The following is a 41,612-nucleotide window of genomic DNA, read 5'->3' as shown; positions in this document are numbered from 1 at the left end:
GTTTAAAACTTTTGAGCTATTGTTTGGATTCTTGAAAAAAATTTCAAGTTTATCCGGGATCCCCGAAAAGTATTCCGCGATCACTTCCGTGATTCACTTCACTTTTTGGGGTATATTATTTGTTCACTCGTTATTCAGTTTTCAAGGTGCAAATACTATAAATATCTTTCATCACATATACCGTCCGTTTCAACGGCAACTTAATCAATATAACATAAACTCTATATAAAATGCAACATCTTTTTTATGTTATTTCTTAGCGACAAGGATAAATATAACAAACTTCATATAATATATCAACTGTATAAAATTAAATTGTATAAAAATATCAAAAGCAGCTCTTCAAATTAGCATTTTTTTCTCTATCATTTTGCTATAATAGTAGAATAAAAAAACAACATAGATAAAGGAGAGAGAATACATGACTACAAAATCCCCCATTTTTTTGAAACCTCTATTTAAAGAGAGGATCTGGGGTGGGACCTCATTAAAAAGGTTCAACTATGAGTTGAACTCAGATAATATAGGAGAGTGTTGGGCGATTTCTGCACATCCAAATGGTACTAATAAAGTAAAATCAGGATTATATAAAGGATTGTCCTTGAGCAACCTATGGGATAAACATCAAGAATTATTTGGTTTTTACCCTTCTGATAAATTTCCATTGTTAACGAAAATTTTAGATGCAAGTCAAGATTTATCTGTTCAAGTACATCCAGATGATCAATATGCCCAGCAAAACGAGAATGGTGAACTAGGGAAAACTGAATGTTGGTATATTATTGATTGTAAAAAAGATGCGGAGATGATTTTAGGACACTATGCAAGTTCTAAAAAACAACTTTTACAGTGGGTAGAACAAGGTTTGTGGTCGGATTTATTGAGAAAAGTAAAAATTAAACCAGGTGACTTTTTTTATGTGCCAAGTGGTACTATCCATGCTTTGTGTGAAGGAACATTAGTATTGGAAACACAGCAAAATTCTGATACAACCTATCGAGTATATGATTATGATAGAGTAGATCAGAATGGTCAAGTTCGGGATTTACATTTAGATAAAGCAATCGAAGTTACAACAATCCCGCATCAAGACGAGTCCATTGATCCAGTGATTTCAAAACAAAAAGATGCAACTATAACGAAATTTGTTGAAGAAAAATACTTTTCGGCATTTAAATGGCAGATCAACGGAGAATCGCAGTTTAATCAGGATAAAAAGTTTCAATTAGTCAGTGTAATAGAAGGTGAAGGAATACTTGAAACACTTGACGGAGAGTTTACCTTTCAAAAAGGAGATCATTTTATATTGCCATACCAAATGAGTGATTTTACGATCCGTGGAAATACAGAAATGATCATATCGTTCCCTAATTAAATCAACACCCATCAAACTTGAATTGATGGGTGTTGTTTTTACTTTAAAGTAATCCTTTGATCATTCTGGGCTTCAACATCATATTCATCAAAGGATGCGGCATGTAACTCATTCGTATTTTCCAATGTGATTTTACACTTTTGCTATTAAATCGTCATCAATATTCTATCCAAATATGAATTTTATCTCTATAGTTATTAAACTATTTTCATATTATGCTAACCAGATAAAGTATACAATGAAAACTACAAACATGAGATACATAATCCAATGCACTTTTCTAGCTTGTCCATTAAAAATTTTAGTTAGAGGATATAATATAAACCCTAGTGCAATTCCCGTTGCGATACTAAAGGTTAAAGGCATTGTAACTGCAGTTAAAAAGGCAGGTACAGCTTCTTCAATTTTGTTCCATTCAATTTTCCCTAGGCTTGCAGCCATCAAAACCCCAACCATGATTAAAGCAGGAGCTGTTACTTCTTGAGTAATGACAGACAATAATGGGAAAAAGAATAAAGATAAAGCAAACATACCTGCAGTTACAACTGAGGCAAATCCAGTACGACCACCTGCTGCTACACCTGAAGATGATTCAATATAAGAAGTTGTTGTTGAAGTACCCATAACTGCACCTGTAATGGTAGCTACAGAATCAGCTGTCAATGCTCTTCCAGCTCTTGGTAGCTTGCCATTTTTCATAAGATTCGCCTGTGTAGCTACTCCAACTAACGTACCTGCAGTATCAAAGAAATCTACAAATAAAAAAGTGAAAATAACGATCCACATACTTGCAGAAAACATAACAGATAAATCAAATTCACCATTGATATATAATGGATCAAATAAAGCACCAAATGCAGATGCGCTTGGAGGTGTTGCTACTGGAGAACCTGTTGGAGGCTCAATAATACCAAATAGTATACCTACAATGGTTGTTATAACAATTCCATAAAAAATGGCTCCTTTTAACTTACGCGTCATAAAAATAGCTGTGATCACAATACCAAATATCGCTAATAAGGTAGTGTTTGCAGATAAATCACCTAATGATACAAAAGTATCTTCATTTGCAACAATAATTCCCGCGTTTTTTAATCCTATAAATGCAATGAATAATCCAATACCGGCTGCTGCTGCATGTTTCAGTCCAGAAGGTATCGCATTTATGATAGCCTCTCTCACACCTGTTAGTGCTAAAATTAAAAAAATAATCCCAGAAACTAATACACCCAGAAGTGCTTGTTCCCAAGGAATTCCCATACCAATTACTACTGAGAAAGTAAAAAATGCATTTAGACCCATTCCAGGTGCTAAAGCAATTGGATACTTAGCAAAAAGACCCATAACTAGTGTACCAATGATTGCGGCAACTGCTGTAGCCGTAAATACAGATCCGAAATCCATACCTGCAGCACTTAACATATCTGGATTCACAAACAAAATATAAGCCATAGCCAAAAATGTAGTAATACCTGCTACTGTTTCACGTCTGTAACTGGTACCATGTTTACTGAATTCAAAATATTTCGCAAAACCCTTTTCATTGTTCATTCCCATTAAAATTTGCTCCTCCACAAAAAATTTAATTTTAAAACAAAAAAACCTTGGTATGATCTTCTCTACCAAAGGTTCAAAAAAATGTGCGTATCAACAATTTCCACTATAGTTCTATGAAATAGACCATTATATTTTATGGAATTTGAATAATATAATCGTTTAATTTCATAGGTGGATTGTTAATACAAGAAATTTTCGAAGTAAGATCATTTACGGTGACCTTGTAGAGACTCCAGGGCCAATTCCCAGGATTATACGAAATATGAAGACTAAATCAGCCGTTTAAAATTACATTTTAATTTTATGTCCACCACCACATTTTGTCAACAAAAAATCCGAACATATCTCCATTCAATGAAATCAATGTTCGGATTTAGATGATAATTATATGATATAAATGAAAGTATATTTAGACATTAGTTTTATTCCCACTCAATCGTAGCAGGCGGTTTAGAAGTGATGTCTAATACAATACGATTGACATGATCCACTTCATTTACTATACGTGTAGAGATTTTTTCTAAAACATCGTAAGGAATTCGTGCCCAATCCGCAGTCATACCATCAATGGAAGTCACAGCTCGAATACCTACCGTATAGGAATAAGTGCGTGCATCTCCCATCACCCCAACACTTTTCATGTTAGGAAGTGCAGTAAAGTACTGCCAAATTTCACGATCCAAACCTGCTTTTTTAATTTCATCACGTAAAATAGCGTCTGATTCACGTACGATTGTCAACTTTTCCTCAGTAACTTCACCAAGCACTCGTATCGCTAAGCCCGGTCCAGGGAAAGGCTGACGCCAAACAATTTCTTGTGGCAAACCGCACTCTTCTCCCACTTTACGTACTTCATCTTTAAATAAAGTACTTAGAGGTTCAATTAATTCAAATTTCATATCTTCTGGCAAACCACCAACATTATGATGAGACTTAATGGTTTGAGCTGTATCTGTACCACTTTCTACAATATCCGTATATAAAGTCCCTTGGGCTAGAAAGTCAAATTCACCAAGTTTTTTTGATTCATCATCAAAAACATAAATAAACTCATTTCCAATAATTTTACGTTTTTGCTCAGGATCAGATATCCCTTGTAATTTACCTAAGAAACGATCCTTTGCATCAATTTTGACCACATTCATATCAAATTTACCACTAAAGGTTTCCATTACACTTTCCGCTTCACCTTTACGCAGTAATCCATGATCAATAAACATACAGGTCAACTGATCTCCAATTGCTTTATGTATAAGTACAGCAACAACTGAGGAATCCACACCCCCGCTAAGTGCACATAAAACCTTACGATTGCCTACTTTATTTCGAATATCTTGAATTGTATCTTCAACAAATGATTCCATCGTCCAATCACCTGTACAACCACAAACATCAAACAAGAAATTTTTGATCATATCATTCCCATAAATAGAATGGCGTACTTCAGGATGAAATTGTACTGCAAATACTTTCTTATCTGGATGACTCATTGCTGCAACTGGAGCATGCTCTGTACTAGCATCAACTACAAAACCTGTAGGCGGTTCAATAACCAAATCACTATGACTCATCCAAACTTGCTGATTTTTGTCCAAACCTTTTGTTAAAATACTATGCTCTCCAAAATCAACCATCGCTTTACCGTACTCTCTACGTTCTGCTCTTTCTACTTTTCCTTTTAACTGATGGGAAATAAGCTGCATTCCGTAGCAAATTCCTAAAATTGGAATATTTATGTCATAGATTGCTTCATCTACTAAGGGAGAATTTTCTTCATATACACTGGATGGACCACCTGAAAATACGATTCCTTTTGGATTAAGCGCTAAAATTTTATCCACAGGTGTATTAAAAGGTAATAACTCACTGTAAACTCCTAAATCACGAATTCTACGGGCAATTAATTGATTATATTGACCCCCAAAATCTAATACTACGATCATTTCATGTGGTTTGCTCATGTTATCCTCCTAAAATTTGTTTCTATACGTTTTTGTACTCAATGAATACACAATAACAACAATTATATGTAACGTCAATGACCCACTGCTTAAGCAGTGGGCTCCTCTAACTAAAAGTTATATCATTCATTGTTATTAATCACTTATTTATCAATTTGTTCCACAGTTCATTTAATTTTTTCTTAGATATCCATTCGTTTGGATTTTCACTATACCGGAGAACCTCGTATTTTAAAGCAAATTCTTTTAGTGCTAAGTTCTGTTCTTGATTAGGTAGTTTTAATGCTGATACATACTCTCTAAGTGATTGTCCTTGAGGAATTTCACCAAAATATTGAAAAACCTTCATCCAATACCGTTCATACCTTTTTATAAGCATGTCCTTTTTATTTTCAGAAGAAAAATTAAGTTTTCTTAATTTATGCCATAAAGCTAATTCCCTTCGCCAACTTAAATAAGCAACAAGCACAAATCCAATGAATGAAATCAAGATTACGATGATCCATAACGAAGATTTATTAGAAAATTTATGATTAGATTCTTGATTGACTAAAGATTGAGAATCCTGAATTGATTGTTCAACAATAGATTGATTTAATGCTGTCACCACCTGTTCATCGACATGACTTGTAAAGTCAGGTGTTGGTTCAAATGGAATCCAACCAATTCCCTCAATAAAAACCTCTGGCCATGAATGTGCATCTGAGTTGCGAACAAGATACTCCTTTAATCCTCCGTTTAATTGTACATTTGCATTTTGTAATTCTCCAGGGGCAAAACCTTTTACCCATCTTGCAGGAACTCCAATGGAACGAAGCATGACCACCATAGAAGTTGAAAAGTGATCACAGTATCCTAGTTTTTGCTCAAATAAAAAATGATCTACAAAATCTTCATTTTCTTCTGGAATGGCCACATCTTTTAGATTATATTCATAATTTTCTTTTAAATATTTCTCTATTGCAATGGTTTTAGTATAGGGATCAGCATACTCACTTGTAATATTCTCGGTGAGATTTTTCACTCGAGAGGGTAATGTTTTAGGGAGTTGTAAATACTTCATACGTTCAGCTGGGTTAAGTTGAATTTTTTCAACATTAGAGCTTTCATCTAATTGTGCTTGAAAGTCTGGAATTTCTACTTTCATTTGATAATACAGAACTTCATCATTTAAGTTCTCTATGTTGTATTTTTGTGTAGAAGAATTGAATTTCAAAGAGTCTTCAGAATAAAAAGTACCGTCACTTGTTACTAAACCATAAAATTGATGTATGATTCCACCACTAAACACAATATTTCCAATGTCTTGATTTTGAATTAACACGTTTTGATGTATGATTTCCCTTGGTAAAATAGTTTCTATATAAACTTCATTCGTCTTTTGAGAGATATTTATAGGTTGATTCCAACCCTTTCCGTTATAAGTGCTTTTTGTCTCTCCTCGCCAATATGTTTCTTTCTCAGTTTTCCCTACAAAAACGGGATCATGGTTTAGTTGAACTTGCCCGCCTAATGTTGTGTCATCAAATCCATAACCACTTAAGAAGGAAAAGTTTCCATTCAAACGATAGTCACCATTTACTCTTGCATATGAGATCATCTCTTTAAAATAGTCTTGAAAAATAGACAAGTTTAAGACTTCAATTTCCTTGGATTTATCCTTTGATAAAATCATTCCTGCTGAAATAATGATACAAATGATAATAACCACAGAAATAGTCCATATCATTGAATTTTTACTTTTCTGAATCAATGAGTTTTTAGTAGGGTATTGTTTCATCTTTACATAATTCAATAATGCCATAGACATAAGCCCTATCGTTAAACTTCGAATAATGGCCAGCGATGTATCCATTCCTAATACAAGTTGTAAAAAGAAAAGGTACATGATGGTTATCGTTACAAACCATCCACTAATAAGATGACGAACCATTAATGTTTGAATAATGGAAATAATGATTGACCATCCAAACATAAACATAAAAATCTTATTTTCTCTACTCCATAAATAAAATTTTCCATCCAACAAGTTGGTTATATCGGAAAGAGTGACTTGGAAGTACTGTATAGATGCTTGTATATTAAATATATCTTTGGAATAAAACCCGTATATGATTAAAAACCAACAAATACATATTTTTAAAACCCAATTGATGACAAAAGGAATATATAAATAGTCAATAAGTATAAACAAGCCTATAGCGATAGCAAATGGGTATATTCCAAACAAATCTTTAAAATAAGATAAGTTAAGCAAAGGATGAACCCATTCCCAACACAACATAAAAACGAATACACAGATGATTCCACTTAACACCCAATTTTTAGTATGATTTAGAGGTTTCACATTAGGCTCCATGTTTCAATCCTCCTTGCTTTTGAGTGTGATGATGTGACTTCACAAGTTCAATATGACATCCCATCTCTTCCAATGATTTTATATATTTCCTATGCTTAATATTTAATACTTTAGACTCATAAATGAACACAATGTTTATTTTTCTCATCTGTTTTCGTAAAAATAAACAAGTATTAATAAACTCATCATTTAAGTCTGTTGTGATACACATATTCATCATATCCTTGTTAATCTTCTTCATCTGCTGACTCATGGTTTCATATAATGGCATTTCCCCATCAGGAATGACAGTTGCTAAAAATTCATAGGCTTGTTGTATTTTAAATGACGAAGTTAAAGAATCATTATATTGTTCTAAATTATTACTAACTATACCCATAACAAATCTTTGGTTTTTTCCATATCTTATTAGGCTTGCTGCGATTTGAACTGCTGTTTCAAAAGATGATGTATTAAAATTTTCTCCTTTTTGATTCGCATCTAAAAAAATCATCATTTTATGATCAACGGAGATTTCACTTTCTTTAGTTTTTAATTTATTTGATTTGGCTGACATCTTCCAGTGAATTCGATTCATTGGGTCACCATAGTTATAGTCTCGAATGCCACTAAATTGAGTTGATTCATAATTTCTTAGCGATGATGTGTGATCGCTATCTTCCCAATTGCTCTGTATATTTTTCCACTCCGTTATCGGTATTGGTTCAGGATAAACTATGAATTGCAGCTTGGATTTCACCTTTACTTTTTTACGAATGAAACCAAACAAATCTTTGATCACAATTTGAAGCCCTTCGGAGTCATATTTCCCTCTTTGACTATTTTTAATAAGATACTCGTACTGAAAAGTAGTTTGAAATCGTGGGAAATAAGTTTGTCTATGCCATCCATCCTTTACAATAATCCATACAAACGGTACCCAAGAGTGAAACTGAATGTTCACTTTTACCGAAATATGATCACCTGAGATCCATTTCTCACTTGCGATTTTTCTATGAGCTTTTAACTTGGGATTCGTCAATTTCACAATGATGAAATAAAACAATAATAAACTGAGACTGTAGGTCATAAACCACGCAGAATAACCGCCTTTTAGCAAGCTGTAGCTAAGTGAACTTGCCCATATAAGTAAAATAAATATCATTTTCAAATTCATCATGGATTCAACCTTCTAACCTAATGAGACATATTTTAATGTTGGTATTGGAAGCTCGTCTCTTAATTTGATCAAAATTGAAGTAGAACTCACATCTGTCATATCTAAGTTTTGCTTTAACATCACACGATGAGCAAATAAAGGTATAATCAGCTCTTTGATATCATCAGGAATAACATAATTCCTACCTCTAATTAAAGCTATAGCTTGAGAAGCTTTCATTAAATCTATTGAGGCACGAGGGCTCACACCTAACAATAAATGAGGATGTCTACGGGTAGCTTCAGATATTTGCACAATATATTCTCTTAACGCACCATCCACGTGAATCAACTTTGCTTGTTTTTGTAATTCTACTATTTCTTCTTTGAATAACACTGTTTTTAATGTTTCAATGGGATGATCTTTTTGTACTCTTTCTAACATGCTTACTTCCTGCTCTTTTCTAGGATATCCAAGGTGAATTTTCATTAAAAATCGATCCATCTGTGCCTCTGGCAAAACGTATGTCCCTTCATATTCATAAGGATTTTGTGTTGCTAGAATTAGAAATGGAGCTGGTAGTTTGTACGTTGTTCTATCTACGGTTAAGCTTTTTTCTGCCATAGCTTCAAGCAGAGCAGATTGAGTTTTTGCCGATGCACGATTAATTTCATCAGCTAGTACAATGTTGGACATTAAAGGTCCAGGTCTAAATTCAAAGTCTCTAGTTTTTTGATTGTACATGGAAATTCCCGTAATATCAGTTGGCAATAAATCTGGAGTAAACTGGATGCGATTGAAAGAACAATCAATTGATTTTGCCAATGCTCGGACAAGCATTGTTTTCCCTACACCAGGAATATCTTCAATTAAGACATGCCCTTGACTGATAAATGCAATTAATACCTTTTCTATCGAATCTCTCTTCCCTATGATAACTTTCTCTATGTTTTGAATGACTCTTTCTATCATTTCTTGTGGTTGTTCAAATAGAAATGAAGAAGTATCTCTTGTATCCAAAGCTATAGACCTCCTCTATTACAATTACATACACTTCTTTTTTCTATCATTTCCACTTTTCTAGTATTTTATAACGTAAGAAAAAAGGAGACCAACCACAGAAGCTTTTAATTAAAAAAAAAGGATAGAGAAAACAGAAACTCTGCTTCATCTATCCTTTTCTTTTCCATGTTATTTTCAAATTTATAATGTATTTCTATAATTCTCTTACAGCTTCTAACACTTTCTGAACATGCTCTTTTACCTTAACTTTACGCCACTCTTTTATTAATATTCCATCTGCATTAATTAAGAAAGTAGAACGTTCAACACCCATGTATTCTCTGCCGTACATCTTTTTAAGAACCCAAACCCCGAACAATTCACACACCTTTTTGTCTACATCAGACAACAATAGAAATGGAAGATCATGTTTTGCAATAAACTTGTCATGTGATTTTAGATCATCGGGGCTGATACCGATCACTTCTGTATTCAACTTTTCATAATCCCCATGATAGTCTCTGAAATCACATGATTCAGTCGTACATCCAGGTGTCATATCTTTTGGATAAAAATAAATGACTACGTTTTTACCTCGAAAATCACTTAATGATACTTCTTTGCCATTAGATGCAGGCAGTGTAAAATTTGGAACTTCTTGTCCAACTTTTACTTGTGACATTGACTTCACTCCCTTTTATTGTAATTGAAAAGAACTAATTTCAATTCATATATGCTAATACCGTAACTTTAATCCTATTATACCGTTTTTATCCATCCAAATCCAAATGACGTTTTGCATTAATTTATATTATTGCCTTATAGGTAATATCACAGTGAATGAAGTTCCCTTTTCAAATTCACTATCCACCTTAATTTGACCTTGATGGATGGACACAATTTTATGTGCAATAGAAAGACCTAATCCATTTCCACCAAATGACCTAGTTCTTGCTTTATCCGCTTTATAAAAACGTTCAAAAATATGTTGTAAATCTTCACTTTTAATCCCAATACCCGTATCTTTAAAAGTAACTTTAATAATGGATTCGCTCTTGTATAAAGATATATATATATGATTGTTATTAGGTGTATATCTAATACTGTTTGTGAACAGATTTATCCATACCTGTTCCAATTGGGACTCATCTGCATGAATTGTAACTTTAGGTAAATTCAAATCAATTTTTAACTGTTTTTCCGACCATAATGGTTCACTTTTAACTACAACTTTTCTAATTTGCTCATCTAAATGATAAGTTTTAGGGTTAAAAGGATGATGTTCAGAATCTAATGAAGCCAGCTTTAATAAATCCTCACTCAATTTTGAAAGTCTTTTACTCTCATCCTCAATGATTTGTAAATACTTATGTCGATCCTCTTCTTTAACTAAGTTATCCTTTATTGCTTTTGTAAAACCTCGAATAGAAGTTAAAGGAGATTGGATTTCATGAGATACATTTCCAACAAATTCTTGTCTCATGGTTTCAAGTTTTTGTAATTGTTGTGTCATATGATTAAAGCTATCCATCAAATCACCAATTTCATCCTTTCTACGATGTTTTATCTGCACATCATAGTTTCCTTTGGCTAATTCCTTTGTTGCTTTTGTTAATCTACGTATTGGGATTACAAGATAAGTAGCTGAAATGCTAAATAAAATACTACCTATAATCAAAATCGTAAATAAAATAATTTGAAATAAATATTTAATTTGATTCCATTCCTCTGGGAAATCAGGTGAAATAAATAGTGCGTACCTTTTATTATCAATTTCAAATGGCAAACCAATAATACGTTCTGCTGGATCATCTGACCAAGTCACCGTATCTGCACTAAATATTTCTCCATTTAACACGTGTTCAACATCTTCGTTTAGAATGGTATAATTATCAAAATTAGATCCATATGAAACAATCTCATTATGTTCTTCGTAAAGATTTATACGATAAGTAAACAAAGTGGAGTTATTAAAAAACGATTCCATGTCCTCTTTTGGTGTGGATTGATACATCTCCCTAAACTCTTCCCCAACTTCAATTAAACGCTGATCTAAATTTTGTTTGAAATGGCTGAAAAAAGTATAATAGGCTGCTAATATACCTATCATCAAACTAATTAATACTGCAGCAATAAACAAATAAGCATATCTAATATAAATAGATTTTCTCATGAAATAACCTCTAAGCGATATCCCAAACCTCTAATCGTAGAAATTTGTATCATATCCGTTTTTTCTTTAATTCTTTGCCTTAAACGTTTGATGTGTACATCTACAGTTCTGTCATCTCCTTCATAATCCAAACCCCATATTTGCTCGATCAGTTGATCTCGTGTGAATATTTGATTAGGGTAATTGGCTAACTGAAACAATACCTCAAACTCCTTTAATGGCAGTGTTAAACCATCCCCATTAATTGATACTTTTTTCGTTTTTGCATCCATTTCTATATCACCGATTTTAATAATTTGTGAGTGCATCACTTTATATCTTCTAAGCAAAGCTTTCACTCGCACAATTAACTCCATAGGATCAAAAGGTTTCACTAAATAATCGTCAGTTCCTAATTCGAATCCTTTTACTTTATCTTCTGTAGTACCTTTAGCTGTTACCATTAATACAGGAATTTCGTATAACTCACGAATCTCTTTACATAATACCCATCCGTTTATATGAGGCATCATAATATCGATAATCGCAAGATTAATCTTTTCTTTTCCTAAAATATTTAAGGCTTCCCTACCGTCACTGGCTTCAAGTATCATATAGCCTTCATTACTTAGATAAAGTGAAATAAGATGACGAATGCTTTCATCATCGTCTGCAACCAAAACTTTAACCATGATGGAATCTCCTTTCACTCTTCTTAATTAACATATCTATGGATAACTTGTTTTATTTTAACAGTGTAATATGAACTAAATATGAACAACTTATGTGTTGTTTAAGGATTTCAGTATAAGATTATACTAATCTTTCAAATATAATTTCATGTTTAGTTGGTTTACCATGACCATTGTAACTTATAGGTAACACTTGAACAAACTTCCATCCTTTTTTAGCATGTTCATTAATTATTTCTTGATATGTTGAATCAGAAAGCCATCCACCAAGGTTAGCTTCAACAAATTTGTATTCGTACATTTTTAACCTTCCTTACTTTAATCGATCTAAGACTTCTGTATCCTCACTGTAATGAACTTAGTGAATTACTCTTTTGCGTTTTGTGCAAGTGGAAGGAATAAGAGTAATCACTAGTTTATCTGCCCACAACTCAGAAGTCTCTAAGACCCCGCTCCCTTATACCTATTTACACCTATATTCCAAACTATTATTCCAATGCTAAAAAATACAATTCCTACTACTGGTGTCAACAAGGCAAAACCTTGAGAAATATCTTTATCTAAGAAAAAAGAAGCTGGATATACACCTACAAATGCAAAAGGCAGCAACCATGTTAACGTAAATTTAATTACTTTATTATAAATATCAACTGGGTATCTTCCATAGTTTTGTATGTTCCAAATCATGGGTGTGATTCCTGTTGGTGAATCGGAAAAAAAAGATAACGATGTGATTAGTATGTAAACTCCACCATAAATCAGCACTGAGCCCATTACCATTAATTGGAGCACAAATGGATCATACCAAGCAAAAGAAACATCAAGATGAAACCATGCATATCCCATAATAATGAACCCTGTGAGAGAACCAAATAAAGAAGCTGGATCCATGTTTTCTAAAACTAGCTGGACTAAGTTATGTGCTGGTCTCGTTAAGATCCGATCCATTTCTCCTTTTACAATATACCGTTCATTAAAGCTCCATAGGTTTAAGAAACAAGTAAATACACCATAGGGGATCATAAAGTACCCGTATATAAACAACATTTCATAAATGGACCAACCACCCAAAGAATTTGTATGTAAAAAAACCACTAATATAAAAAATAAATTGGTTAGCTGAAATAATAAATCCGTTACTACTTCAATCAAAAAATCAGCTCGATAGGTCATACGTGTTTTCAAATAGGTTTTAAAATAATCTGTAAAAATTGAGGTATAATACATTCTTCTCACCCCCCCTGCACAACGAGTCGCCGTCTCGCCATTTTCCAAATGACATAAATGGGAATACTCAAAAATAAAAACCAGATTACCTGAACTATAAATGCATTATAAATCGCATCACCTACGACTCTCCTTGTAAAAACTGAAGCAGGTAAATAGGTAATCGCTTGAAATGGAAGCCATTCTAAAACCCCTTTAGCCCAACCTGGGAAGAAGGAAATCGGAATAATTAACCCTGAAAAAAGATCCACAGCTATTCGTTTAAAACGCATTAAACCTTCATTATTTTCCACAAAAAAAGCAAACATACCTGTTAATAAATTAATTTGAGAGTTAATTAAAAAGCTAAAAAAAATCATCACCATAAAGATCAACCAGACGTCAAATTGAGTAGGCAGCTCTATTTGAAATATAAGGGTTACGATGACCATTCCAGGTACTGAAAACAACAATAAACGAAATAATCCTTCCCCCAGACCCTGCATCATTTTAAAAATCAAATAAGGATAAGGTTTTGTTAATTGGACTGCAACACTTCCATCTTTGATCTCATTCGCAATTTCTCGATCCAAATTGTTAAAATAAAATGCTCTTGCCATCCAGGACACTGCAACATATGTCGTCATTTGTAACACTGTAAATTCACCTAACGTTTCATTTGCCCCGTAAATGGCTTTCCATAAAAAATAATACGCACCAATATTAATCGCGTAAATGATAATACCGCTGTAATAGTTCACTCGGTAAGCTAACATCATTAAAAAACGAATTCGAATCATATCTATGTAAGCACTAAACATTGGAAGCAACCACTTCCTTTGCTTTTTCTGCAGAACCTGATTTGTAAATCTCTCTCACGATCTCATCTGTATTTGTTTCAAAAATTTTAATATCACTAATATCGGTAAACCCTACGATTCTACTTAACACATCAGATACATTTACCTCATTTTGTGGAATCCACACTTTTGCCGCCAACTCATTTTCTTTAAACCACTTCACATTTAATCCCTTCGTTAAATCATGCAGGGTAGATAATGGATAAGTTTTTTGAAATTGAAAATGAACTTCCTTCCCCTTACCCCATTTATCCTTTAAATTTTGTAGACCTCCGTCATAAATAATATGGCCTTGATCGAGCATAATCACACGTGAACATAACGCTTCAATATCTTGTAAATCATGTGTCGTTAATAAAATTGTTGTTTCATATTTTTGATTCATCTCTTTTAGAAATTCTCTAATCTCTGTTTTTACTACAATATCTAATCCAATTGTAGGTTCGTCTAAAAATAAAATAGACGGATTATGTAATAAAGATGCCGCTAATTCACACCTCATACGCTGACCAAGGCTTAATTTTCTTACTGGTCGATTTAATATCTCAGATAATTGTAATCGTTCCACAATTTCATCTAAACGCATTTTAAAGTCATTTTCAGGTACACGATACACTTTTTTCAACAACTGGAAGGATTCAATTACACCAATATCCCACCATAATTGACTTCTTTGTCCAAATACAACGCCTATACCACGAACAAATTTCTCTCTATCTTTATATGGAATCATACCATTTACTTCAATTTGTCCAGAACTTGGAACTAAAATACCTGTTAACATTTTTATCGTAGTTGATTTCCCAGCACCATTTTCCCCAATGTATCCACAAATTTCTCCTCTTGGAATTTGAAAACTTATGTCGTCTACAGCAGCGACTTGATTGTATTGTCTTTTGAATAGATCTTGGAATGCTCCTTTTAGACCCTCTCTATTTTTCTGAACTTTAAATACTTTTCTAAGATGATTCACATGAATTGCTGACATAATTACTCTCCTATTTCTGGTATTTCTAGTGCACGCCTTGAAATGTTGAGCATTTTCCATCATAATTTTAGATAAGACTATCTTGTCTTACATCCCAGTACTTAGACATAAAAACTAAAGATAAATAGGATGTCAGTACAGGATTACTTTATATCATACATGAAGCATAATAAAAAGAATAGTTCAACATGAAAGGACAAATTAATCACATGGTTACTAAAAAACCAAAGACAAAAAACAAAAAGCTTCTATGGACATCTATCATTATATTCATTCCACTTGTCATTTTTTTAACTTATTACATTAGTTCTATTGTTAGTACCGCAAATAATCTGCAGGCAGGTGAAGATTCACCATTTAGTAAGTTCCAAGAAGGCGATGCATTTTATGAACCACCTGAATGGGAAGGAAACGAACGAGTTAATATTTTATTATTAGGTGGGGACACTAGAGGTCTTAGTGAAAATGAAGTCCCTCGTTCAGATACGATGATGGTACTCTCTCTTGATCCTGAATCAAAACAAGCCTTTTTATTTTCAATTTTACGTGATACATACGTAGATATTCCTGACCATTGGGGAACTAAAATTAATGCTGCTTTAGTTTTCGGTGGACCAAATCTAGCGATGGAAACCGTAAGCAATTTTACAGGTTTACCTATTCAATATTATGTATATGTAGATTTTGAAGGATTTACTGAACTAGTTGATGCAATTGGCGGGGTAGAATTTTATGTAGAAAAAGATATGTATTACACAAGTAGAGCTGATGGACCAGAGTTTGATATCAACCTCAAAGAAGGTTTACAACATTTAGACGGAAAGAAAGCATTGCAATATGTAAGATTTCGTTATGATGCACAAGGAGATTTTTCCAGAACAGAAAGACAAAGAAACTTATTAAAAGCAGTTTCGGATGAAATGTTAACTTTCACCAATTTGATAAATTTACCTAAAACATTAGAAGAAGTAGAGCCCTATATTGAAACAAACTTAACATTTTCTGAAATGGTAAAGTTAGGATCATTAGTCTACCAACACAAAGACAACGGATTTCAAACGGAGCAATTACCTCCTTCAAACAATGTAAGAGACGAGAGAATTGATGGAATATGGTACCTTGATACGGATGAGACTGAAATGCAACAATATATTCAAGACTTATTTGAGCAGGCTGCTTTAGAAGATGTTCCACAAGAAAATGAAGATACAAATTTAGAATCAGATGAAGCAGAAGCAGGAAGTGAAGGATCATGAACCGAGAACGTTCTGAACAACATTATATAGAAGCATTAGAACACATTGTTGGAGGGGTTAATAGCCCCTCCCGTTCTTTTAAAGCTGTAGGAGGTGGTGCTCCTGTATTTATGGAAAAAGCGGAAGGTGCTTATTTCTGGGATGTAGACGGAAATAAATACATAGATTATTTAGCTGCTTATGGACCAATTATTTTAGGGCATGCACACCCTCATGTAACAAAAGCGATTACGAAAGCTGCACAAAATGGAACCCTATATGGTACTCCTACACAATTAGAAAATAAATTTTCAAAAATGCTTAAACAAGCGATCCCTTCCATGGATAAGGTTCGTTTTGTAAATTCAGGCACTGAAGCCGTTATGACTACAATTCGTGTAGCTAGAGCTTTTACTGGTAGAAGAAAAATGATTAAATTTGCAGGGTGTTATCATGGACATTCAGATTTAGTGCTTGTTGCAGCAGGTTCTGGCCCTTCTACACTTGGTATTCCAGATAGTGCTGGAATTACGACAAACATTGCAAGTGAAGTCATCACAGTCCCTTTTAATGATATAGAAGCATTGAAACAAGCTTTAGATCAATGGGGAGATGACGTAGCAGCTGTCATGATTGAACCGATTGTTGGGAACTTTGGTATGGTAGAACCTGAATCAGGATATTTAGAGAAACTTTGTTTATATGCAAGACAAGCCGGTGCTCTCGTTATTTACGATGAAGTCATAAGTGCCTTTCGTTTTCATTATGGAGCTGCACAGAATTATCATCTATTTCCAAATAAAAAAGCAATCGAACCTGACTTAACTGCTCTGGGTAAAATAATTGGCGGAGGATTACCGATTGGGGCTTATGGTGGAAAAAAAGAAATTATGGACCAAGTTGCTCCTTTAGGGCCAGCCTATCAAGCAGGAACGATGGCTGGAAACCCCGCTTCCATTTCAGCAGGGATAGCTTGTTTAGAAGTGCTAGCTCAACAAGGAACCTATCCACATTTATATGATCTGGCAGATACATTAACCAGTGGGGTACAAGAAGCAGCGGAGCATTACAATATAGAGTTGACCATCAATAAAATTGGCGGTGCATTTTCAATTCATTTTTGCAATCATAAAATAAAAAACTATGAAGATGCGCAAAATACAGATAGTGAATTATTCTCTAAGTTTTTCAATTTTATGTTAAATGAAGGCATTCATTTAGCTCCTTCAAAATATGAAGCTTGGTTCATCACAATGGCTCATACTTTAGAAGATATTCATCAAACAATACATGCTGTACAACACACCTTTAACAAGATGAAGCGATAAAACATTTTTATGCAGACAATAAATTAATCCTCTCTTAACAATTTCATTATATAATTATAAAAAACGAATTATTGTAGTAATACCGCTTATAATAGTTCGTTTTTTAGGTTGGTGCAATTTGAAATACATACGATATGAGACTCCAATAAACACACGGGTTCACATTTAATACACACTCTTTCCAATAGTATCTATTGTATCATTTTAAAATTCGTGATATTCTATATAATAATTTTGTATCTAAGAAGATATCGGGTTTGTTTTTAAAGTACCTCATTTCCCATCTATTGCAGACAAACTTACATCATGTCACGAAACCTGTAAAAGCGCAGTCTGCATCAAAACGTCCTGTTTTGATCATTGATGAATCAGAACGTCCTGTTCTGAAATAACAGCCATATCCTTATGGTTTAGCAAATTACTACCATATCCATTTGGGCAGATGAACATCATATCTTGTCTTTTAGGTTGCCAATAAAGAAAGCAATTGACTTCATAAAAAGAGAATTACTAGATTCACTCTTTATGGAAGCTACCCTATATTGAATATTTATAATTCAATTTGCATTTATAATACCTATATCCTTCAGTAAAATGCCTGTTTTTTACTCGTTACAAAACCTAAAACATATATCATTGTCTTTATCTTTATTTATTTTTTAAGGAGGTGAAGGTCAGTTTATCGAATCACTGACCAATCTATATGAAAGAACTCATGATGAATGAGGGAAAGTTTCAAAACCTATTACAATCAGAACATGATAGCTGTGGAATCATCTGTATTATTGAAAAGGATGGGAAACCTTCTCGTGATAATATAAAGAAAACAATTGATGCCTTGGTCATGATGGAACATCGTTCTGGCTTTATAGAAGGTGAAGGGGATGGATGTGGTATTCTCACAGATATTCCGAGAGCACTATGGGAGAAACGATTAACAGAAAATAATTTAGATGGAAAACTAGCTTATGATCATCGTTTTATGATCGCTCATATTTTCCTTCCTAGAAAGTTAGATATTACTGTTGTAGAAATGCAAGCACAAATCCGTGAAATGTTCAAAGATTCAGAAGTAAAAATAGTTTTAGAGCAAGAAAACGAAGTAAACAATCATGTATTAGGTAAATATGCTCTTAATGATGAGCCAACTTTCTGGCAAGTAGCCGGTATTTGTGAAAAACAAGAAGTGAATATCAATGATCATTTATTTGAGCTTCATATTGATATTGAACATAAGTTTAACGTTCATGTTGCTTCACTAAGCTCAACTACAGCTGCTTATAAAGTGATGGGAGCTGCGAGCATTTTACCAAAATATTTCAACGATACTGAAGATGAATTATTTGCTGCCCAGGTAACTATTGGACATAATCGTTACTCTACAAATACATTGCCTAACTTTTTCCGTGTTCAACCTTCAAGCATTTTAGGGCATAACGGTGAAATCAATACAGTAAAAAAGATGAGACATGAAGCAGAAATGGTCAATGTCCCTTTACTTGATGGTGGTAGTGATTCACAAGATATGAATCGTACAATTGAAACTTTCATTCATCGTTTTGGATTAAGCTTATTTGAAGCGATGGAGCTTGTTTTCCCTCCGATTATTAATGAAATGAAACAGTTCAGAACAGAGCTGCAAGATTTATATGTATACTATCGACAAATTTGGGGGCACTTTGCGCAAGGTCCAGCTGGTATTGTATCCCGTTATGAAAACGAATGTGTATTCAGCGTTGATGCTTTAGGGCTTCGTCCATTATGGATGGTAGAAAGTGAAACTTCTTTATACTTCTCTTCAGAGCAAGGAATCATTACTGTTGGTGAAATGGTGAATGAACCAAAACCAATTTCTCCAGGTGAAAAAATAGGTGTCAAACTAACAGAAAATGCGCCTGTAGAAGTCGTTCCTTATAGTGAAATTCAAAACATTGTATTAGAGCGTGCAAAATCACGCGTTGATTTTTCCGGATTGAATAAACATCTTGCATTTGCTTCAAGTGATCTAGATATGACATTAAATGAAGATGTAGAAGCTACAGGAAACTTATATAGTGCATTTGGTTGGGACCGTGAAGGTATTCAGATGATTGAATCCATGTCTAAAACAGGTGCAGAGCCAATTCGTTCATTAGGTCATGATGGTCCTTTAGCTGCAATACACTGGGAAAGACAAAATATCCCTGACTTTATTAAAGAAAGTGTTGCAGTTGTAACAAATCCGGCGATTGATCGTGATCGTGAAACCGAGCACTTTTCCACACGTGTTGTCATAGGACCTCGCCCTTCAATATACGATGAAATCGATGCACGTTTACGTATTGAACTACCTTCACCCATGGTATTGGAAGGATCTCTTGGTTCAGACAGCATAAAAGAATTAAATCAGTTATCATTAGAACAAATCCTTGCGAAATTCCAACAACAAGGAGAAAATAATGTAGCAGTTATTTCTCTTACTTATAATCGTGGTACTAAATTAAAGGATGCTTTAGAAAAGTTAGCTGAGGATGCAAAAAATGCGGTTCGAAACGGAGCTACTATTTTATTATTGGATGATGCTAAAGCACATCAAAATGATCAACTATGGTTAGATCCTCATTTATCTGTATCCAAAATTGATCTAGCTCTAAAATCAAATATATTAGATACTGGAGAAAATCTTCGTCGTCAAACTAGCATCATATTACGCTCAGGAGCAGTAAGAAGTTTACATGACATCGTGGTTGCTGTTGGACTCGGTGCTGACCTTATTTCACCTTATATGATTTTCGCTACTGCTGCTGATAAAGAAGATGCTCCTGCTGCTCAAAAAGTATATCTTGCACTTAAAAAAGGACTAGAAAAGGTTATTTCTACCATTGGTACACATGAATTACGTGGATATACCCGTTTCTTCTCATCCATTGGATTACATCCAGAAGTTGCAGAAGTTTTAGATATTGTCAATTACTTAGGTGGAGAAAATGCTGGTAAAAGTTTTGCTGACCTTGAAAAAGAAGCTGAGGAACGTTATGAATCTTATCATCAGGAAAAAGCAAAACCAGCACGTAACTTCCACTTCTTCCAACGTATGTGGAAATCTTTAAACGAAGCTGCTGATGGTTCTGCTCCATATGAAGATTATGTAGAAAAACTTCGTGAACAAGAAAAGAAAAACCCTATATCCATTCGACATTTAGCTGATTTTGATTATGAAAAAGCAAATGAGACACATCAACCATTAGATCTATCTGAAGTGAATATCGGAATCGGAGACCATGATTACCCAATGTTAATCTCCTCGATGTCTTTTGGATCACAAAATGAAACAGCATTTCGTGCTTATGCTGAAGCTGGTAACCTCCTAAACATGATTACAATGAACGGAGAAGGCGGAGAAATTAAAGATATGTTAGGTAAATACAAAAAAACGCGTGGTGCGCAAATCGCATCTGGCCGCTTTGGTGTCAATGTTGAACTTGTGAATGGCGTTGCTGTTTTAGAAATCAAAATTGGTCAAGGTGCAAAACCTGGAGAAGGTGGACATTTACCAGGACAAAAGGTTAACGACAAAATAGCAGAAGCACGTAATGCTACATTTGGTTCAGATTTAATTTCACCATCTAACAATCACGATATTTATTCAATTGAGGATTTAGCACAAATTATATCTGAGTTAAAAGAAGCTAGTGGGCGTAAATGTAAAGTTAGTGTTAAAGTACCTGTTGTTCCTAACATTGGTACAATTGCAGTTGGGATTGCTAAAGCAGGCGCTAATATTATTACTTTATCTGGTTTTGACGGTGGTACTGGAGCTGCACGTGTACACTCCTTACAAAACGTTGGTTTACCTACGGAAATCGGTACAAAATTAGCTCATAATGCTTTGATTGAAGCAGGGCTAAGAGATAAAGTAGAAATATGGTCTGACGGTGGGATGAAATCAGGTGCTGATGTTGTAAAAATGATCATGCTTGGTGCAAATCGCTGTGGTTTTGGTAGTATTGCAATGCAATCTATCGGATGTACAACATGTCGAGGCTGTCATTTAGATACTTGTCATGTCGGAATCTCAACACAAATCGATTCAATCGAAGAAGCTGAGGAAAGAGGATTGCGTAGGTTCGTACCTCGTGTGTATGATACAGCGGTTGATTCACTTGTTAGATTATTTGGTGGTATAGGTGAAGAAATACGTGACATTGTGGCTAAGCTTGGATTTAAAAATGCGCAAGATTTAGTTGGACGCTCTGATTTATTAAAACAAATCAATTATGAAGATAAAATGGATTTAACTGATTTATTACGACCTGCACCAATCCAATTTGTAGTGCCTTCAATGGAAGCAAATATTTCTACTTCTGATATCATAGGTGTTGCTGCTGGGGCTGAGGGTCAGGAATACTTCCCAGATGTTGTATCCTTTGATAACACAGTTGAAAAAACGTGGTCTGGATTAGTAGCAGATGCAAGAATTTTGGGAACTCGTTATTCTAGTCATCGTGTAAGAGATCGATATAACGGAAGTTACAATGACTTGCCAAAAGTAAACTTGAATATAACTGATGGTTCTGTACCAGGTATTGGATTAGGAGCCTTTAATGCTAAGGGTGTGGATATTACAGTCCATGGTGGATCAGAAGATGGTGTAGGAAAAATGGCTTACGGTGGAAAAGTAGCGATATTAAAATCCACAGGTAAACATGGAGAATTCATCAACGGTTCTGTGGGTAAATCATTCTGTTACGGTGCACAAGGTGGATTGTTCATTGTTCAAGGAGACGCTGACTCTCGTGCATGCATTCGATTATCTGGTGCAGATGTTATATTTGGAGGAGAAATTAAACAACCTCTTCAAGATCATTTAGGTGCAATATCTACAAGAGCTAATTTAAAAGGTTTTGCTTTTGAATATATGACAAACGGTCGTGCAGTTGTATTAGGTGATCCAGGAGCTTGGATTTGTGCAGGCATGACTGGCGGTGTAATTTACCAGCGTTTAAATCCAGAAATGGGCTTAGATAAAGAGGCTATCCAAAGACGCATCGCAATGGGTGCAAAAGTATTTATTAATCCTCTTACAGATAAAAGCCACAATGATCTAAATGAACTATTAAACATATATCGTGAAGAATTAAATAACTCAGGACAATTAGAAGCTGCTGAAAAAATTAGTAATATATTAGAAAACCTTGATGACAACTTTGTTATGATCTCATCAGAAAACTTGCAAGAAATACAGGGCATTGTAACGGAATAAGTTTGAGTTACTGAAAAGAGACGATCCATTATTTGATCGTCTCTTTTCATACTATATATAAAGTTAAAATATAAAAACACCAAGATGACTAATACCATAGTTAAACAGTACTTAGTTTTTCAATCGCTTGTTTCTCATTAGACAAGAAAAATAAATCTTTCCCATTGTTACTCTCATTTATAAAATCTTTCAAACTATGACTTGTATATACTGAAAAGTCACCCACAATTGCCATTTTCATTCGATAATTAATAAACTTTTGAAATATTTCCCCTGCAAGTTGTGTTCTTAAATTAAAAAAATCCTCACATAATGCTGATTTACTCAAAATTACACGATTACAGCCCGTTTCATAGTTTATAGTTGCCATAAAATCCAATGCCGACTGAACATCCGTTATCAGTATTTCATTGCTACTTATAATGGCAATGTCTACATCATTCTCTTTTATTGTAGTTATGTTCATAGTTTACCTCCGACAAAATAATAATCTCTCTTTGATTATAAAAGAATTAGCTCATAATTCCTTTGTCATATATACACTGTTTGGATCCTCAATGTAATCTGCAAACGGCTTACAACGTTTAAACCCAAATTTTTCATATAACTTCAGAGCCGCTCCAAAAGTATCCATTGGACCCGTTTCTAAACTTATTCGTGAATAACCGCGTCGCTTGGCTTCCTCAATTAAGTATTCAAGAAGTCGTTTTGCAACACCTTTTCTTAAATGTAAGGATGAGGTTCTCATTGATTTTATCTCTCCATGTCGTCCATCAAGTTCTTTAAGTGCCCCGCAGCCAACTAATTCATCTTGTTCCCATACACTCCAGAATGTAATTTCTGGTTGTTTTAATTCCTCAAGATTTAGAGCATGATTACTTTCTGGTGGGGAACTTAGTGCCATACTATAAAGGTGCTCCCCTACTAATTCAATCACTTCAGATCTAGTTAAATCATCTAATTTAATATCCAAAAAAATCACTCCTTAGTCTGTTATAATGTTCTATTGAAATCATAATTTAATAAGACTTCGCAAGTCGAAACCCAAGGTCGTCTATGCAAAAAGACGGATGGCTGCGTCGACGACACGAAGCTCCACAACCCCTAGCCGGATCATACCAACCTCCACCCCGAAAAACTCGGTAAGAACCATATACTTTCTCATCATATAAATCCCAACACCACTCCCAAACATTCCCTAACATATCATACAGACCCCATGCATTCGCTTCCTTTTTCCCTACTTCATGGGTTTTGCCTCCTGAATTTTCATAATACCAAGCTATATTATCAATCTCTCCGTATCTATATTGAGTAGACCCTGCTCTACATGCATACTCCCACTCTGCTTCTGTAGGGAGACGGTAACCTTCTGATTCCCAATCACAAATGATATTTTCACCCTCATTACTTGTAGAATAACACTCTCTCAATCCAGCTTTCTGAGAAAGTAGATTACAAAAAGAAATTGCATTATTCCACGAAACATTTTCAACCGGTTTTTGATCTCCTTTAAGAGAAAGAGGTGAATTTTTAGTAAAAGCATAATACAAATCCTTAGTTACAGGATATTGAGCAAGAAGGAAAGGTTTTAATTGGACCTTCCATTTATTATTTGTTCTATCGTCTCTTAATTCTATTTCTCCACCTGGAATTTTTACCATACTATCTTCAACATGACTAATAATTTCATCAAACACCCTACCACCTCTCAATCTACTACTCATATGTAAGTTGATGTATGCTGAGTTACCTACATCTCATTTTTACTATATCCTTTTGCTATCATTTATATATTGGTAAGGCCATAAAATATTAGAAAAATCCTTTAAAATAACTCTTAGAATCATCTAGTATGTTTTTTATCTATCATAATACAGAACTTACATTCTAAATGCTACTATGAATTCACCTTAAAATTTTCAAGTCACCCTAACGCTAGTGCCATATTATACAATCGTAAGAAGTAGTTAATCATTAAATTACTGGTTATCTTATCATAAGATAACCAGCTTTAAAATTCCTTATTATATTAAATAGCTTCTGTAAGGATAAATATTTTATAAATAATTGATATCATAACTTTGAAGAATGACACCATTATCATAAGTTTTGGAATTTACCAAAATTAATTCTAATTCTCTACTGATATCCCCGAACAATGAAATTCCTTTTCCAAACATAATCGGATTCACTTTTAAAATTAGTCGATCAATCAATCGATGATCTAGTAAAAAACCTGCAAATGTTCCTGCACCACATAACCATATATCACTTCCTACTGACTGTTTCAGTTCTTCTATAAAAGTAATCTGTTCTTCATTAATTACTCTAATCCCTTTTTCAGTCGGATATTGGGTTGATCTAGAAAACACATAATTCATCATATTTGGATATGCAGGTTTTCCAGGTTCGATTCCATATGAAAAACCAAATTCATAAGTGTACTTTCCCATTAACACAGTATCATATTCTTTTATTCGTTCTAAATATTCATCTGCGTGTTTGCCTTCCATAATGAATCCATTGACTGTTCGATCCTCCCTAGCAACGAAATTATCCAATGTTGTTGCAATATCGTATACAATTTTTCTCATATTAAAATCTCCTTTCTAAAAAACAAAAAAAGCCCTCTAAAAGCTGAAACCTAGAGAGGCTAAAATGCCATATATATGCAAAATGGTTGAGTAGTCCACACTGAAAAGAATGTTGTATCTATCCAAATAGCATAAGAAAAACGGGCACATTAATCCAATCCTCTAAGTTCCTTTAAATTGCTTTTAAAAAATAAACAACGATTTAATTAGAACTGTAAAAAAAAGATTAATTTACACCATTAACTTAATACCATTCCTTTCCTGATAATAATGTCAGTATATGTTAAAGTTAACTTATCGTCAAGGTAAAAGCACCTTGTATACATTATAAAAAGGGAACCTCCGATAAAAGTTACTTTAAATTAAACACATATTTATTCATCATTAAATGTATAACTCCCAGAGTTCCTCTGTAAGTTTTTTATTAGAAAGTGTTTGAACACGAGTTTCCTTTAATTCAAATCCATTTCTCATATAGATTCGTCTTGCTGATGTTAGTTCACTATTTGTCCAGAGAATGATATTCTTAAAATTTAGTTCCTTGCAAAACTCAATTGCAGTTTGCACCAACTGTTGACCATAACCAGCACCTCTTATACTGGGTTCAACAAGAAATAAACCCAACTGAGCAGTTTCATCATTCATTCTCTTAATACTTATAGAACCATGTTGCTTTCCTTGGATTTCTAAAACCCAAATATTTTCTTTATGACTAGCCCTTTTTATAAAACCATTTACGCTATCTTCTATAAAATCTCTGAAGGTTATATCGTAATTGAATTCCTTTTTGTATAACTTATAGTGTGAATTAATAATATAATCTATGTCATCTCGTCTTAATGTGCGTATCATCCCATCACCTACTATTACATTTTTGAGATTACCTTCTCCAATTATAATCAACTCGGCAATCAATTTCTATTTGATAAATTCTAGAAAAATACCATCTTCAACCATTAATTCAAGATCATAAGGGATTTGTAAATATACCACTTGGCTCCATTTGGTAGAAGATTGGTTTACAATGGATTCACCTGTAAATTGTCTAACTGGAAAGGGAGGTTTAGCTATTTTAATATTAATATATTGTTTCTTAGGCGAGATAATTGTAAGCGTATTATCCTTTAACATAACATTATAAGGAGTTAAGTCGTTAGAAATATCGTAACCATCTATTACTTCAGTGCTAATACTGAAAGCTTCAACCTTGTTATCGTCACTTGTTTTTCTTTCTACAAAAACTCGAATCATCGTATCCTCACCGCTAGTTTCAACATTCAATGTTTGGTTTTGATATTCGCCAAAGCTGCTTTCTTTCAGTAGATACATTTGATCAATCTGAGCAATTCCTGTCTTACTAAGTTTCTTCAATAAGTCTTTTACTTCTAGATTTTCTTGTGCTCTTTCCTTCTCAATGAGCGAATTATCATTAATGAAAGGCACAATAGCTGAGCTAAGAAGAAGTATGCCAATATATATGAAAAGAAACCAGTATGTTACTTTGACATTAGTAAATCGTCTCCATAATTTAGCCATTATAATAAAGATAATAAAAGTTATTCCTACTAAAAGAGGTATAAAAATACTAACTGTAAAAACAGTATTCATTGTCTTACCTCCATTCGATTCAAGATGCTTGTTGAAATTGTAAAAAATAAAGCAGTCGTAATTACAATCTTGACAATAAATAACGTTAAACTAGATTCCAATAGATAATATTCAAAAGCATTTGTAATTATAGGCTTTTCATCCATAGAAGGTCTAAGAAATAACGATCCAAAAAACAATGCGGGTAAAAGAATGGTGAATAATGAACTTATTTGAACTAGTGTTCCGACAAAGTAACCAATAGAACATACCATTAATACATAAAAGCTCGTTATAGAAATACCCATTATAAATTCTTGCAGTCCCATAGTCGAACTGTAAAACTGCTTATCAAGGAAAGTGTAAATAATGACTCTTAATAAGTTATCGCTCAAAATGGCCATCATACTCCCAACGATGCTTACTGTTAATAAATAGAGAATATTTGCAAAGCTACTACTAAGTCGATTCGTCACGAATGTAAAATCAAGATCTCTATGTGGTTTTGTTGTAATTGTAATCGCCATTACGAAAGCCCAAATAAGTGTAAAAATAATAACTATATCTGCAGTATAGTATTGGGTATTAAGTCTTATACTCGAACTTCCAAATGAAGATGAGGCAACCCCGCCAAGTGAAAAAAGGAGGGCTAATAACTGGACTCCAATAAGTAAAGTAAAAGAAGTTATATTTGCTTTAAGTTTAAAAAAATATTGTTTTTTTATCGTCTTAGCCAAATTAGTTCTCGTTAAAGACATCCTCAATACCTCCATTCGTTTCATTAGTTAAATAAACACATAAATCACTTAACGGAACAGGAGAGATTTCCACCCCAGCATGACGTGCTTGCTGAAGTAAATTCTTAGAACCGTCATTTTTAACAATTACATACGTAACATTTGAAGCTATGTGATTTTTAAATATAACTTCTTTATCACTTGTCAATTTAAAAACTTCTCCGTTATTTCCTTGTAATGCAAACGCATATTCCTTTAACTCAGATATTGGCATTTGTAAGTATGTTTTCCCATCTTTAATGAGTAACACATCTTCCAATAAGTCCTCAATTTCACTTAAGTGATGACTAGATAGAATGATCGAACGAGGGTAGGCAATATAATCCTTCAATAATGCTTTATAAAAATCTTTTCTTACCGATTCATCCATTCCTGTAGTTGGTTCATCAAAAATTGTTAATGAACAACGGGATGCTAAACCAATAATCATATTAAACGTGCTTGTTTTTCCTTTTGAAAGTCTATGGTGATAAGTCTTAGGATCAAAAGAAAAATATTCAAATAAACGCATAGCTAAATCTCTGTTCCAATTTGGATAAAAGCTTTCCGCTACTTTTAATAATTCTAAAAGTGGAATAGTTGATGGAAAACTCATGTGATCGTCCACATAGATTACATGAGCTGAGTTATTAAGATTATTAAATGGCTTTTCTGAAAAAACTTTAATTTCTCCAGACGTTTCTTTAATGAATCCAGCAATGATTTTTAACAAAGTTGTCTTTCCTGCTCCATTCCTACCAATCAACCCTGTTATTTTATTCTCTTCAATTGAAAAACTGAGTTTGTTTAAAGCTTTTTTCGTAAAAAATGTTTTCGTCAAATTAGAACATTCAATCACTCTCATTGTTTATCCTCCTCTTCATAAAGTTCTTTGATCATCATCATTAACTCTTTTTCACTTAGTTGCAACTGCTTAGCTTCAATAACCAATTCTCGTACAAGTCCTTTCAATGTAAAATTTTTTCGTTTGTTAATGATGATTTCTTTTCCAGTACTTGAAACAAACAATCCGAGTCCTCGCTTTTTATATAAGATTTTTTCGTCCACTAGAAGATTAAGCCCTTTTGCTGCAGTTGCAGGATTAATTGTATACATTTCAGCTAGTTGATATTGTGAGTACACCTTATCATCTTCCTGAAAATTTCCAATTAAAATCTCTGATTCAATCCACTCAGCTATTTGTAAATAAATAGGCTTAGTACTATCCGTATTAAGAATTTTTTTCGCCTCCTACCTAGTACATTACTGTTGTAATGTAGTATATACTATTCTATTCCTCATTTCAATATTTTTTTATTTCAACGTTTACCTTTTAAGAATTTGTTACTACAACATGCTTTATATAAAATAAAACCTATAACAGTTTTTGATTGTTTAGTATAATCTGTGCAAGTTAATACATCATTTTTCTAAAGTTAATAAAAAAAGAAGACATTTATCTGTCCTCTTTTAGAATAATTAGCTGTTTTATTGATGTCATAACTTATCTTTACATCACCTAGTAGCTTATTTTAAACAATTTTCTATTCAGTTTTCTGATAACAAGACCATATCTGTAAATAGTTTTCTAATCTTGTTTTATAAAAGTGATTTAACTCAAAGAATAACATATCGTAGCTTTTGACAGCACTATAAATTAACTTAGCAATATAATTGTAAGTCTTATCTGGTGTTCTTGCAAAAGCAATCTCTTCACTGTTAAACACGGTTAAATAATCTAATACTTCCTCATAACCATATCGATGAAAATTAGTATTTTTTTCATTATCTCTTACTATCATTTGAAGCACTAAACTTTCTTGTGTTAGCTTATGAGCCAAATGTGATGCTATAAGATAATCTTTTCTCATTAATTTACCCTATGCTTGAATAGCTATAAACCAAAAATCATTTACTTTTCTCAAATCCTCCCTTATTACATCATGAGGTAAGAGAGCAATTCCATCTTCACATGTTGCAGTAATCATAAAATCGAATCTCATCCCATTTGTTTTACAAATCCTTATAACTTCCCCCCTTTCTTGTGTATTATAATGAGACATTCCTAATATATCATTATTAAAACCGATTCTCCTCAAACAATCAGCATAAATCGGAGTATTTTCATTATACTCATCATCATTTAATTTGATTGTTATTTGAATATCAACACACTATACATGTCATGGAAACATTTATCGATAGATCTACTTATTGCAACTTTATCATCCATTGAGGAAACCACAATTCCTTTGATTAATATACTTTCTAGTTCTGGAAGATTAAATAAAAACTGAAGAATCTTCTTTGTTTCCTGATACATGAAGTCTTTTGTAATAATGTTCAAATAATTACCCTCCTTAATTAAAAAATATTATTGAGGTGCGCTACGAGAAGCATGTTTAGGCCACTTCCATGCGTACCATATAATGACTAATAAAGTACCAATTTGTATAGTTATAAAAAATATATCATCAAGATCTGTAACGCCATTCGCTATAATAAATATAATTGTTAATACACCTACAATGATGTTTGCTAAGCGATTTACTTTATACTTCAATACTCGTGACAGGAGGACCATAGCAATCGAAATTTCCAATAATATCCCAGCTAACAACATAAACTCTTCAGTTATTCGAACACCATTTACAGTTCCGGTCATCATTTCTTCTAAAAATCCATACTTAAATAGCTGATGAATATCCCGAAATATAATATTTAACATTACAAATATCCATAATGTCGAAAGCTTTGTTTTTCTATCTAGATCTAAGATCTGCTTCTCAACATTCATTTTTATGCTCCTTTCCTTATAAACTTCGGTTACGCTACGGTTATGATTACTTTTCCTCTAGCGCGTTTAGTTTCTAGATATGTGATAGCTTTGTCAGTCTCATTTAAGGAATAATATCTATCAATGACAGGTATGATTTTCTCGGCTTCAAGTAGTTCTTTTAGAAAAAGTAAATCCTCTTTGTTGGTGTGGATAGTTTTCATCATACCTATTTTCTTACTGCCAGTTCTAGAAACCCTTCCTCCTTTCCATGAAATCTCAAATAAACGAGCCATGTTTGTAAATCCAGCTACAGCACAATTTCCATTCTGCTTTAATGCTCTCTCTAAGTCTGAAACCGAGTGATTTCCTACAGCATCAAAAATTAGATCATATTGCTTACCGTTTCTAGTGAAATCTTGCTTCGTATAATCAATAACATGATCTGCCCCAATTGAGCGAACCATATATAAATTTCTCGTGCTGCACACACCAGTAACCTCAGTCCCTATTGCTTTTGCAATCTGAACCGCAAATGTACCCACACCTCCAGATGCACCATTAATCAAAACCTTCTGTCCTGATTTGATTTCCCCTTCGTTGCGAAGACCTTGCAAAGCGGTGAGGGCTGCTAATGGGACGGCGGCGGCAGCCTTAAAGGATAGGTTACTAGGTTTCATTGCCAACGCATTTTCAGGAACAGATACATACTCTGCAAAGCCTCCCAGTCCAGTCTCGAATTTCTCTCCAAATACTTCATCACCAATCTTAAATTGTGTTACATTGCTGCCAACTTCTTCAACCCTCCCGGCGATGTCCGCTCCAAGTCGTGTGTTTTTAGGTTTTAGAAGTCCATTTGCCAAACGGGCTAAAAATGGCTTAGCTCTCATCAAACGCCAATCAAGTGGGTTTGCAGAAGATGCATCAATTTTTACCAGAACTTCATTTTCTTTTGGACTGGGTTTTTCAACTTCCTTAAGTTGAAGAACATCCGACGATCCATATTTTGTAAATACAATAGCTTTCATGAGTTTCCTCCTTCAAATGTCTTTCATTTTTAATTTCAAAACTAACATCATAAGATAGTCTTGAAATTTTTTCCTACTTAATGTAAACTATACAGTGTAGTTTACATTAAGTCAATAATTTTTACACTACACAGTGTAGTTTACTTAAATTATAGAAGGTGAGTACTCAGCTATGAATGATAAATTAAAAAAAACAACAAACACATTAAAAAAACGTGAAACTATTATGGATGGGGCTATAAAGGCCTTTGTTATGGAAGGATACGAAAAATCATCAATGGATCGAATTGCTTATCATGCACAAGTTTCTAAAAGAACAGTTTATAATCATTTTGCCAATAAGGATGATCTGTTCCAGGCCGTTTTTAAAAGATTACTATCTGAACAGGAATTATTAAAAAATATCAGTTATGATCCTGATAAAACTTTAGAAGAACAGCTTGCCCTTTTCGCTGATGCAGAAATTTTTCTAATTAACGATCCAAGTCGATTAGCATTATGCAAGGTGCTAACCACTGTGTTTATTCAAGACTCCCAGTTGGCTATGGAAACAAAATCTAAGTATGGTCCACCCCATACCAATCTTGTAAACTGGTTAAAATCAGCAGATGAAGATGGACGGATGGAAATCCCCGATCCACATACGGCTGCTCAAATTTTCCATTCCATGATAGAAGGTGCCCTAACTTGGCCTGCGCTCTTCCAGCCATGCCAAACCGATGAACAGTTAAGACCTTTAAAAGAGGATATGATAAAAACATATTTGTGCCGATTTGGGAAGGACTCTAAAAAGATTTAATATATTAAATATACAACTTATACTGAAGCAATAAGCTCCATGTAATTAGAGAGTAGTAGGGGGTGTCTAACCCCCATTTTCTCACACATAGCACTGTATTTTACCCACCATGGTATCCATCCTACTGGTTATAAGTACATCTCCTTGTTGATTAATACAGTTCTTCTTCAGATTTTGGATTGACCATATCTGCGATAAATTGATAAATATTAGATGGATTTTCAGCAAGCCTATGGCATACATATAAAAACCACTCCGTACCATATAACATGTACACTCTTGAGTTATATCCTTCTTCTTTAAACTTATTAATTAAATCTGGTCTAATACCATATAACATCTCTAACTCTACATTCTCTTTTTCTAAATAACCTTTCCCTTTTATATCATTTAATAGGTTCTCATCATGAGTAGCGATAGATATAGAATGGTTTGCATTCACACATATTTGTGCAAACTGCAAATATCTAACATTTAGTTCTTGTGATCGAGGAATTATATTTTCTGGTAACTCTTTATAAGCACCTTTTACTAAACGTATTTTACCAGGGTACTGGAGCAGCTCTTTAAGATCATCAAGAGATCTTTTTAAATTTACTTGAAGCGTAATGCCTACATTGTTATATAGTTTTGAAACACCTTTATAAATATTTAAAATACTGTTTGTTTTCGATGACTCTTCCATGCTAATCATTAAATAACAACCTCTTTGTTTTGCTGTTTCAGCTAATTCCTTCATATGTTTTTCTGCCAAGTCTTCATTTACCGATAAACCTATATGAGATAAATCAAAAGAAATAATCGAGTCAATTCTTTGACTACTTATATCCTCGATCAGTTGAATCATTTCAATCTTGGCTTTCAAACATTCTTCTTCGGTTGAAGTGTTTTCTCCGATATATTCCAATGAAACTGGATAACCTTTCGTATTTAATTCTTTAGCTTTCTGTATCCCCTCTTCTTTTGTTTCACCTGTGATAAAACGTTTAGCTGCTTTTTGAAGTATAGGGTACAATTCTTTTGAATTTTCAACGTAATGTTTAATCTTATTATTCCTTGCAATGGTTTTTAAAGCATTTGCTGCAACCAATTCCTCAGAAGATAACATCAAATTACTCCCTTCACTTTGAAATTAAATGATTTACTTTCTCACTTTAAAATAACATGATAAACTGGTCATATGTAGAACCAATAAAAGGACTTTTTTATAGTACCAATTTTTAAATTATACTCACTTAAAAATATTTAAAGGAATTGGAAGATGAAGTTTACTCATATTTAATAAGTATTAAAGGAGTTTCCTATCATGTGGATACCAATTGATCGAAAAATGAAAAAATCATTAATTAGACAAGTTTATGAACAAATTAGAACTCAAATTCTAAAAGGGAAATTAAATAGTGGAGAGAGATTACCATCTACACGAGAACTTTCCTCAAACTTAAATGTTTCAAGAAATGTAGTTTTAGAAGCTTATGAGCAGCTTTACGCAGAAGGTTTTATCGAAAGCAACCAAGGCAGAGGGACTTTTGTGGCAGAGGGTGCTTACTTAGAACAAAACACTAAGCACAACTCTTCAATTTATGATGAGAAAAGACAGCCAATTGAAGCTTCAGATGAAGATATTATTGATTTCAGATCTGGTATTCCAGCTTTGGATTTTTTTCCAAGAAAAAAATGGGGTCAAATTTCACGTGATGTTTATTTGGAATCACCCGATTCTATTTTTGGTTATGGAAAACCAGAAGGTCTTTCTCAAATAAGAAATGTTTTATGTGAATACTTATTTAAAACAAGAGGAGTACATTGCTCACCGGCTCAAGTAGTGATTACAACAGGAGCAACTCAGTCCTTCTCTTTAGTCACTCAATTATTACTTTCACAAGAAAGTGATGTTTGCATTGAAGATCCTACCACTTACGAACTTCATTCCATATTTGCAGCAACTGGTGCTCATTTATGCCCTATTCCAGTTGATGAACATGGAATGCAGACAGACTTAATTCCTACAAATATTAACCCTGGTTTTGTCTATGTCACTCCCTCTCATCAATTTCCTTTAGGTGGTATTCTACCTATCCATCGCCGAATTCAACTCATTCAATATGCTAGACAACACAATTGTTTCATTGTAGAGGATGATTATGATAGTGAATATCGATTTGAAGGCTCGCCTATTAGCTCTATTCAAGGACTAGATCCAGAAAGAGTAATATATATCGGAACATTTAGTAAAATTCTCTCCCCTGCCCTTAGAATAGGTTATATTATCCTACCTGACTCTCTAATAGAACGTTGTAAAAATTTAAAATGGTTAACAGATCTACATACCCCTTCATTAGAACAGCTAACAATGTCACGTTTTATTGATGAAGGATATTTAGAACGCCATATTAGAAAGATGAAAAAAATATATAAAAAACGTAGGGATTGTTTGAAAGAATGTTTAGTTGAACATTTTGGAATAGAAGTAAATATATTGGGCGATTCCACAGGGTTGCACCTCATTGCTGAATTTGAAAATCTTTCTTTTACTGAGGAAATAGTTCAACACATTTTGAAAGAGCATAAGGTTAAAATCTATCCAGTTGAGCATCATGCAATTCATAAAGGTAGACATAGGAACAAAATCATTTTAGGTTATGGGAATCTAGAAGAAGAAAAGTTAGATAAGGGAATTTGGAGATTGAAAAGTGGACTTAAATAATAAATTCCATGGGGTACATTGTTTTAAATTATCAAGAACCCGCTCTGTATCAGAAACGGGCTCTTAATATATTCTTTTTATTTGCTCTGTATTAAACCATGATTTTACAAATGTCGTTTGTGAATTCTACAGGATCCCCAATGGATAATCCTTCAATTAATAACGCTTGATTATATAATAGATTTGTGTAAAGATTTAATTTGTCTTTATCATTATTGAAAGCAGTTTTTAAAGACTGGAATACCTCATGATTTACGTTAATTTCTAACACTTTTTCCGCTTTCACACCTTGATTGTCAGGCATCTGTGCTAATATCTTTTCCATTTCGATAGATAAATCACCTTCCGCTGATAAACATACTGGGTGGTTTTTCAATCTTTTTGATGCCTTTACATCTTTTACTTTATTGCTCAATAAATTTTTCATATGTTCAAAAAGTTCTTTATTTTCATTTTCTTCTTCATCTGTTTTATTCTCATTTTCTTCAGGTTCAATCCCTAAATCGCCGCTTGATACAGATTTGAACTCTTTTTCTTTGTAGTTCATAAGCATCTTAATAGCAAATTCATCGATATCTTCTGTAAAGTACAGAATTTCATAACCTTTATCTAATACCAATTCTGTTTGTGGCATCTTTTCAATACGCTCAATGGACTCACCAGTCGCATAGTATATATACTTCTGATCTTCTGGCATACCAGATACATATTCATCCAATGTAACTAGTTTTTTCTCTTTAGAAGAATTAAACATCAATAAATCCTGCAACACATCTTTATTTGCTCCATATTCACTATAAATTCCATGTTTCAATTGTCTGCCAAAAGATCCATAGAATTTTTCATAGTTGTCTCTTTCATCCTTTAATAAACTCTGTAATGCACTTTTAATTTTATTTTTAATGTTTTTAGCAATCAGTTTTAACTGGCGATCATGCTGTAACATTTCTCTAGAAATATTAAGAGAAAGATCTTCTGAATCTACCATTCCTTTTACAAAGCTAAAATAATCAGGAAGCAAGTCAGAACATTTATCCATAATCAAAACACCACTGGAATATAGCTCTAATCCTTTTTCATATTCTTTCGTATAATAGTCAAAAGGCGTGCTTTCAGGTATAAATAATATAGCTTTATAAACTACAGTACCATCAGCACTAATATGAATGTGTTTAAGTGGTTTATCGTAACCGTAATGTTTTTCAGCATAGAAGTTCTCATAATCTTCAGTTGCAAGTTCGTTTTTATTCTTTCTCCAAATTGGTACCATGCTATTAATCGTTTGTTCTTCTACAATCTCTTCAAGTTCGTCCTCACTGCCTTCTTTAGGTCTTTGCTCTTTTACATCCATTTTAATAGGATATCTTATGAAGTCAGAATACTTTTTAATAATTGCTTTTAAGCGATGCTCTTCAAGAAATTCATCATATTGCTCATCTTCTGTATTTTCTTTTATTTTTAAAGTAATTTCAGTACCTACAGTGTCATTCTCCGTTGTAACGATTGTATATCCATCCGCACCTTTAGATTTCCACTTAAATGCTTCATCACTACCTAATGCTTTACTGATGACTGTAATTTCATCTGCAACCATAAAAGCGGAATAGAACCCTACACCAAATTGGCCAATGATATCATGCCCATCTTTTGATTCATTTTCTGATTTAAATGCTAACGAACCACTTTTGGCAATGACTCCAAGATTATTTTCCAATTCTTCTTTTGTCATACCAATTCCTGTATCTGTGATGGTTAATAATCTCTTCTCTTTATCTGCAGTTACTTTTATAAAATAATCTTCCTTATTAAAGACTAATTCATCATCAGTTAGAGCCTTGTAGTATATTTTATCCATTGCATCACTTGCATTGGATATAAGCTCTCTTAAAAATATTTCTTTCTGAGTATAAATAGAGTTAATCATCATTTCTAGCAGCCTTTTGGATTCTGCTTTAAACTGTCTTTTTGCCATGAATAGTACTACTCCTTTCAAATATAAAACAATACAAATACCTTTTTGTATAAACTATTATCAATGTCCTATTTTTATATAACACATCTTAAAAATAGATGTCAATATGTAGGTAACTATTTTATATGAAAATGCAACTTAAAAAAGTCAATTCTTACCTAAGGCAAGAATTGACTTTAAGTTATTGTTTTTACGGTAGTATGAGTTTTTGACCAGGTACGATTAAATGTGGGTTATTTCCAATCACATCTTTATTCAATTCATAAATGGATTCCCATTTAGATCCGTCCCCTAAATGAGTTGAAGCAATTTTCCATAAGTTATCACCTGATTGAACTACGTAAGTATCTTCTGTTGTAGATTCCTCTGTTACATCAGTATTTGTATCTTCATTATTTTCCTCTGTTCCTTCTTCAGCAGCTTCCCCTGTTGTATCTTCTGAATTTTCACCATTACCTAATGCAATAGAGAATTTAGCATAACCATTTTCCCCAGTTTCAACATACTTGAAGCTCTCACCTTCTACATATTTTTGAGCTTCTGGTGAAGTTTCAAACGTTACGTTCACATTGGCATCAATTGGAGCAAATGTCCAGTTCATATCTGCAGATGGGTTAATTGTTTGTTTTTCTAAAATGTAGTTGATAATAATTTGACGGTTTTCATCTGGAGATTCAATGATCACTTTCTCACCACTAATTCCTGGAAAGTTTCCTCCGCCACTAGCACGATAGTTATTTGTAGCTACAATAAATTCCTGCTCTGCAGAAATAGGATGACCTTGAAACTGTAAATTTACAATACGACTGCTATCTGGATTAACAACATTACCTTTTGAATCATATTTTGCTGGTTGTGTTACATCAATTTCATAAGTCACACCATCAATAACATCAAAATTGTAAGTAGGGAAACTTGTATTGATTAATGTTTGTTCTTCTTGAACGGATGGATCAATTTGATTAAATTGTCCTGCAGACATTTCCAACCATTGTTTTAAATCATCACCATTAATAAGAACAGCTTGTAATGTATTTGGATATAAATATAAATCGGCTACATTTTTAATTGCAATTTCACCAGCAGGTACATCTGTAAAATAACTTACGCCTCCACGTCCACCAGCTTTAAATGGTGCGCCAGCGGATACAACTGGAATTCCGTCATATTCTGTACCTTGAATGAATTTTTCCACATACCATTTTTGTGCATTTGTAACGATTTGAATAGATGGATCATCTTGAACTAATGCAAAATAACTATTAATTGGCGCTGTAGTTTCTCCAACAGCACTTCTTACCCATTCTATCGTTGCATCATGGTCTTCTTTTACTGCCTCAACAATTTCAGCATCTGCATCAACCAAAGATGTTTTTGTATCTTTATCATATATTTTTTGTACTGATGATTGTGATGAATTTACCACCCATTTACCATCTACTTTTTCTAATTCAAAATCAATAACACCTAAGTGATCTCCCCAGAAACCAGGCATTACTGCGGATATACCATTTATAGTTCCAGCTTCTACATCTACGCCCTCAATATTTGCATAAGAAGCACTTGGAAAAACTTGATGAGAATGTCCGAATAAAATCGCATCAATTCCTTCTACTTTACTTAAATCAAATATAGCGTTTTCCTGTAACCCTTTTTTATTTGATGATCCTAATCCTGAATGTGGTATAGTAATGATGATATCCGCACCTTTTTCTTTCATTTCAGGAACAAACTTTTCAGCCGTTTCTACAATATCTTTCGCAATCACTTTACCTTCTAAATTCTTCTTATCCCAGTTCATGATTTGAGGTGGAGTAAAACCAATTACACCTACTTTTAATGTATGAGTTTCTCCATCTTCATCTATAACTTCACGATCTAATATTAAATATGGGGTAAAATAATTTTCATCATTTGTAGGATCATCATCTTGATCATCAATGTACACGTTTGCATTTACGTACGGGAAATTAGATCCTGCTAAAGTTTTGTCAAGAAAATCTAAACCATAGTTAAATTCATGATTTCCGATGTTACCAGCATCATAATCTAATAAATTCATTGCTTTATATACTGGATGAGTTTCCCCTTCTTCTAACTCATCTATTTTAGCCACATAGTCCCCTAATGGGTTTCCTTGAATAAGATCTCCATTATCAAATAATAGACTGTTTGTTGCTTCTTCTCTTGCTTTTTTAATTAATGAAGCCGTTTTCGCAAGTCCGAATGCATCAACTTCCAAGTCTTTATAGTAATCATAGTTTACTAGGTTTACATGGATATCTGTGGTCTCCAATACTCTAAGGTTTACGATATCTTTATTTTCCTCTGCATTCGATACAGTAGGTAGTACGGATGGAATGACTAGACCTAACGCTAATGCTGTATTAAGAACTAGTTTTTTCTTTGACTTTTTCATATTTAAAGATCCGCCTTTCAAAATAAAAGTATGTACAATAACATAACAATCTTAATATAAATCAATTTAAATGTAAATTACACAATCTGACGGTTTTCGACAAATTGAACAGACAACAAAAAACAAATTCATTTTATTTTTCATATACCCCATAACATAAATGATAAGTAGCTTGAACTCCTTGAGTAGAAGCAAAATGCTGCGTATAGTATTTTTCCATATTTAAAATCAATCTGCGATTTATACCACTATCTGCTTGAGAAGACTCATGTTTACTAGCATTTCCAGCCCCTACTCTTTTAACATGATGCATGAATTCTCGAACACTTCTATACTGTTCTGTTATCTTTTCTTCTACTGTACAAATTTCGTTCATTTGTTGTTTACATACTTGCTGCCACTCATTCATGCTCATAAATTTTTGTCCATGTTGTTGGTGCACTATATTCAACTGTTTTTCAACCTCGTAAAAAGAAGTATGCAATTCATAAAACGTATCTGGACCAAAAGTAGAGAAAGCAAATACTCCATTTGCATTTAAGCAATTCAGATAAGCTTTAATGGTTTGTTTAGGCGCATTGAACCACTGAAAGGTTGCATTTGAAATAATTAAATCGTAGGTTTGCTCGAATATATCTTCACAAACATCTGATGCTTCTTTCATTCGATCATGACTTAGAATCCGCTCAGCATCCACTGCAAAGAATTCTATGTTTTTTTGCATCCCTCCTATTTTACGTTTGGTTTGTTGAATCATGGATTCAGACAAATCAAAAACAGTGTATTTTGCATTTGGATAGTATTCAAGGAGTAATTTCGTTAGGTTTCCTGTGCCACAACCAATTTCTAATATATTTAGGTATGATTTTGATGTATTGTGCTGTACTAATTGCAGCAGTTTAATTGCCATCACTTTTTGAATTTTTGCATATAAATCATACTCAAACGCATGTCGACTGAAATTTTTGCGAACAAGTTCTTTGTTGATGGTCATGAAAATAACTCCTTATTTCTTCTAGTAAAATACGGATATGTATACATTAAAACTATTTTATCATTTTAAATTAAATACTCCCACCTCATTTAAGTAAAGTGGGAGTTAAATGAATGTTAAAAAACAGATATAGAATAGCAAATAACATGATACACCTCCGTATTCAAATCATTTTGAACGGAAAATGCACAGAGAAATATATATTACCAAAAAACAACTTTAATTTGGCAATAAGGAATTAGTTATTTTCTATTGTATAAAAAATAACAATTGGTATATTATTCATTCAATAAATGATAAATATATGAAATTTATTATATAATCTAAAGAGAATAAACAACTTTAATTAAGGAGTGATTGTTTGTTATGGACATATCAGAAAAGTGGAATGATGTAGATTTTTATTTTAGTAATAAAATTGGTTCAAATGATCCAATCATGGATTCCATATTGAAAGCAAATACAGAAGCAGACTTACCTGCTATTGATGTCTCTGCAAATCAAGGCAAATTACTTTACTTGCTTGCCAAGCTTAAAGGGGTCAAAAACATATTAGAAATTGGAACCCTTGGTGGTTATAGTAGTGTTTGGCTTGGTCGAGCGTTACCAGAAGATGGGCACCTTATTACACTAGAATATGATCCTAAACATGCAAAAGTGGCTAGAGAAAACATAAAAAAAGCAGGATTAGAAAATAAGATTGAAGTCATTGTAGGAGCAGCCCTTGATTCATTACAAGTTCTTGAAGAAAAAGCTGTCCCAAAATTTGACTTCATCTTTATTGATGCCGATAAACCTAACAATCCAAACTATGTAAAATGGGCATTGAAACTGGCTAATCCAGGAGCGGTTATTATCGTGG

Annotated in this window: 37 protein-coding genes and 1 riboswitch (1 of these 38 only partly in view); of the genes, 8 read left to right on the top strand and 29 right to left on the bottom strand. The window is 33.4% G+C overall.

The genetic code is table 11. The features are described 5' to 3' along the window. Window positions 1-421: 421 nt before the first annotated feature. The gene (gene manA, locus ERL59_RS06390; protein WP_160645354.1) at window positions 422-1,375 is read left to right on the top strand and encodes a mannose-6-phosphate isomerase, class I; all 954 of its coding nucleotides are present in this window, start codon (window positions 422-424) and stop codon (window positions 1,373-1,375) included. Between the two features lie 213 nt (window positions 1,376-1,588). On the opposite strand, the gene ERL59_RS06385 is transcribed toward manA, so the two are convergent. The 12 genes from ERL59_RS06385 to ERL59_RS06330 form a co-directional block, all read right to left on the bottom strand. Continuing rightward, window positions 1,589-2,932 carry an NCS2 family permease gene (locus ERL59_RS06385; RefSeq protein WP_328699910.1) on the bottom strand — a complete coding sequence of 448 codons (1,344 nt, stop codon included), beginning with the start codon at window positions 2,930-2,932 and terminating at the stop codon, window positions 1,589-1,591. Between the two features lie 178 nt (window positions 2,933-3,110). Then, window positions 3,111-3,211, bottom strand: a riboswitch (purine riboswitch). Window positions 3,212-3,354: 143 nt separating this feature from the next. Next, window positions 3,355-4,893 carry a glutamine-hydrolyzing GMP synthase gene (gene guaA / locus ERL59_RS06380; protein ID WP_160645353.1) on the bottom strand — a complete coding sequence of 513 codons (1,539 nt, stop codon included), beginning with the start codon at window positions 4,891-4,893 and terminating at the stop codon, window positions 3,355-3,357. Between the two features lie 139 nt (window positions 4,894-5,032). Next, on the bottom strand, window positions 5,033-7,252 hold the full coding sequence (locus tag ERL59_RS06375; protein WP_160645352.1) for a transglutaminase-like domain-containing protein: 2,220 nt from the start codon (window positions 7,250-7,252) through the stop codon (window positions 5,033-5,035). Then, window positions 7,242-8,411 (bottom strand): DUF58 domain-containing protein, encoded by a 1,170-nt coding sequence (locus ERL59_RS06370; RefSeq protein WP_160645351.1) that lies wholly within the window; start codon window positions 8,409-8,411, stop codon window positions 7,242-7,244. Before ERL59_RS06370 ends, ERL59_RS06375 begins: the two co-directional genes overlap by 11 nt. Window positions 8,412-8,423: 12 nt before the next feature. Next, window positions 8,424-9,410 (bottom strand): AAA family ATPase, encoded by a 987-nt coding sequence (locus ERL59_RS06365; protein ID WP_235929811.1) that lies wholly within the window; start codon window positions 9,408-9,410, stop codon window positions 8,424-8,426. Window positions 9,411-9,606: 196 nt separating this feature from the next. Then, complete coding sequence (bcp, locus tag ERL59_RS06360) at window positions 9,607-10,074, bottom strand: thioredoxin-dependent thiol peroxidase (protein ID WP_160645350.1); 468 nt, start codon at window positions 10,072-10,074, stop codon at window positions 9,607-9,609. A gap of 129 nt (window positions 10,075-10,203) precedes the next feature. Then, window positions 10,204-11,565, bottom strand: coding sequence for a HAMP domain-containing sensor histidine kinase (locus ERL59_RS06355; RefSeq protein WP_160645349.1), 1,362 nt, complete (start codon window positions 11,563-11,565; stop codon window positions 10,204-10,206). Beyond that, on the bottom strand, window positions 11,562-12,236 hold the full coding sequence (locus ERL59_RS06350; protein WP_160645348.1) for a response regulator transcription factor: 675 nt from the start codon (window positions 12,234-12,236) through the stop codon (window positions 11,562-11,564). The genes ERL59_RS06355 and ERL59_RS06350 overlap by 4 nt, the downstream gene beginning before the upstream one ends. A 121-nt stretch (window positions 12,237-12,357) precedes the next feature. After that, on the bottom strand, window positions 12,358-12,537 hold the full coding sequence (locus tag ERL59_RS06345) for a DUF4177 domain-containing protein (RefSeq protein WP_160645347.1): 180 nt from the start codon (window positions 12,535-12,537) through the stop codon (window positions 12,358-12,360). A 140-nt stretch (window positions 12,538-12,677) separates the two neighbouring features. Next, a complete protein-coding gene (locus ERL59_RS06340; protein WP_160645346.1) occupies window positions 12,678-13,463 on the bottom strand; it encodes an ABC transporter permease in 786 nt (261 codons plus the stop codon). Between the two features lie 5 nt (window positions 13,464-13,468). Further along, window positions 13,469-14,263, bottom strand: a complete 795-nt coding sequence (locus ERL59_RS06335; protein ID WP_160645345.1) for an ABC transporter permease — start codon at window positions 14,261-14,263, stop codon at window positions 13,469-13,471. Continuing rightward, window positions 14,256-15,290, bottom strand: coding sequence for an ABC transporter ATP-binding protein (locus tag ERL59_RS06330; protein ID WP_160645344.1), 1,035 nt, complete (start codon window positions 15,288-15,290; stop codon window positions 14,256-14,258). The genes ERL59_RS06335 and ERL59_RS06330 overlap by 8 nt, the downstream gene beginning before the upstream one ends. A gap of 209 nt (window positions 15,291-15,499) precedes the next feature. On the opposite strand from ERL59_RS06330, the gene ERL59_RS06325 reads away from it, so the two are divergent. The 4 genes from ERL59_RS06325 (at window position 15,500) to ERL59_RS06315 (ending at window position 23,095) form a co-directional block, all read left to right on the top strand. Next, on the top strand, window positions 15,500-16,546 hold the full coding sequence (locus ERL59_RS06325) for an LCP family protein (protein WP_160645343.1): 1,047 nt from the start codon (window positions 15,500-15,502) through the stop codon (window positions 16,544-16,546). Further along, window positions 16,543-17,853: a glutamate-1-semialdehyde 2,1-aminomutase gene (locus tag ERL59_RS06320; protein ID WP_160645342.1), complete on the top strand. Its 1,311-nt coding sequence runs from the start codon at window positions 16,543-16,545 to the stop codon at window positions 17,851-17,853. Before ERL59_RS06325 ends, ERL59_RS06320 begins: the two co-directional genes overlap by 4 nt. Before the next feature lie 257 nt (window positions 17,854-18,110). After that, window positions 18,111-18,245, top strand: coding sequence for a hypothetical protein (locus ERL59_RS21270; RefSeq protein ID WP_268894497.1), 135 nt, complete (start codon window positions 18,111-18,113; stop codon window positions 18,243-18,245). Window positions 18,246-18,568: 323 nt separating this feature from the next. Next, window positions 18,569-23,095, top strand: a complete 4,527-nt coding sequence (locus ERL59_RS06315; protein ID WP_160645341.1) for a glutamate synthase-related protein — start codon at window positions 18,569-18,571, stop codon at window positions 23,093-23,095. 100 nt (window positions 23,096-23,195) lie between these two features. Here the strand turns inward: ERL59_RS06315 and ERL59_RS06310 are convergent, their stop codons facing one another. The 13 genes from ERL59_RS06310 to ERL59_RS06255 form a co-directional block, all read right to left on the bottom strand. Then, window positions 23,196-23,561: a DUF4180 domain-containing protein gene (locus ERL59_RS06310; protein WP_160645340.1), complete on the bottom strand. Its 366-nt coding sequence runs from the start codon at window positions 23,559-23,561 to the stop codon at window positions 23,196-23,198. 51 nt (window positions 23,562-23,612) lie between these two features. Then, window positions 23,613-24,068, bottom strand: coding sequence for a GNAT family N-acetyltransferase (locus tag ERL59_RS06305; RefSeq protein WP_160645339.1), 456 nt, complete (start codon window positions 24,066-24,068; stop codon window positions 23,613-23,615). Between the two features lie 46 nt (window positions 24,069-24,114). Then, window positions 24,115-24,759 carry a formylglycine-generating enzyme family protein gene (locus ERL59_RS06300; RefSeq protein ID WP_201763493.1) on the bottom strand — a complete coding sequence of 215 codons (645 nt, stop codon included), beginning with the start codon at window positions 24,757-24,759 and terminating at the stop codon, window positions 24,115-24,117. Window positions 24,760-25,155: 396 nt separating this feature from the next. Further along, complete coding sequence (locus ERL59_RS06295) at window positions 25,156-25,692, bottom strand: dihydrofolate reductase family protein (protein ID WP_160645337.1); 537 nt, start codon at window positions 25,690-25,692, stop codon at window positions 25,156-25,158. A 384-nt stretch (window positions 25,693-26,076) separates the two neighbouring features. Then, window positions 26,077-26,544, bottom strand: a complete 468-nt coding sequence (locus tag ERL59_RS06290; protein WP_160645336.1) for a GNAT family N-acetyltransferase — start codon at window positions 26,542-26,544, stop codon at window positions 26,077-26,079. Between the two features lie 66 nt (window positions 26,545-26,610). After that, window positions 26,611-27,300, bottom strand: coding sequence for a hypothetical protein (locus ERL59_RS06285; RefSeq protein WP_160645335.1), 690 nt, complete (start codon window positions 27,298-27,300; stop codon window positions 26,611-26,613). Next, window positions 27,297-28,037 carry a hypothetical protein gene (locus ERL59_RS06280; RefSeq protein ID WP_160645334.1) on the bottom strand — a complete coding sequence of 247 codons (741 nt, stop codon included), beginning with the start codon at window positions 28,035-28,037 and terminating at the stop codon, window positions 27,297-27,299. The genes ERL59_RS06285 and ERL59_RS06280 overlap by 4 nt, the downstream gene beginning before the upstream one ends. Then, entirely contained in the window at window positions 28,018-28,920 is a 903-nt protein-coding gene (locus tag ERL59_RS06275) for an ATP-binding cassette domain-containing protein (RefSeq protein WP_160645333.1), read from the bottom strand. The genes ERL59_RS06280 and ERL59_RS06275 overlap by 20 nt, the downstream gene beginning before the upstream one ends. Next, a complete protein-coding gene (locus ERL59_RS06270; protein WP_160645361.1) occupies window positions 28,917-29,294 on the bottom strand; it encodes a GntR family transcriptional regulator in 378 nt (125 codons plus the stop codon). The genes ERL59_RS06275 and ERL59_RS06270 overlap by 4 nt, the downstream gene beginning before the upstream one ends. A 305-nt stretch (window positions 29,295-29,599) precedes the next feature. After that, window positions 29,600-29,926 (bottom strand): hypothetical protein, encoded by a 327-nt coding sequence (locus tag ERL59_RS20720; RefSeq protein ID WP_201763492.1) that lies wholly within the window; start codon window positions 29,924-29,926, stop codon window positions 29,600-29,602. 284 nt (window positions 29,927-30,210) lie between these two features. Next, a complete protein-coding gene (locus tag ERL59_RS20715) occupies window positions 30,211-30,402 on the bottom strand; it encodes a hypothetical protein (protein WP_201763491.1) in 192 nt (63 codons plus the stop codon). Window positions 30,403-30,429: 27 nt separating this feature from the next. Continuing rightward, on the bottom strand, window positions 30,430-30,852 hold the full coding sequence (locus ERL59_RS06260) for a DUF6326 family protein (RefSeq protein WP_160645332.1): 423 nt from the start codon (window positions 30,850-30,852) through the stop codon (window positions 30,430-30,432). A 29-nt stretch (window positions 30,853-30,881) separates the two neighbouring features. After that, the gene (locus ERL59_RS06255) at window positions 30,882-31,859 is read right to left on the bottom strand and encodes an NAD(P)-dependent alcohol dehydrogenase (RefSeq protein WP_160645331.1); all 978 of its coding nucleotides are present in this window, start codon (window positions 31,857-31,859) and stop codon (window positions 30,882-30,884) included. 172 nt (window positions 31,860-32,031) lie between these two features. Here ERL59_RS06255 and ERL59_RS06250 point away from each other — a divergent pair, with 172 nt between their 5' ends. Continuing rightward, window positions 32,032-32,658, top strand: coding sequence for a TetR/AcrR family transcriptional regulator (locus ERL59_RS06250; RefSeq protein WP_160645330.1), 627 nt, complete (start codon window positions 32,032-32,034; stop codon window positions 32,656-32,658). Window positions 32,659-32,809: 151 nt separating this feature from the next. Here the strand turns inward: ERL59_RS06250 and ERL59_RS06245 are convergent, their stop codons facing one another. Further along, a complete protein-coding gene (locus ERL59_RS06245; RefSeq protein WP_160645329.1) occupies window positions 32,810-33,766 on the bottom strand; it encodes a proline dehydrogenase family protein in 957 nt (318 codons plus the stop codon). Between the two features lie 195 nt (window positions 33,767-33,961). Between ERL59_RS06245 and pdxR the strand changes: the two genes are divergently transcribed. Next, window positions 33,962-35,365: a MocR-like pyridoxine biosynthesis transcription factor PdxR gene (gene pdxR / locus ERL59_RS06240; protein WP_160645360.1), complete on the top strand. Its 1,404-nt coding sequence runs from the start codon at window positions 33,962-33,964 to the stop codon at window positions 35,363-35,365. A 91-nt stretch (window positions 35,366-35,456) separates the two neighbouring features. Here the strand turns inward: pdxR and htpG are convergent, their stop codons facing one another. From htpG to bioC, 3 genes are all read right to left on the bottom strand, one after another. Continuing rightward, window positions 35,457-37,337, bottom strand: coding sequence for a molecular chaperone HtpG (gene htpG / locus ERL59_RS06235; RefSeq protein ID WP_160645328.1), 1,881 nt, complete (start codon window positions 37,335-37,337; stop codon window positions 35,457-35,459). Window positions 37,338-37,527: 190 nt separating this feature from the next. Further along, window positions 37,528-39,756: a bifunctional 2',3'-cyclic-nucleotide 2'-phosphodiesterase/3'-nucleotidase gene (locus tag ERL59_RS06230; RefSeq protein WP_160645327.1), complete on the bottom strand. Its 2,229-nt coding sequence runs from the start codon at window positions 39,754-39,756 to the stop codon at window positions 37,528-37,530. Window positions 39,757-39,889: 133 nt separating this feature from the next. Further along, window positions 39,890-40,750, bottom strand: coding sequence for a malonyl-ACP O-methyltransferase BioC (gene bioC / locus ERL59_RS06225; protein WP_160645326.1), 861 nt, complete (start codon window positions 40,748-40,750; stop codon window positions 39,890-39,892). Window positions 40,751-41,116: 366 nt separating this feature from the next. On the opposite strand from bioC, the gene ERL59_RS06220 reads away from it, so the two are divergent. Then, window positions 41,117-41,612, top strand: the 5' portion of a protein-coding gene (locus ERL59_RS06220) for an O-methyltransferase (protein ID WP_160645325.1). It continues 176 nt past the right edge of the window; only the first 496 of its 672 coding nucleotides appear in the window; the start codon lies at window positions 41,117-41,119; the stop codon falls past the right edge of the window.

It is taken from the genome of Chengkuizengella marina (assembly GCF_009910845.1).
GTDB classification, from domain to species: Bacteria; Bacillota; Bacilli; order Paenibacillales; family KCTC-33759; genus Chengkuizengella; species Chengkuizengella marina.
The sequence above is the reverse complement of the archived record's forward strand: the minus strand, read 5'-3'. Positions and strand labels throughout refer to the sequence as shown.

Coding starts and splice junctions, on each gene's coding strand:
- ERL59_RS06320 (WP_160645342.1), top strand. CDS start 16,543: ATGAACCGAGAACGTTCTGAACAACATTATATAGAAGCATTAGAACAC.
- ERL59_RS06345 (WP_160645347.1), bottom strand. CDS start 12,537: ATGTACGAATACAAATTTGTTGAAGCTAACCTTGGTGGATGGCTTTCT.
- ERL59_RS06280 (WP_160645334.1), bottom strand. CDS start 28,037: ATGTCTTTAACGAGAACTAATTTGGCTAAGACGATAAAAAAACAATAT.
- ERL59_RS06315 (WP_160645341.1), top strand. CDS start 18,569: ATGATGAATGAGGGAAAGTTTCAAAACCTATTACAATCAGAACATGAT.
- ERL59_RS20720 (WP_201763492.1), bottom strand. CDS start 29,926: ATGAGAAAAGATTATCTTATAGCATCACATTTGGCTCATAAGCTAACA.
- guaA (WP_160645353.1), bottom strand. CDS start 4,893: ATGAGCAAACCACATGAAATGATCGTAGTATTAGATTTTGGGGGTCAA.
- ERL59_RS06330 (WP_160645344.1), bottom strand. CDS start 15,290: ATGTCAGCAATTCATGTGAATCATCTTAGAAAAGTATTTAAAGTTCAG.
- ERL59_RS06250 (WP_160645330.1), top strand. CDS start 32,032: ATGAATGATAAATTAAAAAAAACAACAAACACATTAAAAAAACGTGAA.
- manA (WP_160645354.1), top strand. CDS start 422: ATGACTACAAAATCCCCCATTTTTTTGAAACCTCTATTTAAAGAGAGG.
- ERL59_RS06340 (WP_160645346.1), bottom strand. CDS start 13,463: ATGTATTATACCTCAATTTTTACAGATTATTTTAAAACCTATTTGAAA.
- ERL59_RS06300 (WP_201763493.1), bottom strand. CDS start 24,759: ATGGTAAAAATTCCAGGTGGAGAAATAGAATTAAGAGACGATAGAACA.
- ERL59_RS06310 (WP_160645340.1), bottom strand. CDS start 23,561: ATGAACATAACTACAATAAAAGAGAATGATGTAGACATTGCCATTATA.
- ERL59_RS06245 (WP_160645329.1), bottom strand. CDS start 33,766: ATGTTATCTTCTGAGGAATTGGTTGCAGCAAATGCTTTAAAAACCATT.
- ERL59_RS06375 (WP_160645352.1), bottom strand. CDS start 7,252: ATGGAGCCTAATGTGAAACCTCTAAATCATACTAAAAATTGGGTGTTA.
- ERL59_RS06295 (WP_160645337.1), bottom strand. CDS start 25,692: ATGAGAAAAATTGTATACGATATTGCAACAACATTGGATAATTTCGTT.
- ERL59_RS06260 (WP_160645332.1), bottom strand. CDS start 30,852: ATGAATGTTGAGAAGCAGATCTTAGATCTAGATAGAAAAACAAAGCTT.
- ERL59_RS06335 (WP_160645345.1), bottom strand. CDS start 14,263: ATGTTTAGTGCTTACATAGATATGATTCGAATTCGTTTTTTAATGATG.
- ERL59_RS06325 (WP_160645343.1), top strand. CDS start 15,500: ATGGTTACTAAAAAACCAAAGACAAAAAACAAAAAGCTTCTATGGACA.
- ERL59_RS06285 (WP_160645335.1), bottom strand. CDS start 27,300: ATGAATACTGTTTTTACAGTTAGTATTTTTATACCTCTTTTAGTAGGA.
- ERL59_RS06230 (WP_160645327.1), bottom strand. CDS start 39,756: ATGAAAAAGTCAAAGAAAAAACTAGTTCTTAATACAGCATTAGCGTTA.
- ERL59_RS06370 (WP_160645351.1), bottom strand. CDS start 8,411: ATGATGAATTTGAAAATGATATTTATTTTACTTATATGGGCAAGTTCA.
- bcp (WP_160645350.1), bottom strand. CDS start 10,074: ATGTCACAAGTAAAAGTTGGACAAGAAGTTCCAAATTTTACACTGCCT.
- ERL59_RS06385 (WP_328699910.1), bottom strand. CDS start 2,932: ATGGGAATGAACAATGAAAAGGGTTTTGCGAAATATTTTGAATTCAGT.
- ERL59_RS06290 (WP_160645336.1), bottom strand. CDS start 26,544: ATGATACGCACATTAAGACGAGATGACATAGATTATATTATTAATTCA.
- ERL59_RS06355 (WP_160645349.1), bottom strand. CDS start 11,565: ATGAGAAAATCTATTTATATTAGATATGCTTATTTGTTTATTGCTGCA.
- bioC (WP_160645326.1), bottom strand. CDS start 40,750: ATGACCATCAACAAAGAACTTGTTCGCAAAAATTTCAGTCGACATGCG.
- ERL59_RS06255 (WP_160645331.1), bottom strand. CDS start 31,859: ATGAAAGCTATTGTATTTACAAAATATGGATCGTCGGATGTTCTTCAA.
- htpG (WP_160645328.1), bottom strand. CDS start 37,337: ATGGCAAAAAGACAGTTTAAAGCAGAATCCAAAAGGCTGCTAGAAATG.
- ERL59_RS06350 (WP_160645348.1), bottom strand. CDS start 12,236: ATGGTTAAAGTTTTGGTTGCAGACGATGATGAAAGCATTCGTCATCTT.
- ERL59_RS06275 (WP_160645333.1), bottom strand. CDS start 28,920: ATGAGAGTGATTGAATGTTCTAATTTGACGAAAACATTTTTTACGAAA.